Source organism: Celeribacter naphthalenivorans, assembly GCF_020524585.1.
GTDB lineage: Bacteria > Pseudomonadota > Alphaproteobacteria > Rhodobacterales > Rhodobacteraceae > Celeribacter > Celeribacter naphthalenivorans.
Genome location: NZ_JAIVLK010000008.1, coordinates 1 through 56,060, shown reverse-complemented (window position 1 = coordinate 56,060; position 56,060 = coordinate 1). Strand labels below are relative to the sequence as shown.

At 59.1% G+C, this 56,060-nt stretch carries 59 protein-coding genes and 1 tRNA gene (1 of these 60 running past the window's edge); 33 read left to right on the top strand and 27 right to left on the bottom strand.

The window, feature by feature from the left end:
* Together LC094_RS17115 and murJ are read left to right on the top strand one after the other, a co-directional pair.
* Window positions 1-874: the 3' end of a [protein-PII] uridylyltransferase gene (locus LC094_RS17115; RefSeq protein WP_404815038.1), read on the top strand. The gene continues 1,925 nt to the left of window position 1, outside the view; 874 of the gene's 2,799 nt are visible here — the last part of the coding sequence; the start codon falls outside the window, past its left edge; it ends in the stop codon at window positions 872-874.
* A complete protein-coding gene (gene murJ / locus LC094_RS17110; RefSeq protein WP_226554014.1) occupies window positions 871-2,412 on the top strand; it encodes a murein biosynthesis integral membrane protein MurJ in 1,542 nt (513 codons plus the stop codon). The genes LC094_RS17115 and murJ overlap by 4 nt, the downstream gene beginning before the upstream one ends.
* 107 nt (window positions 2,413-2,519) lie before the next feature.
* Here murJ and LC094_RS17105 read toward each other — a convergent pair whose 3' ends face one another.
* Window positions 2,520-3,218: a rhomboid family intramembrane serine protease gene (locus tag LC094_RS17105; protein WP_226554013.1), complete on the bottom strand. Its 699-nt coding sequence runs from the start codon at window positions 3,216-3,218 to the stop codon at window positions 2,520-2,522.
* Between the two features lie 78 nt (window positions 3,219-3,296).
* Between LC094_RS17105 and trpS the strand changes: the two genes are divergently transcribed.
* A complete protein-coding gene (trpS, locus tag LC094_RS17100) occupies window positions 3,297-4,313 on the top strand; it encodes a tryptophan--tRNA ligase (RefSeq protein WP_226554012.1) in 1,017 nt (338 codons plus the stop codon).
* Window positions 4,314-4,388: 75 nt separating this feature from the next.
* Here the strand turns inward: trpS and LC094_RS17095 are convergent, their stop codons facing one another.
* Complete coding sequence (locus tag LC094_RS17095; protein WP_226554011.1) at window positions 4,389-4,973, bottom strand: L,D-transpeptidase; 585 nt, start codon at window positions 4,971-4,973, stop codon at window positions 4,389-4,391.
* A 407-nt stretch (window positions 4,974-5,380) separates the two neighbouring features.
* Here LC094_RS17095 and LC094_RS17090 point away from each other — a divergent pair, with 407 nt between their 5' ends.
* The 10 genes from LC094_RS17090 to LC094_RS17045 all read left to right on the top strand — a co-directional run bounded on the left by LC094_RS17090 (window position 5,381) and on the right by LC094_RS17045 (window position 14,083).
* Window positions 5,381-5,836, top strand: coding sequence for a universal stress protein (locus LC094_RS17090; RefSeq protein WP_226554010.1), 456 nt, complete (start codon window positions 5,381-5,383; stop codon window positions 5,834-5,836).
* Window positions 5,836-6,300, top strand: a complete 465-nt coding sequence (locus tag LC094_RS17085) for a DUF2267 domain-containing protein (RefSeq protein WP_226554009.1) — start codon at window positions 5,836-5,838, stop codon at window positions 6,298-6,300. Before LC094_RS17090 ends, LC094_RS17085 begins: the two co-directional genes overlap by 1 nt.
* Window positions 6,301-6,383: 83 nt before the next feature.
* The gene (locus LC094_RS17080; protein WP_226554008.1) at window positions 6,384-6,950 is read left to right on the top strand and encodes a NifU family protein; all 567 of its coding nucleotides are present in this window, start codon (window positions 6,384-6,386) and stop codon (window positions 6,948-6,950) included.
* A gap of 12 nt (window positions 6,951-6,962) precedes the next feature.
* Window positions 6,963-7,394, top strand: coding sequence for a GNAT family N-acetyltransferase (locus LC094_RS17075; protein ID WP_226554007.1), 432 nt, complete (start codon window positions 6,963-6,965; stop codon window positions 7,392-7,394).
* 239 nt (window positions 7,395-7,633) lie between these two features.
* Window positions 7,634-8,623, top strand: a complete 990-nt coding sequence (locus LC094_RS17070) for a BMP family lipoprotein (protein ID WP_226554006.1) — start codon at window positions 7,634-7,636, stop codon at window positions 8,621-8,623.
* A gap of 12 nt (window positions 8,624-8,635) precedes the next feature.
* Complete coding sequence (locus LC094_RS17065; protein WP_226554005.1) at window positions 8,636-10,222, top strand: ABC transporter ATP-binding protein; 1,587 nt, start codon at window positions 8,636-8,638, stop codon at window positions 10,220-10,222.
* The gene (locus tag LC094_RS17060) at window positions 10,219-11,322 is read left to right on the top strand and encodes an ABC transporter permease (RefSeq protein ID WP_219786029.1); all 1,104 of its coding nucleotides are present in this window, start codon (window positions 10,219-10,221) and stop codon (window positions 11,320-11,322) included. The genes LC094_RS17065 and LC094_RS17060 overlap by 4 nt, the downstream gene beginning before the upstream one ends.
* Window positions 11,323-11,325: 3 nt before the next feature.
* The gene (locus LC094_RS17055; protein ID WP_226554004.1) at window positions 11,326-12,288 is read left to right on the top strand and encodes an ABC transporter permease; all 963 of its coding nucleotides are present in this window, start codon (window positions 11,326-11,328) and stop codon (window positions 12,286-12,288) included.
* 140 nt (window positions 12,289-12,428) lie between these two features.
* Window positions 12,429-13,337, top strand: coding sequence for a sulfite exporter TauE/SafE family protein (locus LC094_RS17050; RefSeq protein WP_219786032.1), 909 nt, complete (start codon window positions 12,429-12,431; stop codon window positions 13,335-13,337).
* Complete coding sequence (locus LC094_RS17045) at window positions 13,337-14,083, top strand: TIGR02186 family protein (RefSeq protein WP_226554003.1); 747 nt, start codon at window positions 13,337-13,339, stop codon at window positions 14,081-14,083. Before LC094_RS17050 ends, LC094_RS17045 begins: the two co-directional genes overlap by 1 nt.
* Before the next feature lies 1 nt (window position 14,084).
* On the opposite strand, the gene LC094_RS17040 is transcribed toward LC094_RS17045, so the two are convergent.
* From LC094_RS17040 to ccrA, 5 genes are all read right to left on the bottom strand, one after another.
* Window positions 14,085-15,641 (bottom strand): ATP-dependent DNA helicase, encoded by a 1,557-nt coding sequence (locus tag LC094_RS17040; protein ID WP_226554002.1) that lies wholly within the window; start codon window positions 15,639-15,641, stop codon window positions 14,085-14,087.
* A 57-nt stretch (window positions 15,642-15,698) separates the two neighbouring features.
* A complete protein-coding gene (locus LC094_RS17035; protein ID WP_226554001.1) occupies window positions 15,699-16,337 on the bottom strand; it encodes an acyl-homoserine-lactone synthase in 639 nt (212 codons plus the stop codon).
* A gap of 168 nt (window positions 16,338-16,505) precedes the next feature.
* Window positions 16,506-17,219, bottom strand: a complete 714-nt coding sequence (locus LC094_RS17030) for a helix-turn-helix transcriptional regulator (protein ID WP_226554000.1) — start codon at window positions 17,217-17,219, stop codon at window positions 16,506-16,508.
* Window positions 17,173-17,382 carry a hypothetical protein gene (locus LC094_RS17025; RefSeq protein ID WP_167602312.1) on the bottom strand — a complete coding sequence of 70 codons (210 nt, stop codon included), beginning with the start codon at window positions 17,380-17,382 and terminating at the stop codon, window positions 17,173-17,175. The genes LC094_RS17030 and LC094_RS17025 overlap by 47 nt, the downstream gene beginning before the upstream one ends.
* Before the next feature lie 323 nt (window positions 17,383-17,705).
* Window positions 17,706-18,986, bottom strand: coding sequence for a crotonyl-CoA carboxylase/reductase (ccrA, locus tag LC094_RS17020; RefSeq protein ID WP_226553999.1), 1,281 nt, complete (start codon window positions 18,984-18,986; stop codon window positions 17,706-17,708).
* A 353-nt stretch (window positions 18,987-19,339) separates the two neighbouring features.
* On the opposite strand from ccrA, the gene LC094_RS17015 reads away from it, so the two are divergent.
* Complete coding sequence (locus tag LC094_RS17015; protein WP_226553998.1) at window positions 19,340-21,319, top strand: protein meaA; 1,980 nt, start codon at window positions 19,340-19,342, stop codon at window positions 21,317-21,319.
* A gap of 3 nt (window positions 21,320-21,322) precedes the next feature.
* Here LC094_RS17015 and LC094_RS17010 read toward each other — a convergent pair whose 3' ends face one another.
* Window positions 21,323-21,865, bottom strand: coding sequence for a DUF4329 domain-containing protein (locus LC094_RS17010; RefSeq protein WP_226553997.1), 543 nt, complete (start codon window positions 21,863-21,865; stop codon window positions 21,323-21,325).
* A 66-nt stretch (window positions 21,866-21,931) separates the two neighbouring features.
* Between LC094_RS17010 and deoD the strand changes: the two genes are divergently transcribed.
* The 3 genes from deoD (at window position 21,932) to LC094_RS16995 (ending at window position 24,200) form a co-directional block, all read left to right on the top strand.
* The gene (deoD, locus tag LC094_RS17005) at window positions 21,932-22,645 is read left to right on the top strand and encodes a purine-nucleoside phosphorylase (protein WP_226553996.1); all 714 of its coding nucleotides are present in this window, start codon (window positions 21,932-21,934) and stop codon (window positions 22,643-22,645) included.
* A 63-nt stretch (window positions 22,646-22,708) separates the two neighbouring features.
* Window positions 22,709-23,179: a hypothetical protein gene (locus tag LC094_RS17000; protein ID WP_226553995.1), complete on the top strand. Its 471-nt coding sequence runs from the start codon at window positions 22,709-22,711 to the stop codon at window positions 23,177-23,179.
* Between the two features lie 31 nt (window positions 23,180-23,210).
* Complete coding sequence (locus LC094_RS16995; protein WP_226553994.1) at window positions 23,211-24,200, top strand: aldo/keto reductase; 990 nt, start codon at window positions 23,211-23,213, stop codon at window positions 24,198-24,200.
* A gap of 63 nt (window positions 24,201-24,263) precedes the next feature.
* On the opposite strand, the gene LC094_RS16990 is transcribed toward LC094_RS16995, so the two are convergent.
* The 14 genes from LC094_RS16990 to LC094_RS16925 form a co-directional block, all read right to left on the bottom strand.
* A complete protein-coding gene (locus tag LC094_RS16990) occupies window positions 24,264-24,431 on the bottom strand; it encodes a hypothetical protein (protein ID WP_167602307.1) in 168 nt (55 codons plus the stop codon).
* A gap of 144 nt (window positions 24,432-24,575) precedes the next feature.
* On the bottom strand, window positions 24,576-24,776 hold the full coding sequence (locus LC094_RS16985) for a hypothetical protein (protein WP_226553993.1): 201 nt from the start codon (window positions 24,774-24,776) through the stop codon (window positions 24,576-24,578).
* A gap of 46 nt (window positions 24,777-24,822) precedes the next feature.
* On the bottom strand, window positions 24,823-26,229 hold the full coding sequence (gene creD / locus LC094_RS16980; protein ID WP_226553992.1) for a cell envelope integrity protein CreD: 1,407 nt from the start codon (window positions 26,227-26,229) through the stop codon (window positions 24,823-24,825).
* A 120-nt stretch (window positions 26,230-26,349) separates the two neighbouring features.
* Window positions 26,350-27,129, bottom strand: a complete 780-nt coding sequence (locus tag LC094_RS16975; protein WP_167602304.1) for a succinate dehydrogenase iron-sulfur subunit — start codon at window positions 27,127-27,129, stop codon at window positions 26,350-26,352.
* A gap of 126 nt (window positions 27,130-27,255) precedes the next feature.
* The gene (locus LC094_RS16970; RefSeq protein ID WP_226553991.1) at window positions 27,256-27,603 is read right to left on the bottom strand and encodes a succinate dehydrogenase; all 348 of its coding nucleotides are present in this window, start codon (window positions 27,601-27,603) and stop codon (window positions 27,256-27,258) included.
* The gene (locus tag LC094_RS16965; protein ID WP_226553990.1) at window positions 27,600-28,253 is read right to left on the bottom strand and encodes a sulfotransferase; all 654 of its coding nucleotides are present in this window, start codon (window positions 28,251-28,253) and stop codon (window positions 27,600-27,602) included. The genes LC094_RS16970 and LC094_RS16965 overlap by 4 nt, the downstream gene beginning before the upstream one ends.
* Window positions 28,250-29,056 (bottom strand): polysaccharide pyruvyl transferase family protein, encoded by an 807-nt coding sequence (locus LC094_RS16960; protein ID WP_226553989.1) that lies wholly within the window; start codon window positions 29,054-29,056, stop codon window positions 28,250-28,252. The genes LC094_RS16965 and LC094_RS16960 overlap by 4 nt, the downstream gene beginning before the upstream one ends.
* 64 nt (window positions 29,057-29,120) lie before the next feature.
* Window positions 29,121-30,929, bottom strand: coding sequence for a succinate dehydrogenase flavoprotein subunit (gene sdhA / locus LC094_RS16955; RefSeq protein ID WP_226553988.1), 1,809 nt, complete (start codon window positions 30,927-30,929; stop codon window positions 29,121-29,123).
* A 22-nt stretch (window positions 30,930-30,951) separates the two neighbouring features.
* Complete coding sequence (sdhD, locus tag LC094_RS16950) at window positions 30,952-31,326, bottom strand: succinate dehydrogenase, hydrophobic membrane anchor protein (protein WP_226553987.1); 375 nt, start codon at window positions 31,324-31,326, stop codon at window positions 30,952-30,954.
* Window positions 31,327-31,336: 10 nt separating this feature from the next.
* A complete protein-coding gene (gene sdhC, locus LC094_RS16945; protein WP_226553986.1) occupies window positions 31,337-31,735 on the bottom strand; it encodes a succinate dehydrogenase, cytochrome b556 subunit in 399 nt (132 codons plus the stop codon).
* Between the two features lie 300 nt (window positions 31,736-32,035).
* Window positions 32,036-33,067, bottom strand: a complete 1,032-nt coding sequence (locus LC094_RS16940) for a MaoC family dehydratase (RefSeq protein ID WP_226553985.1) — start codon at window positions 33,065-33,067, stop codon at window positions 32,036-32,038.
* Between the two features lie 129 nt (window positions 33,068-33,196).
* The gene (locus LC094_RS16935; RefSeq protein ID WP_226553984.1) at window positions 33,197-33,400 is read right to left on the bottom strand and encodes a DUF1737 domain-containing protein; all 204 of its coding nucleotides are present in this window, start codon (window positions 33,398-33,400) and stop codon (window positions 33,197-33,199) included.
* An 11-nt stretch (window positions 33,401-33,411) separates the two neighbouring features.
* Window positions 33,412-33,960, bottom strand: coding sequence for an NnrU family protein (locus tag LC094_RS16930; RefSeq protein ID WP_226553983.1), 549 nt, complete (start codon window positions 33,958-33,960; stop codon window positions 33,412-33,414).
* 4 nt (window positions 33,961-33,964) lie between these two features.
* A complete protein-coding gene (locus LC094_RS16925) occupies window positions 33,965-34,819 on the bottom strand; it encodes an HpcH/HpaI aldolase/citrate lyase family protein (RefSeq protein ID WP_226553982.1) in 855 nt (284 codons plus the stop codon).
* Window positions 34,820-35,069: 250 nt separating this feature from the next.
* On the opposite strand from LC094_RS16925, the gene LC094_RS16920 reads away from it, so the two are divergent.
* Window positions 35,070-35,387: a hypothetical protein gene (locus LC094_RS16920; protein WP_226553981.1), complete on the top strand. Its 318-nt coding sequence runs from the start codon at window positions 35,070-35,072 to the stop codon at window positions 35,385-35,387.
* Here the strand turns inward: LC094_RS16920 and LC094_RS16915 are convergent.
* Window positions 35,384-36,139: a sulfite exporter TauE/SafE family protein gene (locus tag LC094_RS16915; RefSeq protein WP_226553980.1), complete on the bottom strand. Its 756-nt coding sequence runs from the start codon at window positions 36,137-36,139 to the stop codon at window positions 35,384-35,386. The two genes, LC094_RS16920 and LC094_RS16915, sit on opposite strands and share 4 nt — an antisense overlap.
* A gap of 162 nt (window positions 36,140-36,301) precedes the next feature.
* Between LC094_RS16915 and mdh the strand changes: the two genes are divergently transcribed.
* The 3 genes from mdh to LC094_RS16900 all read left to right on the top strand — a co-directional run bounded on the left by mdh (window position 36,302) and on the right by LC094_RS16900 (window position 39,358).
* Entirely contained in the window at window positions 36,302-37,264 is a 963-nt protein-coding gene (gene mdh / locus LC094_RS16910; RefSeq protein ID WP_226553979.1) for a malate dehydrogenase, read from the top strand.
* Between the two features lie 127 nt (window positions 37,265-37,391).
* Complete coding sequence (locus LC094_RS16905) at window positions 37,392-38,360, top strand: glycosyltransferase family 2 protein (protein WP_226553978.1); 969 nt, start codon at window positions 37,392-37,394, stop codon at window positions 38,358-38,360.
* Window positions 38,360-39,358: a glycosyltransferase family 2 protein gene (locus tag LC094_RS16900; RefSeq protein ID WP_226553977.1), complete on the top strand. Its 999-nt coding sequence runs from the start codon at window positions 38,360-38,362 to the stop codon at window positions 39,356-39,358. The genes LC094_RS16905 and LC094_RS16900 overlap by 1 nt, the downstream gene beginning before the upstream one ends.
* 63 nt (window positions 39,359-39,421) lie before the next feature.
* Here LC094_RS16900 and LC094_RS16895 read toward each other — a convergent pair whose 3' ends face one another.
* The gene (locus LC094_RS16895; protein WP_226553976.1) at window positions 39,422-40,081 is read right to left on the bottom strand and encodes an outer membrane protein; all 660 of its coding nucleotides are present in this window, start codon (window positions 40,079-40,081) and stop codon (window positions 39,422-39,424) included.
* A 371-nt stretch (window positions 40,082-40,452) separates the two neighbouring features.
* Here LC094_RS16895 and sucC point away from each other — a divergent pair, with 371 nt between their 5' ends.
* From sucC to lpdA, 8 genes are all read left to right on the top strand, one after another.
* The gene (gene sucC / locus LC094_RS16890; RefSeq protein WP_226553975.1) at window positions 40,453-41,646 is read left to right on the top strand and encodes an ADP-forming succinate--CoA ligase subunit beta; all 1,194 of its coding nucleotides are present in this window, start codon (window positions 40,453-40,455) and stop codon (window positions 41,644-41,646) included.
* 4 nt (window positions 41,647-41,650) lie between these two features.
* Window positions 41,651-42,175: a hypothetical protein gene (locus tag LC094_RS16885; protein ID WP_226553974.1), complete on the top strand. Its 525-nt coding sequence runs from the start codon at window positions 41,651-41,653 to the stop codon at window positions 42,173-42,175.
* A 71-nt stretch (window positions 42,176-42,246) separates the two neighbouring features.
* Window positions 42,247-43,134, top strand: coding sequence for a succinate--CoA ligase subunit alpha (gene sucD, locus LC094_RS16880; protein ID WP_226553973.1), 888 nt, complete (start codon window positions 42,247-42,249; stop codon window positions 43,132-43,134).
* A gap of 152 nt (window positions 43,135-43,286) precedes the next feature.
* On the top strand, window positions 43,287-46,259 hold the full coding sequence (locus LC094_RS16875; RefSeq protein ID WP_226553972.1) for a 2-oxoglutarate dehydrogenase E1 component: 2,973 nt from the start codon (window positions 43,287-43,289) through the stop codon (window positions 46,257-46,259).
* A gap of 4 nt (window positions 46,260-46,263) precedes the next feature.
* Window positions 46,264-47,763, top strand: a complete 1,500-nt coding sequence (gene odhB / locus LC094_RS16870) for a 2-oxoglutarate dehydrogenase complex dihydrolipoyllysine-residue succinyltransferase (RefSeq protein ID WP_226553971.1) — start codon at window positions 46,264-46,266, stop codon at window positions 47,761-47,763.
* A 57-nt stretch (window positions 47,764-47,820) separates the two neighbouring features.
* Complete coding sequence (locus LC094_RS16865) at window positions 47,821-48,222, top strand: hypothetical protein (protein WP_226553970.1); 402 nt, start codon at window positions 47,821-47,823, stop codon at window positions 48,220-48,222.
* On the top strand, window positions 48,219-48,614 hold the full coding sequence (locus LC094_RS16860; protein WP_226553969.1) for an MAPEG family protein: 396 nt from the start codon (window positions 48,219-48,221) through the stop codon (window positions 48,612-48,614). Before LC094_RS16865 ends, LC094_RS16860 begins: the two co-directional genes overlap by 4 nt.
* 31 nt (window positions 48,615-48,645) lie before the next feature.
* Window positions 48,646-50,040: a dihydrolipoyl dehydrogenase gene (lpdA, locus tag LC094_RS16855; protein ID WP_226553968.1), complete on the top strand. Its 1,395-nt coding sequence runs from the start codon at window positions 48,646-48,648 to the stop codon at window positions 50,038-50,040.
* Between the two features lie 55 nt (window positions 50,041-50,095).
* Here the strand turns inward: lpdA and LC094_RS16850 are convergent, their stop codons facing one another.
* The 3 genes from LC094_RS16850 to LC094_RS16840 form a co-directional block, all read right to left on the bottom strand.
* Complete coding sequence (locus LC094_RS16850; RefSeq protein ID WP_226553967.1) at window positions 50,096-50,566, bottom strand: acyl-CoA thioesterase; 471 nt, start codon at window positions 50,564-50,566, stop codon at window positions 50,096-50,098.
* Window positions 50,567-50,951: 385 nt separating this feature from the next.
* Window positions 50,952-51,605, bottom strand: a complete 654-nt coding sequence (locus tag LC094_RS16845; RefSeq protein WP_226553966.1) for a GntR family transcriptional regulator — start codon at window positions 51,603-51,605, stop codon at window positions 50,952-50,954.
* 31 nt (window positions 51,606-51,636) lie between these two features.
* The gene (locus tag LC094_RS16840; protein WP_226553965.1) at window positions 51,637-52,332 is read right to left on the bottom strand and encodes a M48 family metallopeptidase; all 696 of its coding nucleotides are present in this window, start codon (window positions 52,330-52,332) and stop codon (window positions 51,637-51,639) included.
* 160 nt (window positions 52,333-52,492) lie between these two features.
* Here LC094_RS16840 and LC094_RS16835 point away from each other — a divergent pair, with 160 nt between their 5' ends.
* The 4 genes from LC094_RS16835 to LC094_RS16820 form a co-directional block, all read left to right on the top strand.
* A complete protein-coding gene (locus LC094_RS16835; protein ID WP_226553964.1) occupies window positions 52,493-52,807 on the top strand; it encodes a TIGR02300 family protein in 315 nt (104 codons plus the stop codon).
* Between the two features lie 149 nt (window positions 52,808-52,956).
* Window positions 52,957-53,032, top strand: a tRNA-Ala gene (locus LC094_RS16830).
* A gap of 355 nt (window positions 53,033-53,387) precedes the next feature.
* Window positions 53,388-55,316: a methyl-accepting chemotaxis protein gene (locus tag LC094_RS16825; protein WP_226553963.1), complete on the top strand. Its 1,929-nt coding sequence runs from the start codon at window positions 53,388-53,390 to the stop codon at window positions 55,314-55,316.
* A gap of 436 nt (window positions 55,317-55,752) precedes the next feature.
* Window positions 55,753-56,060, top strand: a 308-nt coding sequence (locus LC094_RS16820; protein WP_319003306.1) for an acetyl-coenzyme A synthetase N-terminal domain-containing protein, incomplete at its 3' end; no start/stop codon positions are given.

Below are 56,060 nucleotides of genomic sequence, written 5' to 3'. Positions count from 1 at the left end.
CTGGAACAACTGGAAAGCCACGCTGATCCGCAACCTGCATTCGCAGACTGCCTATGCGCTTGAACACGGGCTCGAAGAGATCAACCGCGACGCCCGCGAAGGTGAAGCGAAAAAAGAGCTGCGCAGCCGGCTTCTGGATTGGGATGCCGCCGAGAAACGCACCGAGTTGCAGCGGCATTACAGCACCTATTGGCAGGGTCTGCCCTTTGCCGCGCATGAGATTTTTGCGCATCTTCTCAAGGACATTCAGGCCGACGAAATTCGCATCGACCTGCATCAGGACGAAGACCGCGACGCCACGCGGGCCTGTTTCGCCCTGGCCGACCACCACGGGATTTTCTCGCGGCTCGCAGGCGCTCTGGCACTGGTCGGCGCCAACGTGGTCGACGCCCGGACCTTTACCTCGAAGGATGGCTACGCCACCGCCGTGTTCTGGATTCAGGACAATGACGGCAATCCGTTTGAGAGCGCCCGCCTGCCGCGTCTGCGTCAGATGATCGACAAGATCCTGCGCGGTCAGGTCATGGCCCGCGAGGCGCTCGACACCCGCGACAAGATCAAGAAACGCGAAAGCAAATTCAATGTGCCGACCTCGATTTCCTTTGACAACGAAGGCTCGGAGATTTTCACCATCATCGAGGTCGACACCCGCGACCGCCCCGGTCTTTTGTACGACTTGACGCGGGTTTTGGCCGAAAACAGCATCTCCATCGTCACCGCCCAGATCGCCACCTACGGCGCGCAGGTGGTCGATGTGTTCTATGTAAAGGACATGTTCGGGATGAAACTCCATGCCGAATCCAAGCGCAAATCGCTTGAGAAGAAACTGCGCGAGGCCATCGTGACCGGCGCGAAACGAGCGCAAGCGCAATGAAGCCGATCCGCCTTGTCCGGGGCTTTGTCACGGTGGGCGGCTGGACCCTGATGAGCCGCATTCTGGGCTTTGTCCGCGATGCGCTGATCGCGGCGTTTTTTGGCGCGGGTCCCGTGGCCGAAGCCTTTGCCGTTGCCTTTTCGCTGCCCAACATGTTCCGCCGGTTCTTTGCCGAGGGCACGCTCAACGTCGCCTTTGTGCCGATGTTCTCCAAAAAGGTCGAAGCCGAAGATCACGCCAAACGCTTTGCCGAAGAGACGCTTGCCGTGCTGGCAACCGCGCTGATTGCGCTGACGCTTTTGGCGACGCTGTTCATGCCGGCTTTGGTCACGCTGATGGCGGCAGGCCTCATTGGCGACCAAAGGTTCGATCTGGCCGTTGATTTTGGCCGCATCGCCTTTCCCTATGTGCTGTTCATCTCGGTGGGCGCGCTGTTTTCCGGTATCCTGAACGCCACCGGTCGCTTCGCCGCCGCAGCCGCCGCCCCTGTCATGCTCAATGTCGTGCTCTCGGTGGCCATGATTGCGGCCTCAAAACTCGGGTTTTCCGTCGAGCGTGCGCTGATCTGGGCGGTGCCGGTTGCAGGTGCCGCGCAGCTCGCCGTGGTCTGGATCGCCGCCGCCAAGGCCGGGTTCAACCTGCGCCCGCGCCTGCCGCATCTGACGCCAGAGATCAAATCTCTGCTGGTTCTGGCCGGTCCTGCCGCACTGGCGGGTGGTGTGGTTCAAATCAACCTTCTGGTCGGGCGTCAGGTCGCGTCTTTCTCGCAAGAAGGCGCAATCCAATACCTGAACCTCGCGGATCGTCTCTATCAATTGCCGCTGGGCGTGGTCGCGATTGCCATCGGCATCGTGCTTTTGCCCGATCTGTCACGCCGCCTTCAGGCAGGCGATCACAAGGGCGCCCGCGATGCCTACAACCGGGCTTTTGAGTTTGCGCTTTTGCTCACTGTGCCCGCCGCCGTGGCGCTGATCGTGATTCCGGATGTGTTGATTTCCTTCCTGTTCCAGCGCGGCGCCTTCACGGCGGAGGACACGCAAAAAACCGCACTGGCGGTGATGATTTACGGGCTGGGCCTGCCTGCCTTTGTGATGCAAAAGGTGCTGCAACCTTTGTATTTCGCCCGCGAAGACACCAAAACGCCGTTCCGTTTTGCGCTCTACGCCATGGTGATCAACGCCGTCGTCGCCGTCGGCCTGTCCTTTGTCGTCGGCTATCTCGCCGCCGCTTTCGCGACGACGTTGGCCGCCTGGGGCATGGTGGCACTCTTGTGGTTTGGCAAGAAAAGCATGGGCGAAGATGTCCATGCCGACACCCGCCTGATCCGCCGCGCGCCGCGTATTCTGATCGCCTCGATCATGATGGGGGCGCTGCTTTGGGGCGGAGAAATGGCGCTGTCACCGGTGTTCGAGCTGTCGCGCGGGTTGGGGACGCTTTTGTTGGTGGCGCTTGGGATCGTTGGCTATTTCACCTTCGCGCATTTGATCGGTGCGGTACGCATGGCCGAATTGAAAGGCTCGGTGCGGCGGGGCGGGTGAGGTCGTTCTCGCGGCCCGACACTGGCCCCTGCTCTCATTCTACCTCGCATTAAGGTTAATCAGGTTAACCTTAATGCCCGTTAGGACTTTAGTGGATGTAAGCGCCTTTACCGCTGACGCAGCCGCATCAAAATGCGACCAAAAGCCCCCGGCACAAGCAAGGCCGCCGTGCCGAACCCCGCCACAAAGCCTGCCAGACGCGACACCCAATCGCCTGAGCCCCAGCCAAGCAACCCATAGAGCAACTGCAACGCCATCAGCAGGCCGATCAGAGTAAAGGCCCGCAACTGGTTCTGTTGCATCCTGCCCAGTCCGAGCCAGAGGATAAAGGTGTAAGCGCCGATAAATCCATAAGCCGCCGGATAGGCACCTATGAGTTGTACATTGGTGGTCAGGACCAGCCCGTAGGCCAACGATCCGGCCAGTGTCGCCACCACGAAGATCAGCAAGACGGCGAAATTTCCAAAGGTCTCGCCCACCATCTTGCCCAGCGCCAGAATGAAGACGATGACCATCAGCGCGTGCAGGATGGAATAATGCACAAAGGCATAGGTGAAAAATCGCATGACATGCTCGAACGGCCAGCTGCCCTGCGCCCGCATTGCTTCGAAGATCGAGTCGAAGAAACCGAAATCCTCAATGGCGGCGATGCGCCACCCCACGGCCTGTTGGCCGCCAATCACCCCCAACTGCCCAAGTTGCAACACCACCTCGATGCCGCCCAGCACCAAAGCAATCGCAATCACCATCGGCGGCAGCGCATTAAATGGCGCTTCGGGGCGGTAATACTCGGGATCATCGGACATAAAACGGGCCTTTCCTTGACGCTCTCGTCCGGCATAGGTAAGCCACGATCACCTATTAATCCAGTGACGGAGTTCCAGATGGACAAGCCTGCCTTCACCCCCCGCGTCTTTTCGGGGATCAAACCTTCGGGCGGGCTCACTCTCGGCAATTACCTCGGGGCGATCAAACGCTTCGTGGGGATGCAGGGCGGTGAGTTCGAAACCATCTATTGCGTGATGGATATGCACGCGATCACCGTCTGGCAAGACCCCGAAGATTTGCGCCACGCCACCCGCGAAGTCGCCGCCGGCTATCTGGCCGCGGGGATTGATCCCGACGCCTCGATCCTGACCAACCAGTGTCGTGTTCCGGCTCATGCCGAACTCGCGTGGCTGTTCAACTGTGTCGCCCGCGTCGGCTGGATGAACCGCATGACTCAGTTCAAGGACAAGGCTGGCAAGAATGCCGAAAACGTCTCCTTGGGTCTCTACGCCTACCCCTCTTTGATGGCTGCCGACATTCTCGTCTACCACGCGACCCATGTTCCCGTGGGCGAGGACCAGAAACAGCACGTCGAGCTGACACGCGACATCGCCAATAAATTCAACCACGACTACAAGGTCGATTTCTTCCCGGAAACCATCCCTGTGATCGAAGGCCCGGCGATGCGGGTGATGAACCTGCGCGACGGCACGAAAAAGATGTCCAAATCGGGTGAAAGCGACATGGAACGCGTCAACATGACCGATGACGCGGACACCATCGCCAAGAAGTTCAAAAAGTCGAAAACCGACCCGGAGGTTCTTCCCGAGGAGATGGAAGGCCTCGCCAACCGTCCCGAGGCGCGCAACCTCGTCAACATCTACGCCGGTCTCGCCAATATGACCGGCGAAGCGGTGCTGGCGGAATATGGCGGTCAGGGTTGGGGCAAGTTCAAACCGGCTTTGGCCGAGCTTGCCGTCGAACATCTCGCGCCGATCTCGACCGAGATGAAACGCCTGATGAACGACCCGGCGGAGATCGACCGGATCATGGCGAAAGGCGCCGAGAAGGCCAATGAGATCGCCCAGCCGATTTTGGAAGAAACCTTCAAAATCATGGGGTTCGTGCGCTAAGCGCGCCCCCGCCAAAAGAAACACAAAGGGCGCCCGTCTCGGCGCCCTTTTTCGTTTCCTTTGCTGCGAAAATACTCAGATCAGCTTGACCCGCGTTCCCACCGCAACGCGGTCGTAGAGATCGACGATCTGCTCATTGTAAAGCCCGATGCAGCCATCCGACGACCGCCGCCCGATCTTGCGCGTGTCGTGGGTGCCGTGGATGCGATAGTACTGCCAGCTCAGATAAAGCGCCCGCACACCGAGCGGGTTTTGCGGCCCGGCGGGCACCGTCACCGGCAGGCTCGGATCGCGCTCGCGCATCGAGGGCGTCGGCGTCCAGGTCGGATCTTTCACCTTTTGAATGACCTCCGTATAGCCGCGCCGGGTCAGCTCATCTGAGATCGGCACAGAGGTCGGGTAGAGTTTATAGGTGCCATCCGGCCCCCAGAAATGCAAAGCCCGGCTCACCGTGTCGGCCACAATGCGGCCCTGCCCCAGCTCATCGAAATGCTCCTGCCAGTCGATGCGACGAAAGCTCGAAATATTCTGCCGCGCGGGCCCGGTGGATTTCATCTCCTCCGGCAAGGTCAACCCGACCTCTTGAGCGGAGGCGGCGCGCGCCAGAAAAGGCGTGGCAAGGCTCAGCGCCAGAAAGTGGCGGCGTTTCATCTCGGACATCTCAAGACCTCTTATGCGATTACGTCTGCAATTTTGCGCCAAAAGACGCAAAACATCGCTCACCTTCAAATCACGAAGCGGTGACGCGCGAGACAAGTCTGAAACCGCAGCAGGGATGTCACATAAGGGTTTCAAATCCACCCTATCAAGGGACCCAAGCGATTCAGAATCAGACCTGTCCCCGCCTGATCCCGTCTCGCACGCGTCTGTGTCAGGCGCACGCTCTGATCATTTTCCCCGATGGATCAGACCCTCATTGGACCCTCGGCTTCCCGGAGCCGAGGGTTTTCTCCATCTTGTCTCTGAGGCTTTCACATCTACCAACTGTTGCGTCTGGCGCCCGGCTCGGTCATCATCGCCGTGAAATTGCCCCTAAGCTTATTACGAGCACGACCAAAGAGGCCCCCATGCGCAAGTTTCTCGTGATCCTCGATGACAGCCGCGAATGTCTCAACGCCATGCGCTTTGCCGCCATGCGCGCCTCGAACTCCGGCGGCGGTGTCACCATCCTGTCGATCATCCCGCCCGAAGAGTTCAACCACTGGATCGGGGTTGCCGATCTGATGCGCGAAGAGACCCGCGACCGGATCGTCGCGCATTACGAGGTCTTCGCCAAATGGATGCGCGATCGTCAGGGCATCGACCCCGAATTGGTGATCCGCGAAGGCGAGGCGGTGCATGAAATCTTGGCACAGGTCAAGGAAGACCCCGAAATCGGCGTCCTCGTTCTGGGCGCAGGCACGGAGAAATCCGGCCCCGGCCCGCTTGTCTCCGCGATGACCAAACAGGCGGGGTTCCTGCCCATTCCGATGACGCTTGTCCCCGGCGAGATGTCGAAAGAACGCCTCGAAGCGGTGACCTGATGCCGACACTCGCGAGCTACCTGCACTCGGAAAAGGAATTTCACTCCTTTCTCAAGGACGCCAAGGACCGCATGGGTCACGCCATGGACAGCGACAGCATGACCTATACGGCGGTCGATGGCGTGTTACAGACCTTTCGCCGTCGCCTCACCCCGCCACAGGTGATTGCCTTTGGCGATGTGCTGCCCTCAAGCCTGCGCGCGATGCTGGTGTTCAATTGGCGAGTCGATGCGGTGCCCCTGCCCTTTGGCACGCGGTCCGAGTTGATCCGCGAGGCGCAAACGGTGCGCAAGGAGCACAACATCACGCCGCTCAATGTGATCGACGCCACGGCCTATGCGCTTTGGCGGCATTGCAACCACCGCGATCTGACACGCGTGCTCGACATGATCGGTGCCGAGGCGGTGGCCTTTTGGGCCGTGCGCGGGATTCCCGAGACAGAGCTTGAACAACTGATCATCTGACGCTATAGTTTAGAACTGTTCTAAATCTTGACTTTCGGCGCCACAAGGCGCATATCCGACCTGTCTACTAAGGAATACGCGCCATGTTCATCCAGACCGAATCCACGCCGAACCCCGCCACTTTGAAATTCCTGCCCGGCCAGACCGTTCTGGACGCCGGCACCGCCGATTTCACAACGGAAGAGGCCGCAAGCGCCTCGCCGCTCGCCAGCCGCATCTTCAAGGTCGGCCATGTCGCGGGTGTGTTCTTTGGCTCCGATTTCGTCACCGTGACGAAAGAGGACGACACCGATTGGGACCACGTGAAACCCGCCATTCTGGGCGCGATCATGGAGCATTTCCAATCCGGCGAACCGGTGATGGCCGGTCAAGGCGCAGACACCTCTGGCGGCCACGCCGATCATGACGGCCCCGACAGCGAGATCGTCACCCAGATCAAGGAATTGCTCGACACCCGCGTGCGTCCCGCCGTGGCGCAAGACGGTGGCGACATCACCTTCCACGGCTTTGACCGCGGCATCGTTTACCTGCACATGCAAGGCGCCTGCGCCGGTTGTCCGTCCTCGACACTGACCCTGAAAATGGGCATCGAGAACCTGCTGCGCCACTACATCCCCGAAGTGCTCGAAGTGCGCCCGGTTGCGGCATAAGTCGCCGCCCAAGTGACCCAGTTCACGCCTGAAATGCTCGCCGATATCCATGCGGCGAGCTTCGAGACGCCCCGCCCTTGGTCCGAGACCGAGTTTGCGGGGCTTTTGTCTATGCAGGGCGTATTTCTGGTCACGGGCGATGGCCCCTCCTTTGCACTTGGCCGCTATGTCGCCGAAGAATCCGAGCTGTTGACCATCGCCGTCTCTCCCGAGGCGCGCGGGCAAGGGCTTGGGCGCAGGATGCTAAACGCCTATGACGCCGCCGCCCGCACTCAGGGCGCGCGCGCATCCTTTCTCGAGGTGGCGGCCGACAACGTGGCGGCGATTTCCCTCTATCTCTCGGAAGGCTATAGCGAATCCGGTCGACGCAAGGCCTATTACACGGCCCCCGACGGGGCGAAAATCGACGCGCTGATTTTTGAAAAGCGTATAATTCATTCGTAACCCAACGTCATAAGGTCGCGCCCGTGGGAAACTCCCCAGTATCGGCGACCATTTGGTCAAATTTGGCAAAATGTGTATTGACCCTTCGGCAGGGACACGCCCTAATCCCTGCCAAGGCGAGACTGTGCTCGCTTACATGGGTCGCATCAGGTGACTGTTTCGAACGAGACGACGTGACGTTCTCAGTCGTGACCTTCTCAGAGGCGATCCCAAGACCAGTATATAACGGGAGACCATTCATGACCCTGAAGACCACGTTCCTCGGCGCCGCTGCCGCACTTGCACTGACCTCCGGTGCCGCTCTGGCCGATCCGGCGATCATTTTCGACCTCGGTGGCAAGTTCGACAAATCCTTCAACGAAAGCTCCTACAACGGTGCCGAGCGTTGGAAGGCCGAAACCGGCGGGTCTTATCGTGACGTCGAGCTGCAATCCGACGCCCAGCGCGAACAGGCGCTGCGTCGCTTTGCCGAGAACGGCTTCAACCCGATCATCATGGCTGGCTTCTCCTTTGCCACCGCGCTTGAAACCGTGGCGGCCGATTTCCCGGACACCAAATTCGCCATCATCGACATGGTTGTCGACGCGCCGAACGTGCGCTCCGTGGTGTTCAACGAACATGAAGGCTCCTATGTGGTGGGCGTCGCCGCCGCCTACGCCGCAGAGGGCGACACCGTCTCCTTCGTTGGCGGCATGGACATCCCGCTGATCTCCAAATTCGCTTGCGGCTACGCGCAGGGCTTTAAATCCGTGAAACCCGAGGGCAATGTCATCGTCAACATGACCGGCACCACGCCTGCGGCCTGGAACGACCCGGTGAAGGGCGGCGAATTGACCCGCGCGCAAAAAGCGGCTGGCTCCGAAGTGGTGTTTGCGGCCGCTGGCGGCACGGGCCTCGGTGTTCTGCAAACCGCAGCCGACGAAGGCATGCTCTCCATCGGTGTGGACAGCAACCAGAACTACCTGCAACCGGGCCACGTCCTGACCTCCATGGTCAAGCGCGTCGACAACGCCGTTTATGACGCCTTCATGCAGGGCGAAGATTTGGAAACCGGCATCTTTGTGATGGGTCTGGCAAATGACGGTGTGGGCGCCGCCATCGACGAATACAACGAAGCGCTGATCACGCCCGAGATGAAAGCCGCCATGGACGACGCCACCGCGAAAATCGTCTCCGGCGAGGTTGTGGTCCACGACTACATGTCCGACGAAACCTGCCCGGCTTACTAAGGCGAGCGTCGCATGAGCGTTCAGAACGAGGCGGGGCGGCAGGAGACTGTCGCCCCCACCGCTTCCGCCCCCGCGATCGAATTGCGCGGGATTTCAAAGGCTTTCGGCCCGGTTCAGGCCAATAAGGATATTTCCATCTCGGTCGCCAAAGGCTCGATCCATGGCATCATCGGTGAGAATGGCGCGGGCAAATCCACGCTAATGTCGATCCTTTACGGGTTCTACAAGGCGGACGCGGGCCAGATCATCATCAACGGCCAGGAGGTGAACATCTCCGACAGCCAGGAGGCCATCGCCGCCGGCATCGGCATGGTGTTCCAGCATTTCAAACTGGTGGAAAACTTCACCGTTCTGGAAAACGTCATTCTGGGCGCCGAAGACGGCGGGCTGTTGAAGCCCTCGCTCGCCAAGGCCCGCAAGCTGTTGAAACAGCTTTCTGACGAATATGAATTGTCCGTCGACCCGGACGCCTTGATCGAAGACCTCTCCGTGGGCCACCAGCAACGGGTCGAGATTCTCAAGGCGCTCTACCGTCAGGCCGACATCCTGATCCTCGATGAGCCGACCGGCGTGCTGACGCCTGCCGAGGCCGATCACCTCTTCCGCATTCTGGAAGGGCTGAAGAAAGAGGGCAAAACCATCATCATGATCACGCATAAACTGCGTGAAATCATGGAGATCACCGACACAGTTTCGGTCATGCGTCGTGGCGAAATGACCGCCACCGTGAAGACCGCAGAGACCTCCCCCGAAGAGCTGGCCGAGTTGATGGTCGGGCGCAAGGTCTTGCTGCGCGTCGACAAAAAGCCCGCCACGCCCGGCGCGCCCGTCATCGAGATCGAGAACCTCGAAGTCGTGGACGAACAGGGCGTTCGCCGCGTCAAAGGCATCGATTTGACGGTGCATCAGGGTGAAATCCTTGGCATCTGTGGCGTCGCAGGCAATGGTCAGACTGAGCTTTTGGAAGTCTTGGGCGGCTATCAGACCGGCACCGGCAAAATCCTGATGAACGGTCAGGAGATTGATCTCTCTGGCAAACATTCCAACGGCCAGACCCGCCGCGCGCGCGGCATTGCCCATGTCCCCGAAGACCGCCATGACGAGGGCCTGATCCTCGAATTTCAGGCCTGGGAAAACATGGTCTTCGGCTATCACCACGCGCCGGAATATCAGAAGAACGCGCTGTTGATGGACAATGCGGGCATCAAGGCGATGACGCAGACCAGCATGGACAAATTCGACGTCCGCCCGCCGAACCCAAAGCTCGAAGCCAAGTCGTTTTCCGGCGGCAACCAGCAGAAAATCGTGCTGGCGCGTGAGATCGAGCGCAACCCTGATCTCTTGCTCGTGGGCCAACCGACGCGCGGTGTGGACATCGGCGCGATCGAGTTCATTCACCAACAAATCGTCGCGCTGCGCGATGAGGGCAAGGCGATCCTCTTGGTCTCCGTGGAGCTTGACGAGATCATGTCGCTCTCGGACCGGATCGTCGTCATGTTCGACGGTCAGATCATGGGCGAACGCTTGCCCTCTGAGACCAACGAGGGCGAGCTTGGCCTGTTGATGGCCGGGATTACAGATGAGGAGAAGGCACAATGAACAAGATGCCGAAATGGGCGGATGCCGTCCTCATTCCCTTGATTTCCATTCTTCTGGCGTTTTTCTTTTCCGGTCTGGTGATCTGGGCCATCGGCAAAGACCCGGTGGTGGCGATCAAGACCATGGTGCAGGGTGCCTTCGGCTCGACCTCCGGGATCAGCTACACGCTCTATTACGCCACCAATTTCATCTTCACGGGCCTCGCCGTGGCGGTCGCCTATCACGCGCGTTTGTTCAACATCGGTGGCGAAGGTCAGGCGATGCTGGGGGGCTTGGGTGTGACGCTTGTCTGCCTTGCTGTGCCGTGGCCGCATTGGACGCTCGCGCTTCCTGCGGCGATGATCGGCGGCGCCCTCTTTGGCGCGGCTTGGGCCTTTATCCCCGCTTGGCTACAGGCCAAACGCGGCAGTCACATCGTGATCACCACGATCATGTTCAACTATATCGGCGCGGCTTTGCTGGGCTATCTCTTGACCAAAGTGCTCAAAGTGCCCGGCTCGATGCTCACGGAAAGCGCACGTTTCCCCGAGGGCGCGCACCTGCCGAATTTCTCTGAAATTCTGGCCCCTTTCGGCATCAATTTCTCGCCCAACGCGCCTGCCAACATGGCGTTCTTCGTGGCGCTTCTCTGCACGTTCCTGTTCTGGATTCTGATCTGGAAAACGCGTCTGGGCTATGAAATCCGCGCCTATGGTCAGTCGGAAACGGCGGCGAAATACGCCGGCATCAACCCCTCGCGCATCGTCATCATCGCGATGCTGATCTCTGGCGGCCTGGCCGGTCTCATGGCGATCAACAACGTCATGGGCGAGGCCGAGCGCCTGATCGACAACGCCGTCGAAGGTGCGGGGTTCATCGGCATCGCGGTCGCGCTCATGGGGCGCAACCACCCCATCGGCATCCTTTTGGCCGCGCTGTTGTTCGGCTTTCTCTACCAAGGCGGTGCTGAACTGTCGTTCTGGGAATCGATCCCGCGCGAGCTGGTTGTCGTCATTCAGGCGCTTGTGATCATGTTCACCGGGGCGCTCGACAATATGGTGCGCATGCCGCTCGAAAAACTCTTTGTCGCGCTCGGCAAAAACAAAAAGAAGGAGGCGTAAGAGATGGACTATCTCACGATCATCCAGATCCTCGACAGCGCCCTGCGTCTTGCGACCCCTCTTTTGCTGACCTGTCTTGCGGGGCTGTTTTCCGAACGCGCGGGCGTGGTCGACATCGGGCTTGAGGGCAAACTTCTGGCCGCGGCCTTTCTTGCAGGCGCCGCCGCTGCCGTCACCGGCTCGATCTGGATCGGACTTTTGGCGGGGATTGCGGGGTCTCTCGCGTTTTCCATGCTGCACGGGCTGGCCTCGATCACCTTCAAAGGCGATCAGCTGATCTCCGGTGTGGCGCTGAACTTTCTCGCCGCCGGTCTTACGGTCGTGATCGGTCAAAGCTGGTTCCAGCTCGGCGGGCGCACGCCCTCTTTGTCCGGCAACGGACGGTTTGAGGGCTGGGACCTGCCCTTTGCCGACGCCATGGCGAAAATCCCGGTGATCGGCCCGGCCTATGACGAGCTGATTTCCGGCCACACCACGCTGACCTACCTGGCGCTTTTGGCTGTGCCGCTCTCTTGGTGGGTGCTCTACCGCTCCCGCTTCGGGCTGCGCCTGCGCGCCGTGGGCGAAAACCCCAGCGCCGTGGACACCGCCGGAATTTCGGTCGTCAAACTGCGCTACGCCGCCCTCGTGATCGCCGGTGTGCTCTGCGGTCTTGCGGGCACTTATCTCGCCTCTCTCGCGGCAGGTTTCGTCAAGGATATGTCCGCAGGCCGTGGCTATATCGCGCTTGCCGCGCTGATTTTTGCGAAATGGCGGCCGTGGTATGCGCTTTGGGCGACGCTGTTGTTCGGCCTTCTGGAGGCCATCGGCAACCGCTACCAATCCATCGCTTTGGGTGATTTCGTGATCCCGGTGCAGTTCATGCAGGCCCTGCCCTACATCTTGACCGTGATCATCCTCGCGGGCTTTGTCGGCAAGGCGATCCCGCCGCGTGCCAGTGGGCAGTCCTACGTCAAGGAACGCTAAGGCGCGCCAACACAGGACAAGACACAATGTTGAAAGCGGGCCTCAGCGCCCGCTTTTTTCATGCCACCTCCGGCAGAACATTTGACGACACTGGCAAATCATTGCATTCCTGAAAGAAACGCACGCGAAAGCTACAGCCCATGCAAATCTTCCTCCCCATTGCAGAAGTCTCCGTGAACGCCTTCACGCTTCTGGGGATTGGTGGCATGGTCGGCGTGCTCTCGGGCATGTTTGGTGTCGGCGGCGGGTTCCTGATCACACCATTGCTGTTCTTTGTCGGCATCCCGCCCGCCGTGGCTGTCGCGACCTCCGCCAATCAGATCGTCGCCTCTTCTGTGTCGGGCGTGCTCGCGCATCTCAAACGCAAAACTGTGGACCTGAAAATGGGGATGGTGTTGCTCGGTGGCGGCCTTGTCGGCTCTGCCATCGGCATCCAGATTTTCAACATGCTCAAGGCAATGGGCCAGGTCGATCTCTTGGTCACGCTCTGCTACGTCGTCTTTCTGGGCATTATCGGTTTCCTCATGCTGATCGAGTCGATCCGCGCCATCAAACGCGCCCGCGGTCGCCCCGCCGGACGGCCCGAGCGCAAGAAACACCTCTGGGTCCACACCCTGCCCTTCAAGATGAAATTCCGTGCCTCCGGGCTTTATATCTCCGCCATTCCGCCCATCGCGGTCGGCGTTTTTGTCGGCATGCTCGGCGCCGTGATGGGGGTCGGCGGCGGGTTCATCATGGTGCCCGCGATGATCTACATCCTCGGCATGCCCACCAAGGTGGTGATCGGCACCTCACTGTTCCAGATCATTTTCACCGCCGGTTTTACCACGATGTTGCACGCCTATACGAACCACACGGTGGATGTGCTTTTGGCCTTCCTTTTGCTCTTTGGCGGCGTCATCGGCGCCCAGATCGGCACACAGATCGGGTTGCGGCTCAAAGCCGAACAGCTCCGCATTATGTTGGCGCTTCTGGTCCTTCTGGTCTGTCTGAAACTAGGGGTCGATCTCTTGATCACACCCAAAGAACTCTATTCGCTGGGGGTCTGATGATGCATCGCCTGATCGCCCTCCTCGCGCTTTTTCTCCTGCCTCTGACCGCACAGGCCGAACAGGTCGTGGCTGCCTTGAGCCAGACACGGGTCTCCGTGAATGCCAATTTCGACGGTTCCGAAATTCTGGTCTTTGGTGCGATCAAACGTGAGGTCGCGATCCCCGAAAACAGTCCGCTTGACGTGGTCATCACAGTCGCCGGTCCGGAGCAGGTGGAAACCATTCGCCGCAAGGATCGCCGGTTTGGCATCTGGATCAACGTCGAGGCACAGGTCATCGGCCACACGCCCACGTTCTACTCCGTCGCTACGACGCGACCGCTGCAAGACATTCTGCCGCCGCTCACTGACAGCCTTTGGAAGATCACCGCTGACAAACGCATCCTGCCCGGTATGCGCGGCCTGCCTGCGCGCGAGGCGCTGATCCGACTGCGTGAAAACGACGATCTCTACCGCACCCGCGAGGGTGAAGTCTCGCTCATCGAGGACACACTGTTCGACACTTCGATTGCGCTCCCGTCGAACATCGTCGAAGGCACCTACACGACCCGGATTTTCCTGATCCGCGACGGCAATGTGATCGACAGCTATGGCACCTCGATCAACGTTCAAAAGGTCGGGATCGAGCGCTGGCTCTACAATCTGGCCTATCAGAATGCACTGATCTACGGAATTATGGCGCTGGCGATTGCCGGTATTTTCGGCTGGGGGGCGTCACAGGTGTTCCGCCTGATCCGGCGTTAACTTAAAGCCCGTTTTCGATCTGCTCGGGTTCCAACGTCAACGGTGCTGCAACGCGCGATGTCAGATCGGCCACCGATAGAGGCCCGGAAGGTTTCGCCAAACGCGCCCGCGTCACCCACAAAAGCCGCGTCTGCGCCCGGGTGATCGCCACATAGGCCAGCCGTTTCCACAGGGGAATCCCCGCCTCCATCCGGCCCGCGCGCGCGGCCGCGTAGAGATCGGGGGCAAAGACCTGAACATCATCCCATTGCGAGCCCTGCGCCTTGTGGATCGTCACCGCCGCACCATGCAAGAACGCCGCGCCCATCCGCGCCGCATAGGGGATAAAGGGTTCTTCCTCATCGGGAAATTCGATTTTGACAATGGAGGCGGCAGAGATGTTCGGGTCCTCCGCGCCCATCACATGCAGGCGCGAAAACCCCGGTTTGCGCCCCGGCCCGAGGTAAACGACCTGCGCGCCCTTGATCAGTCCGCGTGCCTCCAGATCAAGGCGCTTTTTGCGGTGTTTCATCGGCAATTCGATACCGTCACAGATCAGCGGCTCGCCAGGCAAAAGTGCATCCGTGGGCGCGTCGAACACCTGCCGAAACGCCTGGATCAGGCGAATGCGCGTCGCGTTGCGCCAGACCAGCACAGGCGAGCGCGCCATCAGATCGCTTTCGACGCGCTGCGCATAGACCACGCGCTCGTCGCGTGCAGCCGCCTCTTCGATCATCCGCTCGAATTGCTCGAAACTCAGTTGAGGATCGGCCAGCGCATGCGCGAGATCGAGGATCGGGCTGTCCGCTTCCTGACGGTGAATGCGGTGAAGGATATGCTGTTTTGCCTTGGGCAGCGTCTCGAAAACCATCTCGCCGGATTGGTTCACGGGCGCCAGCTGTGCCGGGTCGCCGAACAGCACGAGGGTGGGAAAGATTTCCTGCAAATCCTCGAACTGGCGTTTGTCCAACATCGAGCTTTCGTCGACGAATCCGATGTCGAGCGGGTCTTCGCGCCTCTTCCAACCGGTGATGAAATCAGACCCGCGCAACCCCGCCGCCGCCAGCGCGCCGGGAATGGATTTGTTGTTCTGATAGAAGGCATATGCCTTGTCGAGCGCCTCTTCGGTCAGCCCCTCGATCTTAAGCCCTTCGAGATCGGGACGCTCCCCGTTGCCGGCCAGCCATTCGGCGATTTTCTCATATTCCGGGTCGTAAACCGGCGTGTAGAGAATGCGGTGAATGGTGGTCGCGGGCACGCCACGATTGCGCAGCACAGAGGCCGCTTTGTTCGTCGGCGCCAGAATGGCCAGTGTGCGCCGCTCTTTGCGTCGCTTGTTCTCGTAGTCGCCAGAAACAATCTCGACGCCCGCGTCATCCAGCGCCTTGTAAAGCTGCGCCAGCAAAAGGGTTTTCCCGGAGCCCGCCTTGCCGATCACCGCACAAAGCTGATTGGTCGCGCTGGCTTGCGGCGTGATGATGCCATCCTCGAGATCGACACCGACACGCGCCAGCATCGCGCTGATCGCATCAAAGGCTTCGGCCTGATCTTCGGAAAATGTGAGCGTGGTCTGGGTCATGCGGCGACCCTACAGGGACGCCGCACCATGTGCCAGAGTCATCGCATCCATCACAGCTCAGGCGATGGCCCGCAGCTCTTCCACATAGCTTTGATTGAACGCGTCATGGAACCAACGCTTAGAGGTCTCGCGATCCACACCCGCACGTTCCAGCGTCGGCGCAAACACATCCTCATGCATCTCCCACAGGCCGACACCGATGGTCTCACGACCTTCGCCGACACGGCCCAGCACATCCGGCACAAGGCCCATGAGCGAATAAATCCGCTCCATCCGTGGGTCAAAAACGCCGACAAAATGTTTCAGGTGAAACTCTTCCATGATCTCACCCGCCGCCAGTGTCAGCGCCGCTGTCACCCGGCGATCCGCACCGGGGGCAAGGCAAAAGCGGGTGCATTCCCAAATGAAAGGGCTTTCGATCCGCACCCCATCCGTGAGGTGGGAAAAGTGATCGTTCACCATCGTGTCGCCCGTGGTCGGCAAAAACCGCATCGAGCCCCCGTGGGTGCCGTCCGGTTTCTCCCAAATCACATAGAGCGGGTTGATCGCGTCGTATTCATCGCGTTCTTCGCCCGCTTCGTTCACATGCACGTCCCACCCGAGGCGGCGTTTGAACTGATCTGCACGATCACGAAACATCGTGTCGCGCAGGCGAGGGAAGTGGCAAAGGTCGTTTCCGTAAATATAGCGCAGCATGTTAGACTCCTGTCTCCGTCATCTGAGAAGACGCTATCGGCGAAACGTTAACCATCATCTATAAGCTGCGTCCGTTGCGCTGTGCGAATGTTCACTATCCGTTCTGCGCATGTTATTTAGGCAGATTTCGCAACTGGACGTGGCGTCAACAGGCAATCAGTCGTCGCTTTAAACGATGATGAGCCCCATCGACAGCGCCCGCGCCACCGCGTGAGTCGTGTTCATGGCTCCAAGCTTGTGACGCGCGGATTCGATATAGACCCTAAGCGTATGTTCGGAAATTCCCATTTCAGCCGCAGCCTGACTGCGGCTCAAGCCCTTGGCGAGATGCGTGATCGCGCTGGCCTCTCTGGGCGACAGCGAAGGCCCCACTTGCGCCTCGCTATGCGCATCGAAGGACAGAGCTTTTTTGTTGAATTCATGCGCCACGACCACAAGATCGCGTTCGTTGCGTGCGATCAACTGATCCCAGGCATCGTCGGTTGTGTTGTGATTGAGGGTAAACAGAGCGAATTGCCCGTTCGGGCCCCGGATCGGGATCGTATACCCCTGATTTCCGACACCATAGTCCAGCGCATCAAGGAAAAACGCCTTGGCCGCCTTGGACGACCAATCCAATTGCTTCCATGACACCGGAGTAAACCTTTGGAAACAGCCAAAGATAACGGGGTCCATGCGCAGGTAATCTTTTTCAAGATACCGATCGACCCATTCCGATGAATAGGTCCCAGCGCCAAATCGTTCTCCGACGCTGTTCACCCAATGGTAAACAACATGCGCAATACCTAAGAGATCACGCAGCTTGACAGTTGCGTCCTGAAACTCTTCGAAATTCTCAACTTGCTGAATATCCTCCAGAAAGTCTTGCAACCCTGTCGTCATGCACCCCCGCCTGTTCCGACAACGCCTCAGAAGGCCTGTTCGACAACTCGGCCGCAACCACCAGACAGGTGTCGGCCAAATGTTCGGCGCTTGCCTTCAATCCGTTCTGATCCGCGAATGTCCGCAAATCCGTCAGTACATCAAGAATCCAATCGTTGCGCATGTAAACCCTCTTTTCGGTTGTCGCTTGGGTGCAATTTCAACTTTAGACAGCTCTTTCGCACTCTGAAATTCGCGGTTTTACCCTCCCCAAAAATAGCGAGGCTCCCTTACGTAATATGCTGAAATGAAATATTCCGTTAATTTTCACAGGCTTGCACACACATCCACGGCACGGTTTGCAAGATTCTCGCACTTTGCATCCCGCAATTCGCGGCATCAACACGCACTCAACCTATAGTTGCATAAATCCAACAGCTATGAAAAAACCCGCCCCTCTGTCAAAGGGCGGGTTCGAAACCGAGCAACAATGGCCGGGAAACCGACTTATTTTCCGGCGTCCAGCACGTCTTCAAGCGTATGAAGACCGGTTTTCGGGGCCTGAACCAGCACAGCCATATTCCCAGGCTTGTGTTGATTCTTCCACATTTTGGTATGCGCCGCCGGAATCTCGTCCCAAGGAAAAACCTCCGACATGCACGGATCGATCCGACGCTCGATCATCAGCTTGTTCGCCGCAGCGGCTTGCTTCAGATGCGCGAAGTGCGAGCCCTGCAAACGCTTTTGGTGCATCCACATGTAGCGCACGTCGAAGGTACAGTTGAAGCCCGAGGTGCCCGCGCAAATCACGACCATACCGCCTTTTTTACAGACCAGCGTCGAGACCGGGAAGGTTGCCTCGCCCGGATGTTCAAAGACGATGTCAACGTTGTTGCCTTTGCCGGTGATGGCCCAGATCGCAGCGCCGAATTTGCGCGCTTCTTTGAACCATGCGGCATATTCCGGCGTGTTCACGGTGGGCAGTTGCCCCCAGCAGTTAAAATCCTTGCGGTTGATCACGCCTTTGGCGCCCAGCCCCATGACGAAATCGCGTTTGTCCTCGTCGGAGATCACACCGATCGCATTCGCACCCGCCGCATTGGCCAGTTGGATCGCGAAGGAGCCAAGGCCGCCCGACGCGCCCCATACCAGAACATTCTGACCCGGTTTCAACTCATGCGGATGGTGGCCGAAGAGCATGCGGTAGGCGGTCGCCAGCGTCAGCGTGTAGCAGGCACTCTCTTCCCAGCTCAGATGTTTCGGACGCGGCAAAAGCTGTTGCGCCTGCACACGGGTGAACTGCGCAAACGACCCATCCGGCGTCTCATAGCCCCAGATCCGCTGCGAAGGCGAATACATCGGGTCGCCGCCGTTGCACTCCGCGTCATCACCGTCGTCCTGATTACAGTGGATCACGACCTCGTCGCCCACTTTCCAGTTCTTGACGCGATCACCGACCGCCCAAACGATCCCCGACGCGTCAGAACCCGCGATGTGATACGCGGCGCCATGGCCATCGAAGGGCGAGATCGGCACACCGAGACCGGCCCAGATGCCATTGTAGTTCACCCCCGCAGCCATCACGAGCACCAGAACCTCGTGGCTGTCGAGCTTTGGCGTCTCGACCACTTCGCATTGGAACGAGCTTTCCGGTTCGCCGTGACGCTCGCGACGGATCGCCCAAGCGTACATCTTTTCAGGCACATAGCCCATCGGCGGGATTTCCCCGATCTCGTAGAGGTCCTTCTCTTCGGCCTCGTAGGCCGGCTGGTTCGTGTCGAGCGCCATGTTTTTCCTCCAAATCTAACCGGCTCCTTGCCCCCCTGAACCGTCTCAGAGAGCGCTGTGAGCCTTGTCGTGCCGCAATGCAGAATCGCGGAGCATGCCATGTTGATACGCTTCACAAAGTAATTATGCAATCCTGATAAGTATAATTTTGTAATTTTATAACCGAGCAGATGCAGAAATTTTCAAAACATCCCTCAAAAACAAAGGGATTCCGCGTAGAAGAGACGCGAAATTCCCTGACGTCACAGATTTTTCCGCCTCCGCCGCAACGCGGCGAATTGACAATGGCACAATATTTCAAGCATAACGCATTTTGAGAAATAATGTTGCAACTCAATATTGGGAGGTTTGCGATGAGTGAAGATAAAACCGGGATCACCAAAGATCGTCCCTGGCTGTTCCGCACCTATGCGGGGCACTCGACCGCCAAAGCCTCCAACGCGCTCTATCGCACCAATCTGTCCAAGGGGCAGACCGGCCTGTCGGTCGCCTTCGATCTGCCCACGCAAACGGGCTATGACAGCGATCATGAACTGTCCAAGGGCGAAGTTGGCAAGGTTGGCGTGCCGGTCGCGCATCTGGGCGACATGCGGATGCTCTTCGATGACATCCCGCTCGAACAGATGAACACCTCCATGACGATCAATGCAACGGCGCCTTGGCTCTTGGCGCTTTATATTGCGGTCGCCGAGGAACAAGGCGCGGATATTTCCAAACTGCAAGGCACGGTGCAGAACGACATCATCAAAGAGTATCTGTCGCGCGGGACGTATGTTTGCCCGCCCCGCCCGTCGTTGCGGATGATCACGGATGTGGCCGCTTACACGCGCGAGCACCTGCCGAAATGGAACCCGATGAACGTCTGTTCCTACCATCTCCAGGAAGCTGGCGCGACGCCCGAGCAGGAATTGGCCTTTGCGCTGGCCACCGCCATTGCCGTGCTGGACGACCTGAAAGAGAAAGTGCCCGCCGAGGCCTTCCCCAACATGGTTGGCCGCATTTCGTTCTTTGTGAACGCGGGCATCCGATTTGTCACCGAGATGTGCAAGATGCGCGCCTTTGTCGAGCTGTGGGATGAGATCACGCGGGAACGCTACGGCGTCGAGGACCCGAAATTCCGCCGGTTCCGCTATGGGGTGCAGGTCAACTCGCTGGGCCTCACGGAGCAGCAGCCGGAGAACAACGTCTACCGGATTTTGATCGAAATGCTCGCCGTGACGCTTTCGAAAAACGCCCGCGCCCGCGCCGTGCAATTGCCGGCGTGGAACGAGGCGCTTGGCCTGCCGCGTCCCTTCGACCAGCAATGGTCGCTGCGCATGCAACAGATTTTCGCTTATGAAACCGACCTCTTGGAATATGAGGACCTCTTCGACAACAACCCCGCCGTGGAGCGCAAAGTGGCCGCTCTGAAAGAGGGCGCGCGGGCCGAGCTTGAGACGCTCGACGGCATGGGCGGCGCGATCGAAGCGATTGAGTATATGAAATCGCGCCTTGTGGAGGCCAATGCCGAACGCATCGCCAAGATCGAAGCGGGCGAAACCGTCGTCGTCGGCGTGAACAGATGGACCACCGGCGAGCACTCGCCGCTGACCGCAGGCGACGGTGGCATCATGAAAGCTGATCCAGAAGCCGAAGCCGATCAGATCGCGCGGCTTGAGGCGTGGCGCGAGAGCCGCGATGAACCTGCCGTCCAGGCAGCCCTCAAAGAGCTGCGCGAAGCGGCGGCCAGTGGTGTCAACGTCATGCCCGCTTCGATCAAAGCCGCGAAAGCGGGTGCGACGACGGGCGAATGGGGCGATGTGGTGCGGGCGGCTTTCGGTCAGTATCGCGGGCCGACGGGCGTGTCGGCAAACCCGTCGAACCGCACAGAAGGCTTGGACGAAATTCGCGAAGAGGTCGCCCGCGTGTCCGCATCCTTGGGGCGTAAGCTCAAGTTCCTCGTCGGCAAACCGGGCCTCGACGGGCACTCCAACGGCGCCGAACAGATCGCCGCCCGGGCTCGTGACTGTGGCATGGAGATCGCCTATGAGGGCATCCGCCTGACCCCTGCGGAAATCGTCGCCGCCGCCAAAGCGGACGACGCCCATGTGGTGGGGCTGTCGATTCTGTCCGGCTCGCATATTCCGCTGATCGAAGAACTGATGCGGCAGATGAAAGAGGCAGGGCTCGCCCATATCCCCGTGGTCGCGGGCGGCATCATCCCGGAGGACGACGCCGAGCACCTGCGCGCCATCGGCGTAGCCCGCGTCTATACGCCGAAAGATTTCGAGTTGAACCGCATCATGTTCGACATCGTGGCGCTCGTGGACCCGAGCAAAGAGGCCGCCGAGTAAGGCCTACTCTTCGAAAAACGTGACCAGTTCGTCGTAGGAATAGCTTTCTGCGACGGGCCCGCTGTCATGCCGCTCAAACCGCGCATCGACCGGCAGGCAGCCAAGCCCGCAGACCTGAGAAATGACCATCTCCGAGCTGTCGACATACCAAAGCCGCCCGCCCGGTGTGGCCACCCAACCGTCGATGCCATCGCTCTCATCGGCTTCCATATCGCTGACCGACGGAACCTCAGAGACGTAGCCGCGCATAAAACTGCCGTGGGTGTGATAGGAGGCGATGACCACCTCCATCTCCTCTGTGTCGCGCGGGGTGCAGCCATCGACGGAGCCCCGTTTCGCGGGACTGGCGATCAGCTTTCCGGCGGCATCCCGCCCGATCAACCCGCAGTATTCGCGCTTTTTCTGAAACGAGAGCGGTTGGATCTCGGCAAAGATTGCCTTGACCATTTCCAACTCTTCCGGCTCCTCGGCCCCAACGCCTTCAACCCCTGCAAAAAGCACCGCAGAAACCATCATGGCGGTGCGCGAAAAAATCCTGCGCTGCATTCTATACAATCTCGTTCCCGGCTGGCTTACTGTGCTCCAAAGACCGATAGCACGAGGAGCATGGATATGCCGACCCCCCATATTGCCGCAAAGCCCGGCGAGATTGCCGAAACCGTCCTGATGCCGGGCGATCCCTACCGCGCGAAATGGGCCGCCGAGACCTATCTCGACGACATCAAACTGGTGAACGAGGTGCGCGGCATGCTGGGCTTTACCGGCACCTATAAGGGCAATCCGGTGACCATCCACGGCTCCGGCATGGGCATGCCCTCGATCTCGATCTACGCGAATGAGCTGATCACCGAATATGGCGCCAAGACACTTATTCGCATCGGGTCTTGTGGCGCGATGCAGCATCATATCAAGGTGCGCGACGTGGTGATCGCCATGACTGCCACCACCATGGGCACGACGCCATCGGCCGGGTTCTTCAAGGAGATTAACTACGCGCCCTGCGCCGATTACGGCCTGTTGGAGGCCGCCGTCGCCAGCGCTCGCAAGAAAGACACCGGCGTCCATGTCGGCAACATCTATTCCTCGGACATCTTCTATGCCGAACGTCCCGATCTGGACGAGGTAATGATCCGTCACGGCATCCTCGGCGTCGAAATGGAAGCCGCCGAGCTTTACACTGTCGCGGCGCGGCATGGCGTGCGGGCACTGGGCGTCATGACCGTCTCCGATCACCTGTTGACCCATGAAGCGCTTCCGTCTGACCAGCGTGAAAAGAGCTTTGGCGACATGGTCGAGATCGCCTTGGAGGCCGCATTCGCGGGTTGATCGTGTCCTTGGCACGGGGCACACTCTCGTGGCATTCGATTTCATAGTGCCAGGAGGTGCCCCATGCCTTTGTTTCCACGCCTTTTCGTCCTGCCGCTCTATGCACTTGGAGCCTTCATGCCTTTGGCAGGCGCGGCACAGGACTGGCCCAATCTCGACCCTGTTCTCTTTGCGCAGCTTGCGAATAAGGCCGAGCATGTCGAGGCCTCATTTTTCCTTCCGAACCACTCCGATCCGACACAGGCCACAGAAGCCTTGGGGTTTGTGTATGAGTGGATCGAAGGATCAGCGGGCAGCGTCGGCATCTCGGTCGGTCGCTATGCCATTGCCCACCCCGGCCCCCAGATCAACTATCTCGGGCCAGTGTCCAAAATTTGGGGGCATGGCCCGCGCGACGCGGCCTTTTATCCGGATCGGATAGAAGTCACCCTGACCACAGCTAAAGAGAATGATCCGCGTTGTTGCCCGACAGGCGAAACGCGCTACACAATAGATCGAACGACGGGCACTGCATCCAAACTCTGGAGCCGGTGACCTCGTTGCAAACCACAGAAAAGGAAAAGGCATGAGCATGCCCAAACGCCAGCTTGGCGCAAACGGCCCAATGGTGGGCGCAATCGGTTTTGGCTGCATGAGCTTCGCCGGGTTCTTTGGCGCCGCCGATGATGACACGTCCCTCGAAACCCTCGCCGCCGTCGAAGCCGCCGGGATCGATTTCTGGGACACCGCGAACATCTACGGGATGGGGCGGTCTGAGAAGATCGTCGGCCAATACCTTAAAGAGAGTGGCGCGCAAGTGACGCTGGCCACAAAGGTCGGCATCGTGCCGGGGCCACAGCGCAAGTTCAACAACGAAGAAGACTACATTCGCTCTGAGCTGGAAAGCTCTTTGAAAAAGCTGAACCGCGACAAGGTCGAGCTCTATTACATCCACCGTCGGCAAAAGGAATTGCCTGTAGAGACTGTTGCCGAAACCATGAGCAAGCTGATCGAAGAAGGGCTGATCGACGCCTGGGGCCTGTCGGAAGTGGCGCCCTCGAGCATTCGCCGCGCACATAAAGTCGTGCCGGTCACGGCGGTGCAGAACGAATATTCGCTCTGGACCCGTCAGCCGGAATTGGGCGTGATCCAAACCTGCGAAGAGTTGGGCATTGCGTTTATTCCCTTCTCACCCGTCGCCCGTGGCGCACTTGGCGCGAGCGATCTCGACCCCGCGCAATTCTCCGACACCGATTTCCGCAAGCCCAACCCGCGGTTCACAGGGCAAAACTGGCTGGAGAATCTGGACTACATCCACGCGTTCCAAGCCTATGCAGAGAAGAAAGGCGTCTCCACCCCGGCGCTGGCGCTCGCGTGGGTGCTGCATCAGGGCGATCACCTGATCCCGATTCCCGGCACCCGCACCAAGGAGCACCTCGCCGATTGGGCCCATGCGGGCGAGATCGGCCTGTCTGAGGACGATCTCTGGGAGATCGAACAGATTCTCCCCGTCGGCTGGGCCTCGGGGGACCGCTACTCGGACGTCCAAATGGTCGGCGTCGAACGCTACTGCTAAGCACCAAAAACAGAAAAGCCCCGCTTTGGCGGGGCTTCTTCATCTTACGAGAGGCGAAAAGCCTTATTCGTAGTAGGCGTACATTTGATCGAGCACATCGAGTTTGCCCGGAACAACCTGTTCGCTGGTTTTCACCGCCGGGGTGGCCGGGGCGTAATATTCGAGCCATTCGGACACTTTCATCGCGGCGTCTTTGGCTTTGTCGTTCAGTGCAACATCGTGCAGGGTCATGTCATAAACTCCGTGGAGGTGTAGTGGTCTCCCTTGTGCCCTGAGGTATGCTGCGACGCCGCGAAAGACAGCCCCCTAATGTCGCATAGTCGCCATGCGCATGCTGCAACGCAGCACTCTAGCGTGTTCGTCCGGGTTCGACTTTTACGTGTTGGGCTTTGCCCCGCAATGTGTTGGCTCGCCTTTTACTGTCCGCGCCTCTGCGCCGCAGACCTGACAGCGAAACGTAATGCCCTCCGCATCCTTGCCGGTCTGCCGCCAGCGACAATCCGACGTCCGCTCCGTGCGTAAAACATACATGCCGACGTAAAGCGCGATGAGGATGAGGGGGATGAAAATGACCATGCCCCCTCATACGCCTTGTCTTGCCGAATGGAAAACCACGGATATGTTACGGCGTTGTTTTAGGCGCAGGCTCTTTGCGTTTTCGCGCGAACAACCCACTGCCCTCCGGCCCGTACCAATCCTCGTTGCGGGTAAAGAACATGGTCGCGGCCAGAGCCACGAAGGACAGCGATGCGCCCGCAAGCAATGCATAATCCGCAGAGCGCAGGATCAGATAGAGCACGCCGTAGAGCACCAAAAGCATGACACCCAGAACCGCCGTGCGCCGTCCGAGTTTCAGCCCCACAGCGCCAAAGAAGGTCAAAAGCGCAATGGTCGCCCCGGCAGAGAGCGCATAGGCAGGGCCAAATCCGATCTGTTCGGAATAGGCCACCATCAGCAGGACGAAAATCGACTGCGCCAGACCGATCAGGATATATTGCACCGGGTGGGCCGGGCGTTCGGCGCCTTTTTCCACCAGCAAAACGGTGAGAAAGGTCAGCGCGATGAAGAGGATCGAATAATTCGCCGCACGGAAGGACTTTTGATAGAAGTCATTCGGCTCGATGAAATCGACCCCAAAGGCCATGCTATAGCGCAGGGTCTGGATGTAATTCTCGCGCGTCATCTGCGGCAGGGTGCGGGCCAGATGCGGGATGGTCCAGGTGGCCGAGAACCCCTCTTCGGAAATCTCCGATCCATCCGGCAGGAAAGCGCCGCGAAAACTCGGATGCGGCCAATCGGAACTGATGGTCACAGCGGTCTGGCGTCCGACCGGCGCGATCTGGAACGACTGCGCGCCATTGGCCCCCAGCGTCAGCGCATAGTCCGCCTTGCCACGCGGATCGCCTAAGGCTGCCATGATACCGGCGGCATCGTCAGCGGAGGCGATCGGTTCGAGCGGCACTTCGGCGCCATCGACGGTCAAAACCGCCTGCCCCCGCAGCGCGGCGTTCGACGACAGCGAGAGGATCAGCTCGGCCCGATCCCAGAGGATCACCTCGTCATTCACCGCTTGGGCGTCGATCTGATCCCAGGGGAAATCGAACCCCATGGCGATCCCCGCCTGATAGACCGGCACCGAGAAAATCCCGCGACGACGGATTTGCGTTTGCGTGTCGATGTCCACATCAAAGCGCCCCGGATAGACATAGATCGGATCGCGGCTCACGGTCACCTTGCGCGTCACCTGGCGTTGACGCGGAGACCCATCGGCATCCAGAACGACCTCGCCCGTGTCCGGGTTGATCACCGCTTCGCGTTCGGTGCGGTCCACGGTTTCTTCGACCGGGATCACAAGCATCGGACCGGCAATGACCTGATCCCCACCCCATTCGCGGCCCACTTCGCGCAGGGTGCTTTGCGAATAGGTCTTACGGCTCTGCACGATGTCCGAGACAAAAAACAAGGGAATGAACATCAAAAGCGTCAGCAGGCCGACGATCAGGAAACGGGCGCCAATGGATTTGCGCATGGGGGACCTCCTCAAACAACTCCGCGCAAGATGATGTGACGCGCAGAGAGAGGCAAGGGGGAGAAGCGCAAAAGAAAAACCCCGCCGAAGCGGGGCTTTTGAATGTTCTGTCGAAAGCGCTTAGTGGGTGCGTTCAAGCATCATCTTCTTGATATGCGCAATCGCTGCCGCCGGGTTCAGACCTTTGGGGCAGGTTTTCGCACAGTTCATGATGGTGTGGCAGCGGTAAAGCTTGAAGCTGTCTTCGAGATAATCGAGACGCTCGCCAGTGGCCTCATCGCGCGAGTCGATGATCCAGCGGTAGGCGTGCAACAGAGCTGCCGGTCCAAGATACTCGTCGCCGTTCCACCAGTAGCTTGGGCAGGAGGTCGAGCAAGACGCACACATCACACATTCATAAAGACCGTCGAGTTTCTTGCGATCCTCGATGGACTGACGCCATTCTTTTTCCGGGCGGTTGGTCTTGGTCTCAAGCCACGGCATGATCGAGGCGTGCTGCGCATAGAAGTGGGTCAGATCGGGAATGAGGTCTTTCACCACCGGCATGTGCGGCAGCGGGAAGATGCGCACATCGCCCTTGATCTCGTCGAGACCGTAGATACACGCGAGCGTGTTGATCCCGTCGATGTTCATCGCACAGGAACCACAGATGCCCTCGCGGCAAGAACGACGGAAGGTCAGCGTCGGATCGATCTCATTCTTGATCTTGATCAGCGCGTCGAGAACCATCGGACCGCATTTGTCCATGTCGATGAAATAGGTGTCCACCGACGGGTTTTTCTCGTCATCGGGATTCCAGCGGTAGATCTGGAATTTGCGGACATTGGTCGCGCCCTCGGGCTTCGGCCAGGTCTTGCCCGTCACGATTTTGGAGTTCTTGGGAAGGTTAAACTGAACCATGGCCTGTTCCCCTAGTTTGACGCCGGACGTGCCGGCAGAGAGTTGTGTTCATATCTGACTTGGATGCGGCTTGGGCCAAGTGGCCTCGGTCTAACATCCGGTGAAAATAATCTGTCATCGCGCCCCCTATCCGCTCGGCAGACCCAGAGTACCCTGGGCGATACATTTGAGCGTTTCGGGTTCGCGGGCGATGTCTGTCACGATCTGCACCGTGCTTTGATCGACGCCCACCACCGCCGCCTGCGCGAGCGAGACAAGCTGATCCATCTCGGCATTGTCCATGATGCAATCGACATAGACATCGGCATTCACGCCGGGGAACTTGTCGTTGATCACGGTTTTGACCACGGATTTGGCCACCGTGCGCGTGCTGTCTTCGACCAGAGCGGAGGATTCGACGCAGCCCGCGAGACCCAAAAGCATCAGCCCGGCAATCATACCTGCGAGGGGCGTTTTGAAAGCAAAACGGATCATCCAAGCGCCTCCTTTTTCGTGTCTGCCCGCAGCGCACGCGACTTGGACGCGCGGTTGAAATGACCCCAAAGCGCTGCATCTACCGCGAAATCCGGGGAGAGCCAGTCGGCAATCTTCGAGGGCGCATCGCGGTCGAGATCGAACGACAGGAACCGGGCGTCGGCCATCGCGAAATAGCTTTGCACCTCGACCGTGTGGCGGTCGAACATCTCGGACCAAGCCGCTTTCGCGCCGGCCTTATCGAGGCCCGACATTTTGCAGAACCGTTTGAGGAAGGTGCCATTGGCATGCGCCGCACGCGAGGCGATCCAATCGGATTTATCGCGCGTATTGAAAAAGAAATAGGCGTCTGGATAGGCCGCATGGAGGCTTCGGAACAGCCGCGCACCGTCGATCATCATCTGGGCGTTGAGAAAGGCGATGTCGGAAAAAGCGCGAATGCCCTCGAACCCGTCAAAGGGTTTGCGGCCCATCGCCAGATTGCTCACCATCACCTGCGCGACATTACGGCCCTCCGGCTCCTGCCAATGCAGCGCCGGAATGCCGTTGTCTTCCATAAACCGATGAAAGCTCAGCGTGCCGCAGCGGTTAAAGCCGATCTGGAGGATCAGCGGCTGCGCCGTGCCAGTTCTGTGGTCGATCACACTCATGCCACCACCTCGGATTTCGGGGCGGTGCTGGCCTTGAACGCAGCCGGGAAGGCAGCCATCAAGCGCTGCTGCGCCTGACGTACGTTCTCGCCATAGTCGACCTGCGCGATGCCCGCATCGAGCGTCGCTTCGATCTGGCTCACGGAAATCGGCAAGGGCATAACCCGCCCGATCCCCGCCGCGTAATCGTAGAATTTCAGCCGCGCAAAGGGGTGATTGCCGTCCGGGTCGAGCCAGACATTGGGCACACCAAAAGCATCCGCGATGATCAGCCCATGCAGGCTCGAGGAAAACACCACGTCGCAGCCCGCGATCTGGCGCACCACATCGAGGTGGTTCTCGCCGCGCGGATCGATAATCTCAAGCTTATTACCAAGCCCCGCCAGCGCCGCCGCGGTTTCATCTGCCTGTGAAATATGGGGAATAACCCCGATCTTGCCGGTTTTCTCGACCGGAGCGCCCAGAACCAGCGGCATCAAAAGCCCCGGATCGCCGAAGACCTCGGTCTTCACCCCAAGGATTTCGCGGGTGATCGGGCCACGCAGTGCTGCGATCTGAACATGGTCGATGAAATCGGTCGGCAGAGGCTTCATCGCGCCAGTGCCCCAAAGCCAAGGGTTCACCTTGCTACCGCGTTTGAAACTTTGCCGGGCCGCATACATGATCGAGCCAACGCCAATCATCTCGGCCTCTTCCGGCCCTGCCCACTCAACACTCTGGCCGGAAACATAGGCAACGATATCCTTGGAGATGCGATCTCCAAAGTTCGGTTGCGATTTCCACCAAAACAGTTTCAGCGACATCTTGCAGGTCCGGTTGAAAAGGGAGGGCCGCCCCGAAATGCGGGGCGACCATGTTGGTTTTGCCTTAGAAAGTCCGCGCTTTCGGCGCGATCCTCTTAAGGCTGATGCCGCCTTCGGCTTCGGTCGTCAGCGGGTCCTCAATGATCGGACGGTAGCTGAGCTCGACCTCATTGCCTTCGACGCGCGAAATCGTGTGGATGCGCCAGTTCGCATCGTCACGCTCCGGGTAATCCTCATGCGCATGTGCGCCACGGGATTCCTTGCGCGCCTCGGCCCCGTGGATGGTGGCCAAGGCGTTGGGCATCAGGTTGGTGAGTTCCAGCGTTTCCATCAGATCGGAGTTCCACACGAGCGAGCGATCGGTGACGGAGACGTCGCCCATCTTGCCGGCCACGGCGGTCATCTTTTCCACGCCTTCTTTCAGCGTCTTGTCGGTGCGGAACACGGCGGCGTCGGCCTGCATCGTGCGCTGCATTTCGAGACGCAGTTCGGCGGTCGGGATCGCGCCTTTGGCGTAACGGATGCCGTCGAAACGATCGAAGGCCTTTTGCACGGAGGCCATGTTCAGCTCCGGGTTCGGCGACTTCGGATCGACAACCTGACCGGCGCGGATCGCGGCGGCGCGGCCAAAGACCACGAGGTCGATCAAGGAGTTGGACCCCAGACGGTTCGCGCCATGCACGGAGGCACAGCCCGCTTCGCCCACGGCCATCAGGCCCGGCACGACAGCGGTCGGATTGCCCGGCTGCGGGTTCAGAACTTCGCCGTGATAGTTGGTCGGAATACCGCCCATGTTGTAGTGCACGGTCGGCAGAACCGGGATCGGCTCTTTGGTCACATCCACGCCCGCAAAGATTTTGGCAGACTCAGAAATGCCCGGCAGACGTTCCGCCAGCGCCTCAGCCGGAAGGTGGCTGAGGTTCAGGAAGATGTGGTCTTTGTGCTCGCCGACACCGCGGCCTTCACGGATTTCCATCGTCATAGACCGGGACACGTAGTCACGCGGTGCGAGGTCTTTGTAGGTCGGCGCGTAACGCTCCATGAAGCGCTCGCCTTCGGAGTTGGTCAGGTAACCGCCTTCGCCGCGCGCACCCTCGGTGATCAGACAGCCTGAGCCGTAGATGCCGGTCGGGTGGAACTGAACGAATTCCATATCCTGAAGCGCCAAACCTGCGCGCGCCACCATGCCGCCACCGTCGCCGGTGCAGGTGTGGGCAGAGGTTGCGGAGAAGTAAGCGCGGCCATAGCCACCCGTCGCCAGCACAACCATCTTCGCGGAGAAGAGGTGGAAGGTGCCGTCATCGAGTTTCCAGCAAAGCACACCCTGACATTGACCGTCGTCGGACATAATCAGGTCGATGGCGAAATATTCGATGTAGAATTCTGCGTTGTTCTTCACGGACTGGCCGTAAAGCGTGTGCAGGATCGCATGGCCGGTCCGGTCAGCGGCGGCGCAGGTGCGCTGCACCGGCGGGCCTTCACCGAATTCGGTGGTGTGACCACCAAAGGGACGCTGGTAAATCTTGCCTTCTTCGGTCCGCGAGAACGGCACACCGTAGTGTTCCAGCTCGTAAACCGCCTTGGGCGCTTCACGGGCGAGGTATTCCATCGCGTCGGTGTCACCGAGCCAGTCGGAACCCTTGACGGTGTCATACATGTGCCACTGCCAGTTGTCCGGCCCCATGTTGGACAGGGACGCCGCAATGCCGCCCTGGGCCGCAACAGTGTGCGAACGGGTCGGGAAGACCTTGGTCACACAGGCGGTGCGCAGACCTTGCTCAGCCATACCGAGCGTCGCACGCAGACCAGAACCACCGGCGCCAACGACGACCACGTCGTATTCGTGGGTTTCATATTCATATGCTGCTGTCATTGTCTTTATTCCTTGCCGCGCATCACTGAAGGGCGAGTTTCAAAAGGGCGAAGAGGCCAGCCGCCATCAGCGTGTAGCAAAAGCCAGCCACAGCGATCAGCGTCAGCTTGCGCTTGATGCCGCCCACGTAATCTTCGACCGCTTCGTCCACTTCGGTCTTGAGGTGGATGATGCCACCGACGAGGCAGAGCGCCGTGATGATCGCGATGCAGGGGCTGCTGTAGAAGGCAAGCACCTCTTCGAGGGAATGGCCGACGGCATAGCCGAAGGTGAAGATGAAGAGCGGCACGAGGATGACGAGCGACAGGGAGGTCGCGATGGTCAGCCAATGGTGTTGCGCACCGGTCCCGCCAGAGCCCAGACCCGTCGCACGTTTGCGGTCAGTGAGAAAGTTCATGGCGATCCCCTCAGAAAATCAGAAACACAAGAGCGGTCAGCACGGTCAGGACAGTCGCCCCGATGAACATGCCCCAGCCCATTTTCTCGGAGGTCTGGACATCCAGGCAGTAGCCGAAGTCCCAGATCACGTGACGGATGCGGCCCAGCATGTGGTACCAGATCGCCCAGGCGGCGGCGAGCATCACGATGTTGCCGATCCAGCTGCCGTAGAGACCGTTGAAGAAATTGAAGGCCGTCTCGGAGCTTGCCGCGGCCAAGAACCAGCAGATCGCGAGGAAGACGGAGCCCAGCGATGCAATGCCGGTGATACGGACCATGATCGAGGAAATCGACGTCATCTGCGGTCGATAATAGGGTCCGATCATGAAGGGAGAGAGCGGTCGGTTGCCGCGATTCACATCAGCCATGGTGGCGTCCTTTCACGATTGATGCGTTAAAGTTGCTTTTCGTAATAAACTTTTTTGTCCCCGAGTCACCACCTGTGAGCGCTAACAGGAGCGGTTTATCCAATCTGAAACGCAGGAAAAAGCAATCTGTGATCACAAGAAACATTCAGTGATCACAAAAGTGGGCAAAATGCGCTCTCCTAGGGTTTCTCTAAGGAATTTAGGCGCTTTGGATTGGGCGTTTAGAAGAAACGGGGCCACGCATCGCTGCGCAGCCCCGTTTTGCGATCACAAATTCAGCCTTAAAGACACACAGCAGCCTCACTGGGGCACGACAGTCCAGTAATCCAGATCCAACAAAACATCGGGGTGATACTTGCCCTCTTCGGTCTTATAGGCGAACTCCGGCGCGCCGTGTTTGTAAGCCACAAGTCTGAGCCGCAGCGCACCGACACCCGGCGCATCCGTCTCTGCCTTATCGAGCACCTCGGTATAGGCCCGCACGGTGTCGCCGGAGAAACACGGATTGGCATGTGCGCCGCCATTAAGGCCGACGATCATCTGCGCATTGGCCAGACCGTTGAACGACAGCGCCCGCGCCATAGAGATCACATGTCCGCCATATATCAGCCGCTTGCCATCCTCGCGATTGGTGGCATCGAAATGCACCTTCGCCGTGTTCTGCCACAGCCGGGTCGCCATCATGTGCTCGGCTTCCTCGATGGTCACCCCGTCCACATGGTCGATCTTTTCGCCGATCTCATAATCGCCAAAGCGATGCGGCTCGCCCGCCAGCGTGAAGTTGTATTTCAGGAAATCCAGCCCCTCCGGGATCACCAGATCCTCGGGCGCCACCACTTTCGACAACTCCGGGATCACCGTCTCCGGCGCCGGCGCATCCAGATCGCCTTTGCGCACCATCACCCAGCGGACATATTCCAGCACCGGCTCATCAAACTGGTTAAGCCCCGTGGTGCGCACATAGACCACCCCGGATTTGCCATTGGAGTTCTGTTTCAGCCCGATCACCTCAGAGACCGAGCGCAGCGTATCGCCGGGGTAGACCGGTTTCAGCCAGCGCCCCTCGGCATAGCCAAGGTTCGCCACCGCGTTGAGAGAAATATCCGGGACGGTTTTGCCAAAGACCACATGAAAAGCGATCAGATCGTCCAGCGGGCTTTTGCTCAACCCGCAGATTTCGGCAAATTCGTCAGAGGAATAAAGCGCATGCCGCGCCGGATAAAGCGCATGATAGAGCGCGCGTTCGCCGCCCGACACGGTGCGCGGCACGGCGTGCTCGATCACCTGCCCGACTTTATAATCCTCGAAAAAACGTCCCGGATTGGTTTTCACCTCAATGGTCCTCCCACTAAAGCGTTTTTCGTTTAATCTGAATCAGATTGAGCGAAAAACGTTGCCACACTGAATTGATATTGCTGCGTTTCTCAAAAATTGAGTGCCTCAAGTTTTTTGAGAAACGCTTTATAGCTGTCCCAGCTTCACCTCGGGCGAATACTCCCCCTCGGCCTCCTTTATGACCGCCTGCGCGCAACGCATCTTTCCCGATGCGGCGTCAAAGGCGTAGCTGGGATCCCCATAGAGCGCCCAGCCCTTGCTCAGAGCCTCTGTCACCTTGTGACAAAAGGCCGATGTGTCTTCTTCGGTCAGCAATCTGTAGGCTTTCATCTCTCACTCCATCACATCGGAAACGGGTTATACCCGAGCCAGATATGTATCCCGGCAATCGCGCCGAAGACCACGAGAGAAATCACCACCAGACGAATGTCACCCGCCAGGCTGCCACCTTTGTACGGTTCAGGCGCAGGACCGGCGCGGTTGATCAGCGTCATCTCGACAAGCGCCCAAAGCGTCATGCCACCAAAGAGCACCAGCGAGGCCGCATCCGAATTCACCAAAAGATGCGCCACACCCCAGACCACGACACTGGTCAGCATCGGATGCCGCATCTTGGCCCGCAGGCGGCTTTTGGAATGCCCCAGCGCGAACAAAAACACCGCAATCACCATCAGCGTGTTGTTCACATGCCGCAGAAAGGGCGGCAGGGCATAGAGATCATGCGTCCCGCTCATCCGGTAGCCCACGACCATCAGGATCAGCCCCGCCACAATGCCCAGCGCCGCAAGCCCCTTGCCTTTCTCTCCCATCCCGCCGCGCACCTCCGGCGCCAGTCGCTTAAACAGATGCGCTGCACTCCAAAGCAGCAGTCCGGGAATGAGAAGGGTCATGCGTTTACTCCATGGCTATAATGGCTTCGTGTTTGGCGAGCATCGCCCGCGCCGTCACAATATGCAGATTTTCCACGATTTTCCCATCGACAACCGCAACCCCCTGACCATTTGCCTCAGCCTCCTCAAAGGCCGCGATCTGACGCTGGGCCAGATCGATCTCCGCCTCAGAGGGCGCGAAGGCCGCATTGGCGATCTCCAATTGCGCCGGGTGAATGAGTGTCTTGCCGTCAAACCCCATGTCGCGGCCCTGCTCGCATTCGGCCTTGAGACCTTCGTCATCCTTGAAGGCATTGTAGACGCCATCGAGGCAGATCACCCCATAGGCGCGCGCCGCGATCAGGCACATGTGCAAGCCCCCCATCATCGGAAGACGATCTGCGCGGAACCGCGTGTTCAGCTCTTTCGCCAGATCGTTCGTGCCCATGACAAAGCCTGTCATACGCGGATGCGCCGCAATCTCTGCAGCGTTCAACATGCCCAGCGGCGTCTCCATCATCGCCCAGAGCGGCACATCGGGAATGGCCTGTGCCAGCTCCTCGACCATCGCCGCGCTTTCAACCTTCGGCAGGAGAATCCCGTCAATGTCCGCACCGACAAAGGCCGCCACATCGTCGCGGCCCCATTGCGTGTCAAAGCCATTGACCCGCACGATCTTGGCCCGATTGCCATAGCCGCCCTGCGCCAGCGTCTCTTTCAACAGCGCCCGCGCGTTGATCTTCTCGTCAGGCGACACCGCGTCCTCAAGGTCGAACAGGATCGCATCACAGGCCAACCCCTTGGCCTTTTCCAGCGCGCGTTCTTTCGAGCCGGGAATGTAGAGAGCCGAGCGATAGGGACGGTTGGCGACTTGGGTCATTTGATTCTCCTCCTCCGCAACATTGTTGCGCAAGAGGCCACACAAACGCACCAATCCGCAAGGGTAAATTTTCCGCAGCGCAGAATTTCCCTGCGTATGAAAGCGGAAACCCCAAGCGCAGCACGCTAAGGTAACCGCTTTTTTAACCCTTTTTCGGCAGGCTGAGATCCATACCGGCACGTTAGAATAAGGGACAGCCCAGCACCGGACACTCGCGCCAAACGGCGCCGAAACAGAAAAGGACAAGACGATGACGACACGGATTGCCACTCTGACCGGAGCCGCCCTGCTCATGGCCACACCTCTCTTTGCCGCCCCGGCTCTGGCACAACAAAACTGCGCCCAGCGCGATCAAATCCTGGATCGGCTCACCAGCAAATACGGCGAAAGCCGCCAATCCATTGGTCTTGCGCCCAATTCCGGCGTGGTCGAGGTTTTTGCCTCCACCGAGACCGGCACATGGACGATCCTGATGACCACGCCCAACGGCGTCACCTGTCTGATCGCCTCCGGTCAGGCCTTTGAAACCCTCGCCGAAGTGGCCGTGGCCAAGGGCGATGACGCTTAAGCGGCCAAAACCTCCCAGATCAACTTGCTGCCGGTGATCACCAAAAACACATAAGCCAGCCCAAAGAACAATTTTTCCGGCACTTTGTGATACATCCAGACGCCCAAGAGCACGCCCAGAACGGCCGCCGGAATCAGGGTCAGATCGGCGATCAGGGTTTCTTTCGAGAAAATGCCCACAAAGGCATAGGGCACGACTTTCATCAGGTTCACCGCCCAAAACGTCAGCACGCTCGACGCCTGATAGGTCGTCTTATCCATCCGTTTCGACAGCATGTAGACGGCGGCGGGCGGACCGCCGGCGTGGGAGATGAAACTGGTGAGCCCCGTGACCCCGCCCCAAAACAGCCCGGCACCGGTGCCGAGCTCACGTTTCGGCGGGGTGATCCAACGCCGCGCTTTCGCCAGCTGCCAAAGCACAAATCCAATCGCCACAATCCCGATCAAAAGCTTAAAAACCGCAGGATCGGCGACGCCATAAAGCAACGTTCCGATCACAATTCCGGGAATGGCGCCGAGGATGAGAACCCCCGCCACACGCAGGTCCCATTTGCGCCAAAACAGTTTTACGGCGGTCACATCCATCACCATCAACAGCGGCAACATCAGCCCGACCGCCTGCCCCGGCGTGAGAATCAAGGCCAGAAAAGGCGTGGCTGCAAAGGCCGCAGCGGAGCCGAAACCACCCTTTGACATGCCTGCAAAAATCACCGCGGGCACGGCGAAAAGGTAGAAATTGAGATCGAGCGTCATCAGCACAGCCTTTGGACAACGAGAGGTTTTTCCCTGAAAATATCTAGGAGTTAGCGCCACCAGACCCGACAGCCACGTCGCGGCAGCGCAGCACAGACTTGCACGAAAGCCAGCAAAGGGCTACCCATGCGCCAATCTCACAAACAGATTGGAGACAAACTCATGGCCCGACCCAAGATTGCCCTCATCGGCTCCGGCAATATCGGCGGCACGCTTGCCCACCTCGCAGCCCTCAAAGAACTCGGCGACATCGTCCTTTTCGACATCGCCGAAGGCCTGCCCGAAGGCAAAGCGCTCGACATCGCCGAATCCGGCCCGTCCGAAGGCTTCGACGCCGCCATGTCCGGCACCCAGTCCTATGAGGACATCGCAGGCGCAGACGTCTGCATCGTGACCGCCGGTGTGGCACGTAAGCCGGGCATGTCCCGCGACGATCTTCTGGGCATCAACCTCAAGGTCATGAAATCCGTCGGCGAAGGCATCGCCAAACACGCCCCCGACGCATTTGTCATCTGCATCACCAACCCGCTCGACGCGATGGTTTGGGCGCTGCAGAAATTCTCCGGCCTCCCGGCCAACAAAGTCTGCGGCATGGCAGGTGTGCTCGATAGCGCCCGCTTCCGTCACTTCCTCTCCGTCGAATTCGGTGTCTCCATGCGTGACGTCACCGCCTTCGTTCTGGGCGGTCACGGCGACACCATGGTGCCCTCCGTGCGCTACTCCACCGTTGCCGGTATCCCGCTCCCCGACCTGATCGAAATGGGCTGGACCACGCAAGAGAAACTGGACGCCATCGTTCAGCGAACCCGTGACGGCGGCGCCGAAATCGTGGGCCTGTTGAAAACCGGTTCCGCCTTCTACGCCCCGGCGACCTCCGCCATCGAGATGGCCGAAGCCTACCTCAAAGACCAGAAGCGCGTGCTGCCCTGTGCCGCTTACTGCAACGGCGAGATCGGCGTCTCCGACATGTATGTGGGCGTGCCCACCGTGATCGGCGCTGGCGGCATCGAGAAAGTCATCGACATTAAGCTCACCAAAGAAGAGCAAGTGATGTTCGACAAATCCGTCGACGCTGTGAAAGGCCTGATGGACGCTTGTAAAGGCATCGACGGCTCGCTCGCCTGATCTCGAAAGAGCGTAAGACATTCAAAGCCCGCGGACACTCTCCGCGGGCTTTTTCGTATTTCAAGGGACCTCAGCCCCTGCTAACTTGACGCAACCCCTTTCAAATCCGAGACAGAGCGATTTCATTTTGACCTCTCCCGATCCCCAGACCTCGCCCTCCCGCCGCGTCCTGTTTTCCGCGCAAAAGAACGAGGGGCCGTTTCTTTTGGAGTGGATCGCCTATCACAAGATCATCGGGTTTACGGAGATTTTCATCGTCTCCAACGATTGCGACGATGGCTCCGACACGCTGCTCGACACGCTGGATGCGGCAGGCGAAATCACCCATGTGAAACAGATCGTCCCCGAGGGCATCCCGCCACAAACCCATGCCGCGCAGCTGGCGAAAGACAGCGGCTTTTTCCGGGACGGCGATTGGGTGATGTGGCTCGACGCGGATGAATTTCTACTGCCCGCCGAGGGTGGTACGGTGGAGGACATCATCGCGGCGGCCGAGGTGGCACAGGCCTCCTCCGTTTCAATCGCCTGGCGGTTCATGGGCGACAGCGGACATGCGCAGTGGCCCGGACGGCATATTTCCACCGCCTTCACCGGTGCAGCTCCGGTGTGGAAAGGCAAGTCCACGCAAGTCAAAACCCTGTTTCGCTGGTCCGACGCCATCGAGGCACTGGACATCCACCGCCCTATTTTGGCGCCCGACGTCACGGCGGACACGTTTCGCGCCCTCAACTCCGCAGGCACCGATATGGAGCCCCGGTTTTTCGACCGCGCCAAACGCGTGCCCTTCAATCGAATCAATGTCGAGAAACAGCCCTATAAGCTCGGGCGCGTGCTGCATTTCTCTATCAGAACGCCGGATATGTTCGCGCTCAAACGTCAGCGCGGCGACGGTTATTACGCCAACCCGCAAGAGGTGCAGCGCGACGACGATTTCTACGCGGCCAAGAATTTCAACGCGCGCGAAGAGACCGGCCACCACCAACATGAGGCGGCCGTGACCCAAGAAATGGCGCGTCTCTTGCAAGACCCGAACACCGCCCGCGCCGCCGAATCCGTCGCCGAAATCCTCGCGGCCAAACTGGGACAGCTGGCCTGATGGCGGGGGGCGCTCCGACTTGGGCCGTGGCCGCTTTGGGGGATGAGCCCGCGCCTTTGATCGCGGCCTTTGCCCGGCACCACAGGGCCATCGGCGCCTCCGAAGTGCATGTGTTTCTCGACCGTCCGAACCCCGAGGTTGACCGTTTGATCGGGGATCGGGACGGGATTTTCATCACGATCTGCGATCAGGCACATTGGGACCGGGTCAATCAAGGCCGCCGCCCGGAACGCCACACCGGACGGCAGAAATTCGTCTCGACCAGCGTTTATCAAAGCACGACTTGCGACTGGGTTCTGCATTGCGACGTGGATGAATTCATCTCCGACGGCGCTGCGCTATCGAAGGCGTTGAGCAAGGCAGATCGCAACAAAGGCCTGGTCATCCGCAACGCCGAGCGCGCCTACCTGCCCGGCTCTCCCGGCGAGATGCTGTTCGAGGGCGGATTTCGACACCCTATCGTTTTGGCGCCTGAGGATATACAGGCGCTCTACGGTCGGTTCGGCAAGTTCCTCTCTCAAGGTCTCACCGGGCATCACACCGGCAAAACCATCGTGCCCACAGGGCAGGAATGGGAGATGGGGGTGCATCACCCCAAAGTGCTCGCCAATGGTGCCAAACCGCCCCTGACCGCAACGAACAGACGTCTTTTGCTGCATTTCGACGGGCTGACGCCGCTGCATTACGCAATCAAGCTGCTCAAGAAATCCTTTGAAAATTATTCCGGCCCGAAACGCAAAATCGGCGAGGCGCGCGAAGCACAATATCGCTTTACACGCAATCATACCGATCGCCCGCGCGAGATCCTGCGGCTGGTGGAGGGGGTGCAATCGCTTGATGCGCGTCAAGCGGAACGCCTCTTGGCGCTCGACCGGTTGCGCCTCGATCCCTTTGTGCCCAAAGACTGTGACGATCTCGATCTGACACGCACCACCTTCGATGCACTGTTGCGAGAGAGAGACGGCGAGATTTTGGCCAAGGCCGGGCTTGAGATGTAACACGCCAGACATGAAAAAGCCGGACACATGGCCCGGCTTTTTCTATCGCGTTCCGACGTTGGATCAGAACTTGTAGGTCACACCAAAGTTCAGCGCATTGGTGATGATGTCGCTCTCAAGATTGCCGCCGCCATCGAGATCGACGTCGAGCTGGCTGTAGGTGCCTTTGTATTCCGTGAAGAGGTCCCAGCGCTCGTTCAGCTCATAGCTGGCGCCCAAGACCAAAGCGACGGTCGGACCGGCGATCTGATATTCCAGCGTGTCGGTGTTCGCCGTGGCCACTTCGACATGCGGAATGATGATCCCGGCGGAGACGCTCGCGTAGGGTGTGAAGTTGTTCCACAGACCCGGCCAGCGCCAGATCGGACCCACCGTCAGGTTGTTCAATCCATCGGTAAACTCGAGGGTCGAAAACCCGTTGTCGGCCATGTCGCCTTTGTCGGCATAGACCTTGCTGTGGCTAAAATCGGCGATCCAGCCGAAATTGTCGCGCACCCACCAAGTGCCGCGGACACCGTAATAGGGCGGAGTATCGAAGCTTTTGCCATCCCAACCCGTGGTGAAGTCGAAATCATCCACACCGTCGTTGCCCTTCACGGAGCTGTGCGGCGCGGTTTGGTAGCCGCCATAGAGAGACAGGCTGAAATCGCCTGCGTTTGCCGCCAGCGGCGTGGCCAGAAGCGCGACAAGCGCCAATGAGGCTTTCGATCCAGAAATATGCATGATTTTTCCCGAGGTATCCATGGGTGAGTCTTGATCTGTAAATACGAAATCTACGCCAAACAGGCAAGGAAAGTGGCCTGTGCGCAGCCGCGCGAAAGCGTCGCGCCCCATGATAGAGCCAAGCCTGTTAGCGCTCGACACCCCTGAGCCTCTCGGACGCACCTCTCTAAAAGCCTCAAATACGGTTAAAATTTACGGGTCGATTCGGAAAATGGGTTGGAATATGAATTTTGTGATCACACGAAAGTTTCCTGTGATCACAAAATGCCAAAACACGGGCGTTTTACCGCCAACAGGCCAAAAAACCATTTCTTATGCCCCGCAGCCAATGGCATATACGGGTCAATCGAACCAGGGAGAGGATATCTCTAATGAACATCCACGAGTATCAGGCGAAAGCCCTTCTCAAGGAATACGGCGCGCCGGTTTCGGACGGTCGCGTCGTTCTCAATGCAGCCGATGCGAAAACCGCAGCCGGCGAGCTTGACGGCCCGCTTTGGGTTGTGAAAGCCCAGATCCACGCAGGTGGTCGCGGCAAAGGCTCCTTCAAGGAAGCCGGCGCTGGCGAAAAAGGCGGCGTGCGTCTCGCGAAATCCGTTGAGGAAGCCGCGCAGGAAGCCAACGCCATGCTCGGCCACACGCTGGTCACGCATCAGACCGGCCCGGCTGGCAAGCAAGTGAACCGCATCTACATCGAAGATGGGTCCGACATTGAGAAAGAGCTTTACCTCGCTCTGCTCGTCGATCGTCAATCCTCCCGCGTCTCCATCGTGGCCTCCACCGAGGGCGGCATGGACATCGAGGAAGTGGCCGACAAGACGCCCGAGAAAATCCTCTCCTTCTCCATCGACCCGGCCACCGGCCTTCAGGGCTTCCACGGCCGCCGCGTCGCTTTTGCTCTCGGTCTCGAAGGCAAGCAGGTCAAACAGTGCGCCGCGCTGATTTCCAACCTCTATCGTCTGTTCATCGACAAAGACATGGAGATGCTCGAGATCAACCCGCTGATCGTGACCGACACGGGCGATCTGAAATGTCTCGACTGTAAAGCCGGCTTTGACGGCAACGCGCTTTACCGCCACGCCGACATCGTTGGCCTGCGCGACGAGACCGAAGAAGACCCGAAAGAACTGGCCGCTTCCCAGCACGACCTGAACTACATCGCGCTTGACGGTGAGATCGGCTGCATGGTGAACGGTGCGGGTTTGGCGATGGCCACCATGGACATCATCAAACTCTACGGCGCTGAGCCTGCCAACTTCCTCGACGTGGGCGGCGGCGCGACCAAAGAGAAAGTGACCGAAGCCTTCAAAATCATCACCTCCGATGAGAACGTCAAAGGCATCCTCGTGAACATCTTCGGCGGCATCATGCGCTGTGACATCATCGCCGAAGGCGTGATCGCAGCCGTGAAAGAGGTTGGCCTCAAGGTTCCGCTCGTTGTGCGTCTCGAAGGCACCAACGTGGAGCTCGGCAAAGAGATCATCAACAACTCCGGCCTCGATGTCATCGCGGCGGACGATCTCAAAGACGGCGCCCAGAAAATCGTGAAAGCGGTCAAAGGGTAACCTGATGCGTTTAACTGGTGTTCTTGTAGCTTGTTCTATGTTGGCCCTCACCGCGTGCCAATCGACAACACAACCAGCTGTTAGCACTCCTGCTTCGGCACAGTCCGAGACGGGTAACAAGCAGCAGCTTGTCGAAAGTCACGTCGTAGATGGCATTGGAGCATGTGCCGATTTTCTTCTGAACGGCACAGCGCTTGCCTCACTTCAGACTGATGGCTTCCAAAAAACGGCACTTGGCGCTTGGCGTTACAGTACTGGTGGTCTTTTCGGGAACCCCGTGAATGTCAATGGGAAGCAAGGGGATGCGTGCCACGTCTCCCATCTCGGCGGCATTAGCGAAGTTCAGCGAGCTTTGGGCTTAACCTCTCAGGCGCTTAAAGCAAAAGGCTACACGCAAGAGACAAGAACACTCGGCGGCGGCTCCACCAGAACGTATTTTGTGAAATCCGGCACTTCGCTCAGAGCAAGTGCGGGTTTCCAGATCGTGGGTGGGAATGGCACTATCACTGTCCGCCTCGAGAAAGAGTAGTTCACGCAGAGCATCTAGGTCTGCTTAGAGAAATCGCGGTTCGTCCGCACCGACATTAAAGGAGATGCCACATGGCAATTCTCGTAGATGAAAACACCAAAGTGATCTGTCAGGGCTTCACCGGCTCGCAAGGCACCTTCCACTCTGAACAAGCCATCGCTTACGGCACCAAAATGGTGGGCGGCGTGACCCCGGGCAAAGGTGGCACCACCCACCTCGACCTGCCGGTCTTCAACTCCGTGCACGAAGCCAAGCACGTCACCGAAGCCAATGCTTCCGTGATCTACGTGCCGCCGCCGTTCGCAGCCGACTCCATCCTTGAGGCGATCGACGCCGAGATGGAGCTGATCATCTGCATCACCGAGGGCATTCCGGTGCTCGACATGATGAAGGTGAAGCGCGCGCTGATGGACTCCAAGTCCCGCCTGATCGGCCCGAACTGCCCGGGTGTCATCACGCCGGACGCCTGCAAAATCGGCATCATGCCGGGCCACATCCACAAGCGTGGCTCCGTGGGTGTTGTCTCACGTTCCGGTACGCTCACCTATGAGGCTGTGAAACAGACCTCTGATCTGGGCCTCGGCCAATCCACCGCAGTGGGCATCGGCGGCGACCCGATCAAAGGCACCGAGCACATCGACGTGCTCGACATGTTCCTCGACGATCCGGAAACCACCTCGATCATCATGATCGGTGAGATTGGGGGCTCCGCAGAAGAAGAAGCCGCCGAATTCCTCGCCGAGCAGAAGAAAAAAGGCCGTTGGAAACCGACCGCTGGCTTCATCGCAGGCCGCACCGCCCCTCCGGGCCGCCGCATGGGCCACGCAGGCGCCATCGTCGCCGGTGGTAAAGGCGACGCGGAGAGCAAGATCGAAGCAATGAAATCCGCAGGCATCATCGTGGCAGACAGCCCGGCCACGCTCGGCGAAGCCGTGCAGGAAGCCATTGCCAAAGGCTAAGGCGTAAAGCGCCATGCAGCCTTGCGAAGAGAGGCCTGCATTTGACAAAATTCGCCTGCGCCCTTTGTAAAGAAAGGCGCAGGCGCACCCACAAAAAGGCAACGCGATCCTGCCCTCGAAACGGAAACGCACCCCAGATCAAGGTCAAACCGATGAACGACCAGAGCCCCAACGACATCTTCCATGCCTCCTCCTTCATGCAGGGGCACAACGCGGAATACCTCGAACAGGTCTACGCCCAGTACACTCAGGACCCCAGTTCCGTGGACGCCTCCTGGGCCGAGTTTTTCCAGTCTCTCGGAGATGCGGCAACGGATGTCACCGCCGAAGCGGCAGGCCCCTCCTGGGCGCGCCTCGACTGGCCGCCGGTGCCGAATGACGAGCTGACCCATGCTCTGGACGGTCAATGGGCCGAACCTGCTGCTGCGGCCGATGCCGCCGGCAAAAAAATCAAAGAGAAAGCCGCCGAAAAAGGCGTCGCGGTCTCCGAGGATCAGATCAAACGCGCCGTGCTCGACAGCATCCGCGCGATCATGATCATCCGCGCCTACCGCATTCGCGGCCACCTCATCGCCGATCTCGACCCTCTCAAGATGCGCGATCAGGAACCGCACCCGGAGCTCGATCCGCGCACCTACGGCTTCACCGAATCCGACATGGATCGCCCGATCTTCATCGACAACGTGCTGGGCCTGCAACACGCCTCGATGCGTCAGATCATTGATGTTCTGCAACGCACCTATTGCGGCACCTTCGCGCTGCAATACATGCATATCTCCGACCCGGAGCAGGCCGGTTGGCTCAAAGAGCGGATCGAAGGGTTCGGCAAGGAAATCCAGTTCACCAAGAATGGCCGTCGCGCCATTCTGAACAAGCTGGTCGAGGCCGAAGGCTTTGAGAAATTCCTCCATGTGAAATACATGGGCACCAAACGCTTCGGTCTCGATGGCGGCGAAAGCCTCATCCCGGCGATGGAACAGATCATCAAACGCGGCGGCAACCTCGGCGCGAAAGAGATCGTGATCGGCATGCCGCACCGCGGGCGTCTGTCCGTGCTCGCCAACGTGATGTCGAAACCCTACCGCGCGATTTTCAACGAATTCCAGGGCGGTTCCTTCAAGCCCGAGGACGTGGACGGCTCTGGCGACGTGAAATATCACCTCGGCGCCTCCTCCGACCGTGAGTTCGATGGCAACAAGGTCCACCTGTCCCTGACCGCCAACCCCTCGCACCTTGAGGCGGTGAACCCGGTGGTTCTGGGCAAGGCCCGCGCCAAAACCGACCAGAACAACGACCCGGAACGCACCTCTGTCATTCCGGTGCTTTTGCACGGTGACGCGGCCTTTGCGGGCCAAGGCGTCGTGGCGGAATGTTTCGGCCTCTCCGGTCTGCGCGGTCACCGCACCGGCGGCACGATCCATATCGTCGTGAACAACCAGATCGGCTTTACCACCGCGCCGCACTTCTCGCGGTCTTCGCCTTATCCGACCGACATTGCGCTCATGGTCGAAGCGCCGATCTTCCACGTCAACGGCGACGATCCGGAGGCCGTGGTGCACGCCGCCAAGGTGGCCACCGAGTTCCGTCAGAAGTTCCACAAAGACGTGGTCATCGACATCTTTTGCTACCGCCGCTTCGGTCACAACGAAGGCGACGAGCCGATGTTCACCAACCCGCAGATGTACACCAACATCAAGCGGCACAAGACCACGCTGCAACTCTACACCGAGCGCCTCGTGGCCGACGGTCTCATCCCCGAGGGCGAGATCGAGGACATGAAAGCGGCTTTCCAGTCGCTCTTGAACGAAGAGTTCGAAGCCGGGAAAACCTTTAAACCGAACAAGGCCGACTGGCTTGACGGGCGTTGGTCGCACCTCAACAAAGAGGGCGAAGAATACCAGCGCGGTCAGACCTCGATCACCGAGGAGACCATGGCGCAGATCGGGCGTTCGCTGACGCAGGCGCCCGAGGGTTTTAACCTGCACAAAACCGTGGGGCGCCAATTGGACGCCAAGGCTCAGATGTTCGAAACCGGTCAAGGCTTCGACTGGGCGACGGGCGAAGCGCTGGCCTTCGGCTCGCTTCTGAGCGAGGGCTACCCGGTGCGTCTCGCGGGTCAGGACAGTACACGCGGCACCTTCTCGCAGCGTCACTCCGGTCTGATCGATCAGGCCTCCGAGGATCGCTACTATCCGCTGAACCACATCCGTGAGGGTCAGGCGCATTACGAGGTCATCGACTCGATGCTCTCTGAATACGCCGTCCTTGGGTTCGAATATGGCTACTCGCTGGCCGAGCCGAACGCGCTCACCCTCTGGGAAGCCCAGTTCGGCGACTTCGCCAACGGTGCGCAGATCATGTTCGACCAGTTCATCTCTTCGGGTGAATCGAAATGGCTGCGGATGTCCGGTCTCGTGATGCTTCTGCCGCATGGCTACGAGGGTCAGGGCCCGGAACACTCCTCCGCCCGTCTCGAACGTTTCCTGCAGATGTGCGGTCAGGACAACTGGATCGTGGCGAACTGTTCGACGCCTGCGAACTACTTCCACATCCTGCGTCGCCAGCTGCACCGCTCCTACCGGAAGCCTCTGGTGCTGATGACGCCGAAATCGCTTCTGCGCCATAAACTCGCGACCTCCGTGGCCGCCGATTTCACCGATGGCTCGTCCTTCCACCGCGTGCTTTGGGACGATGCGGATCGCGACAACGGCACCGCCAAGTCCGACATCAAACTGAAAGCGGACAAGGACATTAAGCGCGTCGTGATCTGTTCCGGCAAGGTCTATTACGACCTCTTGGAGGCCCGCGACGAAGCCGGCAAGGACGACACCTACATCCTGCGTCTCGAACAATTCTACCCGTTCCCGGCGCTCTCGATGGTCAAGGAACTGGAGCGCTTCAAAGACGCCGAAGTCATCTGGTGTCAGGAAGAGCCGAAGAACCAAGGGGCCTGGACCTTTGTCGAGCCCAACATCGAATGGGTGCTCACGCGCATCGGCGCCAAGCACACGCGTCCGGTCTACGCCGGTCGCGCCGCCTCCGCCTCGCCCGCCACGGGTCTGGCGTCTCAGCACAAAGCACAACAGCAAGCGCTCGTGAACGATGCGCTCAATATCGAAGGGTAATCCTATGTCCGTTGAAGTCCGCGTCCCGACCCTGGGTGAATCCGTGACCGAAGCCACCGTCGCCACTTGGTTCAAAAAACCGGGTGACACCGTGGCGGTCGATGAAATGCTCTGCGAGCTGGAAACCGACAAGGTGACCGTCGAAGTGCCCTCCCCCGCCGCTGGCGTGCTGGGTGAAATCGTCGCCGCCGAGGGCGAAACCGTGGGTGTTGATGCGCTCCTCGCCACGCTCTCCGAGGCAGGCAACGCAGGCCCCGAAGAGGTCAAGCCCCGCGCTCACGCCGAGGATAAACCCGCCGCCTCCGGCGCGTCTGAAAGCGTCGACATCATGGTGCCGACCCTTGGCGAATCCGTGACCGAGGCCACTGTCGCCACCTGGTTCAAAGCCGTGGGTGACAGCTTTGAGGCCGACGAGATGCTCTGCGAGCTGGAAACCGACAAGGTCTCCGTCGAAGTGCCCGCGCCTGCTGCGGGTGTGCTGACCTCCATCATCGCGAACGAAGGCGACACGGTCGCCGCCGGCGGCAAACTGGCCGAGATGTCCTCGGGCGCGGGTGCCGCTGCTGCGAAACCTGCTGCGGCTGCCCCGGCTGCGGCTCCTGCCGCCTCCGGTGGTAAAGACGTCGAAAACGCACCCTCTGCCAACAAGCTGATGGCGGAAAAAGGCGTGAACCCGGCGTCTGTCTCCGGCTCCGGCAAAGATGGCCGCATCATGAAAGAGGACGTGCTGAACGCGCTGAACAAACCGGCCTCCGCCCCGGCCCCGGCTGCGGCTCCTGCCGCTCCGCGTCCGGCCGAAGATGCCGCCCGCGAAGAGCGCGTGAAAATGACCAAGCTGCGTCAGACCATTGCGCGTCGCCTCAAAGAGTCTCAGAACACCGCCGCCATGCTCACCACCTACAACGAGGTGGACATGACCGAGGTGATGGCGCTCCGCAACCAGTACAAAGACCTCTTCGAGAAGAAACACGGCGTGCGCCTCGGCTTCATGTCCTTCTTCACCAAGGCCTGTGTCCACGCGCTGAAAGAAGTGCCGGAAGTGAACGCCGAGATCGACGGCACCGATGTGGTCTACAAAAACTACGTCAACATGGGCGTCGCCGCGGGCACCCCGCAGGGCCTCGTCGTGCCGGTCATCCGCGATGCCGACAGCATGTCCTTCGCCGAGATCGAAAAAGCCATCTCCGAAAAAGGCAAACGTGCGCGTGACGGCAAACTGTCCATGGCGGAAATGCAGGGCGGCACCTTCACCATCTCCAACGGCGGTGTCTATGGCTCGCTGATGTCCTCGCCCATCCTGAACCCCCCGCAGTCCGGCATCCTCGGCATGCATAAAATTCAGGACCGTCCGATGGCCATCAACGGTCAGGTCGTCATCCGTCCGATGATGTATCTGGCTCTGTCTTACGACCACCGGATCGTGGACGGCAAAGGCGCCGTGACCTTCCTCGTGCGCGTCAAAGAAGCGCTGGAAGACCCGCGTCGTCTGTTGATGGATCTGTAAGAAACGATTGTTGGCGCTCTCATTAAAGAGAGCGCCAACAAACATTTGGATCGTCTAATGCCAGATAAAATCGATGAAATCCGCCTTGAATGGTACCGAAACAACATTCAGATTGCGGCTAACCTTAGCAATTTCGCGCTCAAGACGCTCGTTACTTTAAATAGTGGCGCCATTGTTGTTTTGCTAACTTTCATCGGAAATGCTGCGACACAATCCAGATTTCTTGTTTCCGCGTCAGCACTAAAGGATGCTATTTTTTCCTATATTTTGGGGCTCATTTTCGTATTTTTGCTAATCGCGGTTGCATACGTAAATTCAATGATCATGACACCATACGACGCGCGTAAAGGGCTTAGCGACAAAATAGCGTTACCAATTTACGTAATTGGAGCGTTCATGTCTCTCGCGGCATTTGTGTTTGGTACTCTCAAAGTAGCAAACAGTATTTCCATACAATGACCCCCCTCCTCACCCTCCTCGCCCTCGCAGGCCTCTTGCACATCGCGCAATTCGTGGTGGCCTCTTACATGGCGAATGTCGATCTGGGGCCGGGCTACACCACCTCCCCCCGCGACCGCGCACCCAGCCGCGAGATGCGCAAGACCACGGGCCGGATGCTGCGCGCCTATGACAATCACAGTCAGATGTTCCCCTTCTTCGCCGCGGGCGTGTTCCTGATCCACCTGACGGATCAGTCGAGCGCCGTGACCCTCGGCGCGGGCGTGGGCTATCTGATCGCAAGGGTGCTTTACGTGCCCGCCTATGCTTTCGGCTGGCAGCCGTGGCGGTCCTACATCTGGATGATCGCCATGCTCTGCTGCGCCATTCTGTTCATCGCCGCGCTGATCTGAGCGGCTCGAAATACTGACCAAGGAGAAGACCATGGCATCCTACGACGTGATCATCATCGGCGCTGGCCCCGGCGGCTACGTGTCCGCCATTCGCTGCGCCCAACTGGGCCTCAAGACCGCCGTGGTCGAGGGCCGCGAGACGCTGGGCGGGACCTGCCTCAACGTCGGCTGTATCCCGTCGAAAGCGCTGCTCAATGCGACGCACCACCTGCATGAGGCGGAGCACAATTTCGCTGCCATGGGCCTCAAGGGCAAAAGCCCCTCCGTCGATTGGGCGCAGATGAAATCCTATAAGGACGACGTCGTGGGCCAAAACACCGGCGGCATCGAATTCCTGTTCAAAAAGAACAAGATCGACTGGCTCAAAGGCTATGGCTCCATCCCGGAAAAGGGCAAAGTCAAAGTTGGCGATGAGGTCCATGAGGCCAAGAACATCGTGATCGCGTCTGGTTCCGTGCCGACGTCTTTGCCGGGTGTTGAGGTGAACAACGAAGGCGGCATCGTGGTCGACAGCACCGGCGCGCTGGAGCTGCCGAAAGTGCCAAAGAAACTCGTCGTGATCGGCGCAGGCGTGATCGGTCTGGAGCTTGGGTCGGTCTATGCGCGTCTGGGCGCCGAGGTGACCGTAGTGGAATTCATGGATTTCATCACCCCCGGCATGGACGCCGACGTGCAGCGCACCTTCAAAAAACTTCTGGAAAAACAAGGCCTCAACTTCGTTCTGGGCGCCGCCGTGCAAAATGTCGAAGCCTCGAAAACCAAGGCGAAGGTCAACTACAAGCTCAAGAAAGACGACAGCGAGCACACGCTTGACGCCGACGTCGTTCTCGTCGCCACGGGCCGCAAACCCTACACGGACGGGCTTGGCCTTGACGCTCTGGGCGTGGAATTCACCCCGCGCGGTCAGATCAAAACCGACGCGCATTGGGCCACCAACGTGCCGGGCATCTACGCCATCGGCGACGCCATCGTCGGACCGATGTTGGCCCACAAAGCCGAGGACGAAGGCATGGCCGTCGCCGAGGCTCTGGCTGGCAAACATGGTCACGTGAACTACGACGTCATCCCGGGCGTGATCTACACCTCGCCGGAGGTCGCCACCGTCGGCAAGACCGAAGCGCAGCTGAAAGAAGAAGGTCGCAAAGTGAAGGTCGGCAAGTTCTCCTTCATGGGCAACGCACGCGCCAAGGCCGTGTTCCAAGGCGACGGCTTCGTGAAACTCATCGCGGACGCGGAAACCGACCGCCTCCTGGGGGCTGCGATCATCGGCCCGGCTGCGGGCGACATGATCCACGAGATCTGTGTGGCGATGGAATACGGCGGCTCGGCGCAAGACATCGCGCTCACCTGCCACGCCCACCCGACCTACTCGGAAGCCGTGCGCGAGGCCGCTCTGGCCTGTGGCGACGGTCCGATCCACGCATAAGGTTTTGGGTCATTCAGACACAGAAAAGGCGCTCTCCGGAGCGCCTTTTTTTCATTTACCCTTTTGCGGCCTCTTCCAGCCGCTTGGCGTGCTCAATGCGCAACTCCTTGCGCAGCTCGGCCGCCCGCCAGCGTTTCTTGTCCGTTTCCGTCTCAGGCGTGAATTGCGGCACGGCCACGGATTTGCCCGTGTCATCGACGGCAACCATGGTGAAATAGCAGGAATTGGTGTGGCGCACGGTCTGGGTGCGGATGTTTTCCGCCTCGACCCGGATGCCGATCTCCATCGAGGTGCGGCCGACGTAATTCACCGTCGCGCGGCAATGCAGCAATTCGCCCACATGGATCGGCTGTTTGAACATCACCTGATCGACCGAAAGCGTCACCGCGTATTGCCCCGAGTAGCGCGAGGCGCAGGAAAAAGCCACAAGATCGAGCAGGCGCAACAATGCGCCGCCATGCACCTTGCCCGAAAAATTCGCCAGATCCGGCGTCATCATTTCGGTCATTTCCAGATAACGTGCCATGCGCGATGCCCCTGTTCCACTCCGTCTCAGCCCAAAAGACTCTGCGGCGCAGAAAAGGTCAAGCCACGGAGCGGGCTCTTGAGTGGGGTCTTGAGTGGGAGAACAAGGTGAGAAGGGACCGCCAAAATGCGATCCCTTCTCGTCCGACCCGTCATCGGGGGGGGGGTGATAAGGGCCGGAAACTGTCAGAGCTGAATAGCCCCGCAGCGCAAACAAAGGCCATCGGAAAAAAATACATCGGCGGAAAGCTTCTTATCAAAGCGTCGCATGATCGACAGGAGCGTGCCAGCGGCACCGAAGCCCCCCCTCCCCGGCAATGTCTGTCCTGTTCCAGATGTTGGGCATCCTTGTGCTTAGGACATGTCCCACTTTGGTGTTCGGCGCCTCAAACCGCCAACATCCGCAGCCCCTGCGTCACATCAGAGCGCACCGCAAGCCGCAGCCCCGGCTCATCCCCCGCCCGCAGCGCCGCGACGATCAAACGGTGATTATGCGGCACCTCGGTGCGGTTGAGGCGGGCATAAAGTGCGCGCATCGTCGGGCCGAGCTGAAGCCAGACGGTTTCCGTCAGCGCGAGCATCGCAGGCGCCTGTGCACGCAGATAGAGCGTGCGATGGAATTCGAGATTGGCGCGGATGTAGCCCACGTCATCATGTTTCGCGACCATTTCGGCAATCGTGCCATTGATCGTCTGAAGCCGGTCAATCAGCGCCATATGCGCCCGCGGAAGCGCCCGAGAGGCGAGTTCAGGCTCGATCAACGCGCGGATCGAGGCCAGCTCTTCCAAACGCTCGTTCGACAGCTCCGGCGTGCTGACACGGCCCGAGGCAGAGAGGTTCAGCCCGCCATCCGCCACCAGCCGCCGCACCGCCTCGCGCGAGGGTGTCATGGACACATCGAACATCTTGCCGATGCCGCGCAGGGTCAGCGCCTGACCCGGCACGAATTCGCCATGCATGATCCGCGTCCGCAGCGCGCGGTAGACGCGGTCATGGGCGGCGGTCGGGGTCTCGGAGGTACGGATGGTGGGGGTAATCATAGGTGCAAATGTGATCACAAAGGCCGGAATGTCAATCCGCCTCGAACCGCCAAGCGTGAAGCTTTTCGCCCTCTGTATGCAACCAACGGCGATGCGCAGCATGATCGGGACAGACCCGCGCAACATGAGCCCAAAAGCGATCCGAATGGTTCATCTCCAACCGATGCGCCACTTCATGCGCGGCGACATAGTCGAGCACCGCCGCCGGCGCCATCACCAGACGCCAAGAATACATAAGATTGCCCGCCGAGGTGCAGGACCCCCAACGCGACCGCGGATCGCGCAGGGTGATGCGCCCGTAATCGGTTTTCAGCAAAGCCGCGTAACGGTCCGAAGCCTCGCGCAGCCGCATCTGCGCCTCAAGTTTGAGAAAAGCTTTCACCCTTGCGGCAACACGGTCCGCTTCGCCAGGCACCACAAGGCAACCGTCTTTCATCAGAGCACGCCGCCCCTGCCCCGGCACGATCTCCACCTCGCGGCCCAAAAACGGCACATTCGCTCCAAAAACAGCCACCTGCTCCGGCGCCCGCGTGCCGAGATGTTTGCGAATCCAGTCTTCCTTTTCATGCAGAAACGCCAAGGCCTCGCGCTCCGGCAAACGTGCGGGCATCGACAACGTCACCCGCCCGTCGAGACGCGACACCCGCAAGGACAGGCGCTTTGCCCGGCTTGAACGCCGCAAAGTCACCCCGACCGGCGGGTTTCCTTCCAGAATAATGTCGCCCATACTTGCCTCACTCGTGCGTCCTCCCCACATATCGTGACAAAGGACCCGAGGCCACGCTCTTTACCGTTTTTTGAGGGAAAAGCCTTTGACAGCCCCCTTGCGATATGGCATGGCGCGCAGGTCTCCACATATGGATCAGATTTAACGAAAGGGATTCATCATGCCCAAAGAGGAATGGGGCGTAAAACGCGTCTGCCCCACCACCGGCAAACGGTTCTATGATTTGAACCGCGATCCGATCGTGTCTCCCTACACCGGTGAGATCGTGACGTTTGACGTGAACAACAAGTCCCGCGTTGCCATCACCGAAAAAGAACAAGCGAAACCCGCCGACGATCTCGACGACGAGGACGATCTGTTGGTCGATGATGATGCAGACATCGATCTCGATGACGATCTTCTCGACGATGACGAGGATGACGATAACGTCTCCCTCGACGAGATTGCCGACGTCGCATCGGACGACGACGACTGATCTGAGGATCAATCGACTGGGCAGATGGGAAATTTCATCTGCCTGTCATTTTTTCGCTTGCAACGTCGGGCGAGACAAAATAGGAAGCGCGGGCGGACGGGAAACGCCCACCCGCACAGTCGCCTGACCGGCGCCAAACCGGTCAATTTGGGGCCTTAGCTCAGCTGGGAGAGCGCCTGCATGGCATGCAGGAGGTCAGCGGTTCGATCCCGCTAGGCTCCACCAAATTCCCTATTGAAAAACACCAGATAGTTCTGCCTTTCTCGTCAGTGGATTTGCCTCTGCCGCGCAGACCGGTGCTGTTTTTCCTGTGAAAATCCATACTGCCTTGATCCGCGCCTTTCAGCGCGTCGATCACTGCGCAGCCCTTCCCCCTGTCAACCCAAGGATGACCCCTGAGCGACTATTTCTTCGTTGTGACGGGCGACCTTAGGTCGCGGGCAAAACCAGCCTGATCACCGAACTTTCCTGCCGCGGCTTTCACACAATTTCGCAAAAAGAAAAACAATGCACCAAATCTTAAGAAGCCCCGCCCATCTTGAGCAAAATTGACCTTCACCTCCCACAGAAATGGGGCCAAATGCTTCGAGAACTCCTCTCAAAACTTTCCGTACGGATCTACGCCATCGTCCTCGTGTCGATGATCATGATCCTTTCGCTCACACAAATCATCATGAGCATTTCCTATGACACCGCCTTCGGCATGCGCGAACAACACCTCAGCGATATCGTCGACACTGTCGTCTCCAATCTGGACATGCTCGAAAAAGAAGTTGAGGCGGGCAACCTCTCCCGTGAGGAAGCCTATTCCATCGCCCAAGAGCGCATCATGGCCTTCAATTATGACGAGGCCGGCTATTTCTTTGCCTTCGACAAAAACAACACAATGATCGCGCATCCCACCCAGCCGGATTGGATCGGTCAGGACATGTCCAACTATACTGACACACGCGGCACGAACATCTTTGCCGAGATGACGTCTCTTGTGAAAGAGCAAGGTCGCGGCATGATCACCTATTTCTTCAACAAGCCCAATGGCGGCGGAGATGAGGAAAAAATCAGCTATGTCGCCGAATTCCAGCCCTGGGGGTGGATTATCGGAACCGGCTCTTACCTGTCCGACATCCAAGCCCAGATGGCCACCATGCGCACTATCGGACATGCGGTTGAAGTCGTCACGCTGATTCTCCTCCTCGGCGTGTCCACCCTCTTGGTGCGCAGTGTCACCAAACCTTTGAATGCGCTCAAGCTTCGCATGTCCGAAATGTCTGACGGTGACACCGAAAGCCCCGTTCCAATGACCGAAAGCAAAAGTGAAATCGGCGAAATGGCACGCGTTCTGGAGGTCTTCCGAAACGCCTTGCTCGAACGCGAGGAATTGGCCAAGCAACAAGCAATCAAAGACGCCGAACTCGCGCAGGAACGCGAGGCAAATGCCGAACGCGAACGCCAAGCTCAGAAACGTGAGGAACAAGTCGCGGAGCAACGCCGGCTGGAACAAGAAGCAACACGCGCCGAAAAAGAAAAAGAACGCGCTCTGGCTGAAAAAGAACGTGAGCAAAATTTGCAAGAACAGCAAAGAGTCGTGGACTCTCTTGCAACGGGGCTTGGCGCGATGTCTCGCGGCGATTTGACGGTTCGCATCGATGAGGCCTTCCCGGTTTCCTACGAAAAGCTGCGCAATGACTTCAACAATGCGGTCGAAAAAGTCGCACATCTGGCCGCAGCAATCGCGGAAGGCGCGGCAACGATCATCAACGAGACCGAAAACCTCAACAGCGCCTCTCTGGACCTGAGCCGCCGCACCGAAACTCAGGCGGCCTCGCTTGAAGAAACCGCGGCCGCCATCACGCAACTTGCTGCCTCCGTCGAGAGCTCCGCCAAAAGCGCGAAAAATGCCGCAAGCACGGTCGGCCAGACCAAAGATCGCTCCATTGTTGGCCGCGATGTGGTGCAGCGCACGGTTCAAGCCATGCATGACATCGCGGAAAGCTCGACCCAGATTTCCAAAATCACGAGCGTGATCGACGATATCGCATTCCAAACCAACCTTTTGGCCCTGAACGCAGGGGTGGAAGCGGCGCGCGCCGGTGATTCCGGGCGCGGCTTCGCCGTTGTGGCCTCAGAAGTGCGCGCCCTGGCGCAACGTAGCTCTGGGGCGGCCAATGAGATTGCCAAATTGATCGAAACATCCGGTCGTCAGGTCGATGAGGGCGTGCAGCTCGTCAATGCCTCAGGCAGTGCGCTGACAGAGATCGAATCCCTTGTCACCAATCTGGATGGTTTGGTGCAGACGATCGCGACCTCGGCGTCCGAACAATCCGTGGGCCTGTCGGAAATCACCACTGCCGTCAGCCAACTTGATCAGGTGACACAACATAACGCCGCTATGTTCGAAGAAACCACAGCGGCGTTGCAGGCCCTGAAAGCCCAAGCCACGTCACTGGAGCGCGATAGCGCTCAGCTCAAAACCAGCAAGGACAGCGACGAGCTACGCCTCGCATCTTGAGCACACTCGCAAAAGGCATCTGTGCCCGGAAAACTTCCGGGCACATGTCGCATATTCAACGTCATGAACCAGTCACGCGAGCTGGATCACATGAAGACGAGTCACCAGACGATAGCGCCAATTCATCGAGAAATTTCGGGCATAACCGTCAGACCTGCGTGGCTCAAATCGAACACCCGAAGAAGGTTCAACATCAGAAACATCCCAAACGGCTCACGAACGCGGACCCCACAGGAAAATTATTGCATTGATAAATAAAGATAATTTTTATTGTTAAGAGTATTTACAAAGATTAGTAAATTTTCGTGAACATATTTACAAAGAACATATTCAAGTCTCGCAAGCTTCGAGCGTTTTCATTTCAAACTCTGTAAACCTTATCCTGAGGAGAAGGCTCATTCTGTGAGTGAGCCGCGTTTTGAGTTGGGAGGCGACGATGTCGGAAGACATGACCAAGATGACCGCACCTGCTGAGGCTTTTGCCTCGCGTGCGCATATCAATGCAGAGACTTACGAAACCATGTACCAGCGCTCCATCGAGGACCCGGTATCCTTCTGGGCCGAACAAGGCAAGGTTCTCGACTGGATGGAGCCCTACACGCAGGTCAAGAAGACCTGTTTCGACTTCGGGCGCGTGGACATCAAATGGTATGCCGACGGCGTCTTGAACGTCTCCGCCAACTGCATCGACCGTCATCTGTCGAAAAAATCCCTGCAAACCGCGATCATTTTCGAGCCGGACGA

Bases quoted from the DNA above. Each gene is read 5' to 3' on its own strand.
- sucC (WP_226553975.1), top strand. From the start codon at position 40,453: ATGAACATCCACGAGTATCAGGCGAAAGCCCTTCTCAAGGAATACGGC.
- LC094_RS16960 (WP_226553989.1), bottom strand. From the start codon at position 29,056: ATGTCGCTGAAACTGTTTTGGTGGAAATCGCAACCGAACTTTGGAGAT.
- ccrA (WP_226553999.1), bottom strand. From the start codon at position 18,986: ATGGCGCTCGACACGAACCAGCCGGCCTACGAGGCCGAAGAGAAGGAC.
- LC094_RS16965 (WP_226553990.1), bottom strand. From the start codon at position 28,253: ATGAGTGTGATCGACCACAGAACTGGCACGGCGCAGCCGCTGATCCTC.
- LC094_RS16850 (WP_226553967.1), bottom strand. From the start codon at position 50,566: ATGGCACGTTATCTGGAAATGACCGAAATGATGACGCCGGATCTGGCG.
- LC094_RS16845 (WP_226553966.1), bottom strand. From the start codon at position 51,605: ATGATTACCCCCACCATCCGTACCTCCGAGACCCCGACCGCCGCCCAT.
- LC094_RS16825 (WP_226553963.1), top strand. From the start codon at position 53,388: ATGCTTCGAGAACTCCTCTCAAAACTTTCCGTACGGATCTACGCCATC.
- deoD (WP_226553996.1), top strand. From the start codon at position 21,932: ATGCCGACCCCCCATATTGCCGCAAAGCCCGGCGAGATTGCCGAAACC.
- LC094_RS17090 (WP_226554010.1), top strand. From the start codon at position 5,381: ATGCGCAAGTTTCTCGTGATCCTCGATGACAGCCGCGAATGTCTCAAC.
- sdhA (WP_226553988.1), bottom strand. From the start codon at position 30,929: ATGACAGCAGCATATGAATATGAAACCCACGAATACGACGTGGTCGTC.
- LC094_RS16900 (WP_226553977.1), top strand. From the start codon at position 38,360: ATGGCGGGGGGCGCTCCGACTTGGGCCGTGGCCGCTTTGGGGGATGAG.
- creD (WP_226553992.1), bottom strand. From the start codon at position 26,229: ATGCGCAAATCCATTGGCGCCCGTTTCCTGATCGTCGGCCTGCTGACG.
- LC094_RS16985 (WP_226553993.1), bottom strand. From the start codon at position 24,776: ATGGTCATTTTCATCCCCCTCATCCTCATCGCGCTTTACGTCGGCATG.
- trpS (WP_226554012.1), top strand. From the start codon at position 3,297: ATGGACAAGCCTGCCTTCACCCCCCGCGTCTTTTCGGGGATCAAACCT.
- LC094_RS16885 (WP_226553974.1), top strand. From the start codon at position 41,651: ATGCGTTTAACTGGTGTTCTTGTAGCTTGTTCTATGTTGGCCCTCACC.
- sucD (WP_226553973.1), top strand. From the start codon at position 42,247: ATGGCAATTCTCGTAGATGAAAACACCAAAGTGATCTGTCAGGGCTTC.
- LC094_RS16860 (WP_226553969.1), top strand. From the start codon at position 48,219: ATGACCCCCCTCCTCACCCTCCTCGCCCTCGCAGGCCTCTTGCACATC.
- LC094_RS17080 (WP_226554008.1), top strand. From the start codon at position 6,384: ATGTTCATCCAGACCGAATCCACGCCGAACCCCGCCACTTTGAAATTC.
- LC094_RS17000 (WP_226553995.1), top strand. From the start codon at position 22,709: ATGCCTTTGTTTCCACGCCTTTTCGTCCTGCCGCTCTATGCACTTGGA.
- LC094_RS16925 (WP_226553982.1), bottom strand. From the start codon at position 34,819: ATGACCCAAGTCGCCAACCGTCCCTATCGCTCGGCTCTCTACATTCCC.
- LC094_RS17025 (WP_167602312.1), bottom strand. From the start codon at position 17,382: ATGCGCAACGATTGGATTCTTGATGTACTGACGGATTTGCGGACATTC.
- LC094_RS16840 (WP_226553965.1), bottom strand. From the start codon at position 52,332: ATGGGCGACATTATTCTGGAAGGAAACCCGCCGGTCGGGGTGACTTTG.
- mdh (WP_226553979.1), top strand. From the start codon at position 36,302: ATGGCCCGACCCAAGATTGCCCTCATCGGCTCCGGCAATATCGGCGGC.
- LC094_RS16920 (WP_226553981.1), top strand. From the start codon at position 35,070: ATGACGACACGGATTGCCACTCTGACCGGAGCCGCCCTGCTCATGGCC.
- LC094_RS16865 (WP_226553970.1), top strand. From the start codon at position 47,821: ATGCCAGATAAAATCGATGAAATCCGCCTTGAATGGTACCGAAACAAC.
- LC094_RS16895 (WP_226553976.1), bottom strand. From the start codon at position 40,081: ATGCATATTTCTGGATCGAAAGCCTCATTGGCGCTTGTCGCGCTTCTG.
- LC094_RS17055 (WP_226554004.1), top strand. From the start codon at position 11,326: ATGGACTATCTCACGATCATCCAGATCCTCGACAGCGCCCTGCGTCTT.
- sdhD (WP_226553987.1), bottom strand. From the start codon at position 31,326: ATGAACTTTCTCACTGACCGCAAACGTGCGACGGGTCTGGGCTCTGGC.
- LC094_RS17050 (WP_219786032.1), top strand. From the start codon at position 12,429: ATGCAAATCTTCCTCCCCATTGCAGAAGTCTCCGTGAACGCCTTCACG.
- LC094_RS17035 (WP_226554001.1), bottom strand. From the start codon at position 16,337: ATGCTGCGCTATATTTACGGAAACGACCTTTGCCACTTCCCTCGCCTG.
- LC094_RS17085 (WP_226554009.1), top strand. From the start codon at position 5,836: ATGCCGACACTCGCGAGCTACCTGCACTCGGAAAAGGAATTTCACTCC.
- sdhC (WP_226553986.1), bottom strand. From the start codon at position 31,735: ATGGCTGATGTGAATCGCGGCAACCGACCGCTCTCTCCCTTCATGATC.
- LC094_RS16935 (WP_226553984.1), bottom strand. From the start codon at position 33,400: ATGAAAGCCTACAGATTGCTGACCGAAGAAGACACATCGGCCTTTTGT.
- LC094_RS17015 (WP_226553998.1), top strand. From the start codon at position 19,340: ATGAGTGAAGATAAAACCGGGATCACCAAAGATCGTCCCTGGCTGTTC.
- LC094_RS16875 (WP_226553972.1), top strand. From the start codon at position 43,287: ATGAACGACCAGAGCCCCAACGACATCTTCCATGCCTCCTCCTTCATG.
- odhB (WP_226553971.1), top strand. From the start codon at position 46,264: ATGTCCGTTGAAGTCCGCGTCCCGACCCTGGGTGAATCCGTGACCGAA.
- LC094_RS16990 (WP_167602307.1), bottom strand. From the start codon at position 24,431: ATGACCCTGCACGATGTTGCACTGAACGACAAAGCCAAAGACGCCGCG.
- LC094_RS17095 (WP_226554011.1), bottom strand. From the start codon at position 4,973: ATGTCCGAGATGAAACGCCGCCACTTTCTGGCGCTGAGCCTTGCCACG.
- LC094_RS17045 (WP_226554003.1), top strand. From the start codon at position 13,337: ATGATGCATCGCCTGATCGCCCTCCTCGCGCTTTTTCTCCTGCCTCTG.
- LC094_RS17010 (WP_226553997.1), bottom strand. From the start codon at position 21,865: ATGCAGCGCAGGATTTTTTCGCGCACCGCCATGATGGTTTCTGCGGTG.
- murJ (WP_226554014.1), top strand. From the start codon at position 871: ATGAAGCCGATCCGCCTTGTCCGGGGCTTTGTCACGGTGGGCGGCTGG.
- LC094_RS16975 (WP_167602304.1), bottom strand. From the start codon at position 27,129: ATGGTTCAGTTTAACCTTCCCAAGAACTCCAAAATCGTGACGGGCAAG.
- LC094_RS16970 (WP_226553991.1), bottom strand. From the start codon at position 27,603: ATGATCCGTTTTGCTTTCAAAACGCCCCTCGCAGGTATGATTGCCGGG.
- LC094_RS16995 (WP_226553994.1), top strand. From the start codon at position 23,211: ATGAGCATGCCCAAACGCCAGCTTGGCGCAAACGGCCCAATGGTGGGC.
- LC094_RS16915 (WP_226553980.1), bottom strand. From the start codon at position 36,139: ATGACGCTCGATCTCAATTTCTACCTTTTCGCCGTGCCCGCGGTGATT.
- LC094_RS16930 (WP_226553983.1), bottom strand. From the start codon at position 33,960: ATGACCCTTCTCATTCCCGGACTGCTGCTTTGGAGTGCAGCGCATCTG.
- LC094_RS17105 (WP_226554013.1), bottom strand. From the start codon at position 3,218: ATGTCCGATGATCCCGAGTATTACCGCCCCGAAGCGCCATTTAATGCG.
- lpdA (WP_226553968.1), top strand. From the start codon at position 48,646: ATGGCATCCTACGACGTGATCATCATCGGCGCTGGCCCCGGCGGCTAC.
- LC094_RS17065 (WP_226554005.1), top strand. From the start codon at position 8,636: ATGAGCGTTCAGAACGAGGCGGGGCGGCAGGAGACTGTCGCCCCCACC.
- LC094_RS16835 (WP_226553964.1), top strand. From the start codon at position 52,493: ATGCCCAAAGAGGAATGGGGCGTAAAACGCGTCTGCCCCACCACCGGC.
- LC094_RS17030 (WP_226554000.1), bottom strand. From the start codon at position 17,219: ATGACGACAGGGTTGCAAGACTTTCTGGAGGATATTCAGCAAGTTGAG.
- LC094_RS17070 (WP_226554006.1), top strand. From the start codon at position 7,634: ATGACCCTGAAGACCACGTTCCTCGGCGCCGCTGCCGCACTTGCACTG.
- LC094_RS17060 (WP_219786029.1), top strand. From the start codon at position 10,219: ATGAACAAGATGCCGAAATGGGCGGATGCCGTCCTCATTCCCTTGATT.
- LC094_RS17040 (WP_226554002.1), bottom strand. From the start codon at position 15,641: ATGACCCAGACCACGCTCACATTTTCCGAAGATCAGGCCGAAGCCTTT.